Genomic DNA, 56,224 nt, shown 5'->3' on the forward strand with positions numbered 1-56,224 from the left:
AGCCGAACACCACGTACACGCTTACTGGATTCGTCGTGACAGGCGGCACGTCCGCCGCGGGATCCATCGGCGTTCGTGAGCTCGGCGCCGGTGGAGCGACCATCGGCGAGACCGGCTTCGAGGCGGTGGGCGCGTACACGCGATACTCCGTCACCTTCCACAGTGGCAATCGCACGCAGGTGCAGGCCTTCGTCGGCACGCACCTGAACGGCGACCGGTGGGTGCAGTTCGACGACCTCTCGCTCGTGAAGGCGAAGGAGCAGCTGCCGGGGCTCTCGGTCTCCGTGAACTCCGACCCCGCCGCGGGCACGGAGGTGGTGCGCGACGACGTCGTGACGTACAAGGTGACGGCGTCGACCGACAGCGCGACGGCCGAAGGCGTCGCCCTCGCCGTGGACCTCGCGGGACTCGTCGACGATGCGACGCTGGATGCCGCGTCGGTGGCGTCGTCGATCGGCACGCCGGTGCTTGACGGGTCGACGCTGCGGTGGCAAGGTGACATCCCGGCGCGCGAGACGCTCGAGCTCTCGTTCGCGGCGACCGTCCGACGAGACGCGTCGCGTACCGACTCGCAGCTCGTCGTGGTCACCACGGCGACCGGCGATCGGGCGATCCTCACCTCGTGCGACGGCTGTGCGCTGACACTCACCGCCGTCCACTACGACCCGCGCCCGCCGCGACCGGAGTTCCCCGACAAGCCCGGCAAGCCCGAGAAGCCGGGCAAGCCCGGCAAGCCCTAGCGCCGTAGGCCACGCTCGCCGTCCGATCCGTGAGGGACGGGCGGCGGGCGGCCGATGGCACCTGCGCCGGCGGTGGGTTGCCCCGGCGAGTTGGGAGGAGGCCAACGAATGCTGTTGTCGCTGACGGGCGCCAGCGGCGCCGGCAAGTCGAGCGCGCTGGACGTCTTGAAGACCGTCGACTGGCGGACTCAGGTCGATTGCGTCGAGTTCGATTGGATCGGGGTGCCGGCGGATGCCGACACCGCCTGGCGGCATGCCGCCATCGAGCACTGGGTGCAGCGCGCCGTGTCGGGGCAGCGCTCCGGCCGTCACTTCCTGCTGTGCGGGCAGGTGCCAATGGGAGAGTTGCTTGCTGCGCCTTCGGCGGATCAGCTCGACGGGATCGCCGTCTGCGTTCTCCACTGTTCGCCGGAGGTCCGTCTTGCGCGATTGAGAGCACGCGGAGAGCCGGAGCAGACGCTCATCCATCACGTCAGATTCGGCGAATGGTTTCGTGACCACACCCTGGATCCGACGCACAGCCCGGAGGTGATCCGCGCCGAGAACGCAGTGGGGATGCGATGGGAGCGGTGGGCGGACTGGCCGAAAGGCGATCCTCGGTGGGATGCCCAGATCATCGACACGGATCGCTTGAGTCCGGAGGAAGCGGCGCAGGATATCGAGACCTGGGTGCGCCGTGCACTTGCCGACGGTGCGATGCCGCGCTTCGGCTGAGATCGCGACGACGGACGTTGCGTCGCCGGGCTTCCAGGTCAGCGGCTCGCGTGCAGTCGATCGAGCAGTAGCGCGCCTGCGCGACCTCGGCACCGCTCTCCCCAGGTTCGCCGCTCCTCCTCACCGACGCCGGCCGCATGGTGGCACTATGCAAGGGATGGACACTGCCACCCGCGACGAACTGCGCGCACTCCGGGCCCGCGCGTACGGTCCCACGGCGGACATCGACCAGGACCCGGCCGCACTGCGACGACTGCACGAACTAGAGGCGCGCCAGAGGCCGGGGGCGGCATCCGATGCTGCTGCAGCGGTCCACGTGGCGACGGCTGTGCCGGCGGAGCCCGAGACGGCGGCGAGACCCGAATCGACGGCGCAGGTCGAGCCGGCGCTCCCACAGGCAACCACGCGGCAGCCGACACGACCGCCGACGCGGTATGTCGGCGAAGGTGGCGCCGAGTCGCCGGCAGACGAGCACCTCGCGGCAGAACCCGACTCGCCGACCACCAGCCCCGATCCCACGCCGCCGAAGCATCGTCTCCGCCTGCGCACACGACTGCTGTGGGCGCTGTCGGTGGTCGTCGCCGCCGCCGTCGCCGCCGTAGTCACCTATGCGGTGACGTCGATGGCTCCCGTCTCGGTCTCCAGCGGCGCGGAGCAGATCGCCACGCTCGAGCCCGATTCGCTGGTCCACGTGCCCACCGGCTGGTTCGGTGCCGGGCCGAGCTCGGCCGCCTACCAGTACTACGGTCTCACTCTCTTCGAGGCGGCCGGCGGCTTCAGCTCCGCCGGAAACGGAACCCAGTGCTTCACCATCGTCGCCACCGAACAGCTGCCTGCCGACGATGCCGACCCGAATTCCTGGTCGGTGAACGGACCGATCTACTCCGGTTGCCGTGTCGGCCCCTTCCCGGCCACCGTCCAGTTCGCGATAGACAGCAACAGCCCCGAAGAACTGCGTGCGCGCTTCCCCGACGGCAGCACGCTGCAATTCGTCCGCGACGGCGATCGCATCGGGGTGTTCCACTCGGGCGAGTAGGCCTTCTGGGCTCGGGCAGCGACCCCGGCACGGGTTCCGTGCGCGGATGCCGTGCCCCTAGGCTGTCGCGGTGACCGACGCACTGGACGAGGGGCCGTTCTACCACGGCACGAAGGCCGACCTGGAGGTCGGCGATCTGCTGACACCGGGCTTTCGGTCGAACTACCGGCCCGAAGTCGTCATGAACCACATCTACTTCACCGCGCTGCCCGATGGGGCCGGGCTAGCAGCAGAGCTGGCGGCCGGGGACGGCGAGCCGCGCGTGTACGCCGTGGAGCCCACCGGGCCGTTCGAGAACGATCCGAACGTGACCGACAAGAAGTTCCCCGGCAACCCCACGCGGTCCTACCGCAGCGGTGCACCCCTGCGCATCGTCGGCGAAGTCACGGACTGGACGCGACTGACTCCCGAGGCGCTGCAGACGTGGCGGGAGCGCCTGGCGGCGCTCCGGGCGGACGAGCGCGGCGAGATCATCAACTGATCCGAGACCGGGCCACTCAGTCCTGCGGTGCGCGCGGAGGTGTCGCGCCGATGTCGGGCACCGGCGCGGTGCCTAGGTGCACCTCCATGTCGTCGGCCGTCGGCGTCCTCGGCCGGCGTGCCGTGGGCCGGTCGAGGTAGAACATCGCCGTCGAGGCGATGTCGTCGCGGAGCGGAAGATATCGCCACCCGCTGCGCCATCCGAGCGCCTGGATGTCGACCTTCGGGATGCCGCTCGAGAAGTGGATCGGATCCGGCAGGTGCCAGCGGTACATGCCGAAGCGCTGCTGACTGACGTACAGGCCATCCGGGCGGATCACCTGCGGCATGCCGAGGTAGGGAGTCGAGAACTCCGTGTAGCCCTTGCCGGGGATGTCGAAGTTCCAGGCGCCGCCGAAGTAGTCCTCGGTGCCGGTGCCGCAGATGGTCGGGTGGTCGGTGTCGTCGTCCAGGTAGAACTTGATCTCGCCCTCCCCCCACCAGCCGTTGGAGTTGACGCCCCAGGCGATGTAGGTGCCGACGTACTGGCCCTGGCCTTCGATGCCGTCCAGGATCGTGTGGGGAACGAGCTCCTCCAGCGGATTCGACCGGCGCCACTGCGCGTGGAAGTACCCGTCGGCAGAGTAGTCGCCGCCGATCTCGTAAGTGACCTGGTAGTACACGCGGACGTCGACCACCGACGTGTTCTCGACGGTGAGCCGGGCGCCGGCGCGGAAGGGCATCGGCCAGTAGGAGTTGAAGCCGCCGTGGGGGTTCGCGGCGATCGCCTGTGAGTTCACCTGGGCGAACACACCCCAGCCGTTGCAGAAGAAGTCGCCGTAGGGGACCTCGACCGCGGGCTCCTCAGCGCCGTCCCAGTAGGCGCGCAGGAGGAGCGTGCGCCAGTTGTCGGTGTGGGTCGTGATCCAGAGGTGGGTGATCCGGCCCGGCCCGTCGATATTCGCGAGGTCGAAGGTCTCACCGGCCTTGATGTCGACGCTGGGCGAGATCTTCCATCCCGGGCCGAGGTCGCGGGCGGAGGACGCCCCCGTGCCCTCGGTCGCGCGGCCGCCCCCGCCGGCGGAGCCGTCGAAGTTCTCGGGTGAGATGGACCGCGTCTGCACCGACCGCAGCGAGGCGATCGACGAGAGGGCGGGGGAGGGGGACTGGGGTGCGTTCATCGGTCGGCACGTCCTCGTGTCGGTGCGCCGGAGTCGGCGCGATGGTGCGAGCGAATGGTAGACATTTTGGAATCGATTTCAACACTGTATGGTGGGCACACCGGCATGTCAACGCGAGTCGGTGCAGGGGAAGCGGGGTGCCGTGGCAACGATCTACGAGGTCGCCAAGCTCGCCGGCGTGTCGCCGGCGACTGTCTCCCGCGTCTTCAACGGCATGGGCGTGTCGGACGAGAAGACGCTCGCGGTGCGCGACGCGGCCCGCCAGCTGAAGTTCACTCCGAATCGCACGGCGCGCACCCTTCGCAGGCAGGCGTCCGAGGTGATCGCCCTGGTGATCCCCGATATCGAGAACCCCTACTTCACAGAGATGGCGCGGGGAGTGGAGGATGTCGCCTCCCAGGCCGGCTACTCGGTCGTGTTGTGCAACACCGACGCGCAGATCGAGAAGGAGGCCACGTACCTCCAGATCGCGATCTCGGAGCACATGGCCGGCGTGATCCTGGCGGCGGCATCCGACCATACGAACCTCGACGAGCTCCTGGCCACCGGCCGCCCTGTTGTCGCCGTCGACCGCGGCACCGGCTACGACATCGACGGCGTCGTCATGGCCAACCGCACCGCGGGTCAGGCTGCCACCGAGAATCTGGTGCAGGCCGGCTACCGGCGCATCGCATGCATCACCGGGCCGCAGCACATCGAGACCGCGTACGAGCGCGCACAGGGGTGGCGAGCAGTGCTGGCGCGTCATTTCCCGGATGCCGATCCCGATGAGCTGCTGAGGTACTCGACGTTCCGCGTCGACGGGGGACGCGAGGTCATGGAGGAGCTGCTCGCGCTTCCCGATCCGCCGGACGCGGTGGTCGCGGGCAACAATCTTCTCGGCGTCGGAGCGATCCAGGTGCTCACCGAGCACGGAATGACCCCGCCGAAGATCGGCGTCGCCGTCGTCGGCTCGCTCCCGTTCACCACCCTCACCCCGACCGCCGTCACCGTCGTGCGGCTGCCGGCGAGGCACATGGGCGTGACGGCGGCGAAGATGCTGCTCGAGCGCATCAACGGCGATGACCAGCCCGCGCGCACCGTCGTGCTGCGCAACGAGGTCCAGCCGGCTCGCGCGTCCGCGCGCGGCTGACCCGACGGCTCGGTTTCACGTCGGAGGCGATTTCCATCGGTTGATCATGAAATCGATTTCGTCTACAGTGGACGCGTTCGCCAGACCCCGAACGAGACCTGAACACACTGTCGTGATCGAGGAGGATCCGATGACCGGCCGATCCGAGACGCGTCGCCGCGCACGCGCGATTCCGCACACCGCGGAGCGCGCCGCGTTCCCGCTCGGCGGCATCGGCACGGGCAACGTGTCGGTCGGCGCCCGGGGCGAGCTTCGCGACTGGGAGCTCGAGAACCTGCCCGACAAGGGCCGCGTCAATCCATACTCGTTCTTCGCCATCCACGCCGCGCCGGAAGACGAGGAGCCGGTCACACGCGTGCTCGAAGCCGGGATGACGGGTCGCCGCGACTTCGACGCCGGCTACCCCTTCGAGCGGCAGGCCGGTCTTCCTCGCCTGCGAGCGGCGAGCATGCACGGCGAGTATCCCGTCGTCGACATCGACTTCGACGATGACGTGCTGCCGGTCGAGGTCTCGTTGCGTGCGTTCACGCCGCTCGTGCCGCTCGACCCCGACGCCTCCGGCATCCCGGCCGCCGTGCTGCGCTACCGCGTCATGAACCCGTGCGCCGGCCGGGTGCGCGTCACCGTCGTCGGCAGCATCAGCCACACCGCCGGGCGGGGCGAGGGCCCCTTCGGCATGCGCGCGCGGCAGACGGTGCAGTGGCGCGAGGAGGGCGACGTGCGTGGCCTGGACTTCGGCATCCGGCTTCCCGACGACGATCTCGGCTACGGCACCCTGAGCCTCACGACGACGGATGCTGCCACCACGGCGAAGCCGCAGTGGGTCACGGGGTTCTGGCCGGACGGACCTCGGCTGTTCTGGAACGACCTGTCTTCGGACGGGCTCCTGGATCCGGAGCCCCGCCTCACCCTCGAGGATCGGCCACGCGGCCTGTTCGCAGACTCCGCCCCGCATGACGAGTCAGACGACACGCCGCGGCGCCGCGCGGCCATGAGCGACGAGGAGCTCTTCGAGCTGCTGCCACGGCTGCGCACCGGATCCCTGGGCATCGTGCACGAGCTGGCGCCGGGTGAGACGCGCGACTTCGAGTTCGTGCTCGCCTGGAGCTTCCCCAACCGTCACCGCTCGTGGCGCGGGCACATCGTCGCTGACGGCCGCGCAGACGCGGGCGTCGTGCGCAATCGGTACGCGACGCTGTGGCCCGACGCATGGGCTGCGGCATCCCATCTGCATCGTGAGCTGCCCGCTCTCGAGGCCACCACGCTCGCGTTCGTCGAGGCCCTCTACGGCGGGAGCCTGGACCCGGTCGTCGCCGAGGCCGTGGGTGCGAACATCGCCGCGGTCCGGTCGACGACCGCCTTCGTCGTCGAGACCCCAAACCCTGATCTCGGGGAGGGGCCCGTGTTCGCCGCGTGGGAGGGGTCGTTCGATCACGGCGGCTCGTGCGAGGGCACCTGCACCCACGTCTGGTCGTACGCGCAGACGGTGGCGTGGCTCTTCCCGTCGCTCGAGCGCAGCGCCCGCCGGGTCGAGTTCCTGCTCGAGACCGACGAGGACGGCGCGCAGAAGTTCCGCAGCAATCGCGTCTTCGGAGGTCCCGCGTGGTTCATGGGTCCCGCGGTCGACGGGCAGCTCGGCACGTTCCTGCGGCTGCACCGCGAGTGGCGGTTCTCGGGCGACGACGACTTCCTCGGCGAGGTGTGGCCCGCGGCGGTGCGCACGCTCGAGCACGCCATCCAGCGGTGGGACCGCGACGGCGACGGCCTTCTCGACGGCGAGCTGCACAACACCTACGACATCGAGTTCTTCGGGCTCGAACCGCTCGCCAACGGCATGTTCGCCGCGGCGCTGCGGGCGGGCGCGCGCATGGCGGCACACCTCGGCGAGAGCGGACGGGCGGCCGACTGGCTCGACCGGGCAGACCGCGTCGCGGTGGGCATGAATGAGCGACTGTGGAACGGCGAGTACTACCGGCAGGTGATCGACGACGTGGATGCGCATCGGTACCAGTACGGCGACGGCGTGCTGTCGGACCAGCTGCTCGGCCAGTTCCACGCGTGGGTCAACGGCCTCGGCGACCTGCTGCCCCGCGACCGGCTGCGCAGCGCGCTGGGCGCGATCGTGGCGCACAACCACCGGTCCGACCTCACCGCGCACGAGAGCACGCAGCGGGTCTACGCCCTCGACAACGAGGGCGGGCTGCTGCTGGCCTCGTGGCCGCGCGGCGGCAGGCCCGCGATTCCGTTCGTCTACTCCGACGAGGTCTGGACCGGCGTCGAGCACCAGGTCGCGGCATCCCTCGTCTATGCGGGGCTGGTGGACGAGGCCCTCGAGGTCGAACGCACCCTTCGCGCCCGCTACGACGGAGAGACGCGCAGCCCCTGGAACGAGATCGAGTGCGGCAACCACTACGCGCGATCGCTCGCGTCGTGGGGGCTGCTGCTGGCCTTCAGCGGCGTGCAGTGGGATAGCCCCGCGCGCACGCTCACGTTCGACCCCGTCGGTGACGGCGCGTTCCGCGGCCTGTTCACCACCGGACACGCGTGGGGCCGTGTCGAGATCGACGCCGACGAGATCACACTGCACGTCGACGGCGGCACGCTGAACCTCGATCGTCTCGTGCTGCGCGGTCGGCCCGTCACGCCGACCGGCACCCGGCCCATCACCCTGGCGGCTGGTGAGTGCGTCACCACGCGCTCGACCGCCGCCCTCGCAGCCCCCTCACCACAGGAGACCCCATGACCGGCTACCGCCTCCCCGCCGTCCGCGAGCGCCGCACAACACCGCCGAAGACTGCCTACCTCGTCGCCTCGGGCGATCTGCGCGAGTCGGCGAACGCCGCCGGCTGGCCGACGCAGGTCGCGCTCGAAGTCGGCGTGACCGGTGTGCTCAACGAGCTCGGGTGGCGGGTCATCCGCGCGAACGACGTCGATCCCGAGACCGGGCACGGGTTCATCTCGAGCCAGCGCATGGGCCTCGAGGTGTTCCAGGGCATTCCGGCCGACGCGCCGCTCATCGTGGCGGAGGCAGTGTGGCAGTACTCGCACCACGTGCTCGCCGGCCTGCGCACGCATGAAGGGCCGATCCTCACTGTCGCGAACTTCGCCGGCGACTGGCCGGGACTGGTGGGTCTCCTGGGCCTCAACGCGGGCATGACGAAGATGGGCAAGGACTACGCGTCGATCTGGTCGGTCGACTTCACCGACGACTGGTTCAAAGCCGGCATCAAGGAGTGGACCGAGACCGGCCGCATCACCCACGATGCGTCCCACGTGCGCCCGCTTCCGGAGCTTCCCGCGACGCCAGAGGTCGAGCTCGGCCGCGCACTCGGCGACCAGCTGGTCGCCGAGAAGGCCATCATCGGCGTGTTCGACGAGGGCTGCATGGGGATGTACAACGCGATCATCGACGACGAGCTGCTGAATCGCACCGGCATCTACAAGGAGCGGCTGTCGCAGTCCGCACTGTACGCGGAGATGCTGTCCGTGACGGATGCCGAGGCCGACGCCGCGCGGGACTGGCTGACCGATCGCGGCATGACGTTCCGCTTCGGCACCGACGAGGCGACCGAGCTCACCGAGACGCAGGTGCGCTGGCAGATGAAGATGTACGTCGCGGCGCTCCGCATCGCCGACGACTTCGGACTCGACGCCGTGGGCATCCAATACCAGCAGGGGCTCAAGGATCTGGTGCCGGCATCCGATCTCGCCGAGGGCGTGCTCAACTCGACGGAGCGCCCGCCCGTGCTCTCGCGCGACGGCTCGCGAGAACTATTCGCCGGGCGCGCATTCCCGCACTTCAACGAGGCCGACGAGGGCGTGGCGGTGGACGCGCTCGTCACCGATCGCGTGTGGACGGCGATGGGACTCGTTCCCGACAACACGCTGCACGACGTGCGCTGGGGCGAGGACTTCGACGGCCGGTTCGTGTGGGTTTACGAGATCTCAGGTTCGGTGCCCGCGTCGCATCTCGGCGGCTGGGACAAGGCCGAGGGTTGGCGGCAGGGGCCGGTGTTCTTCCCGGCAGGGGGGTCGACGATCAACGGCGTCTCGAAGCCGGGCGAAGTCGTGATCTCGCGCGTCTTCATCGCCGAGGGCGTCCTGCAGGCCGACATCTTCCGCGGCACCGTCGTCGAGCTGCCGGAGGAGGAGACGCAGCGTCGGAAGGATGCGACCAACCCGGAGTGGCCCATCGCCCACGTGGTGCTGCACGACGTCACGCGCGACCAGTTCATGGCCCGCCACAAGGCCAACCACGCACAGCTCGTGTACGCGCCCGATGCCGAGACCGCCGATCGCGCGCTCGTGGCGAAGGCCGCGATGCTCGATCGCATGGGCATCAAGGTCAACCTGGTGGGTCGCGTCAGCGGGCTGTGACCCGCCGGGTGCAGGAGGGGCAGCGGATGCCGCGTGACAGCGAAGGCCGCGAGTGGACCGAGGCGACCGTCGACGGGCGCTGGCTGCGCCCGGCGCCGGCCGCTGGACCGCAGGAGCCGAGGTGGGGGCATCCCGACGGCATCCAGCTCGGACTGCATCCGCTGACAGGTCCCCGCGGTCTGCTCCGGCTGTACACGCCGTACCTCGGCCAGCCCCGCGACCGGCTGCTCAACTTCATCGCCGTCGAGCCGGTGCCCGCGGGCGGCACGGAGCGCGGCTTCTCCGAGCTGGAGCGCAGCCGCCTCGACGACGTGCCCGGACTGCGCATCTGGGCCACGGACGACCCGGACGACACCCGGCCGCAGGATCCGCGTCAGCCGTCTCGCGGACGCGTCGCGGTCGAGGACGGCGTCGAGACCCTTACCGTCGAGCTGCTCGTGGAGCCGTTCGAGAACGGCGCAGACGTTCGGGTGCAGGTGGTGTTCCGGGCGGATCGTCCGCACGAGATCTCGCTCGCCGCCTTCCGGCAGCCGGGGTCGGCCGAGCTCGAGGCCTGCATCCTCACCGCGACTATGGGGAACTGGGCGCGGCTGCGGACGCTGCGCCTGGCCACCGAGGAGGTCACCGCCCGTGAGCTGTGGCCCCGGTACACCGACGTGCACTTCGCCGAGCACGCGCGCTTCGGCGTGGATCGGCTCGCTCGGGACGGTGGCGCGGTGACGGTCTCGGCGATCCCCGACGAGCTCGAGCCCCATCTCGCCGAGCACGCTCCGGGCACGAAGGAGCACTGGTACTACGTCGGCGTGCCTGCCGTGCAGACGTGGCGAGCCGACGACCCAGGCCCGGCGCTCGTCGCGCAGGTCAACGGCCGCTACACCTACTGGATGAGTGAGGCGCTCATTCCCGGCGGCATCGCGTTCGAGAACTTCGAGATCGTGGAGCCCTTTCGCCAGGGGCGGGTGCTGACGTTCTCGGCCGAGCCTCTGGCCCAGACCCAGCCCCACGGGCAGGCCCACGGCGCGGACGCGGGCTGATCCCGCGGCGAGGTGCGGCCGCATGCCCGTCCGCCGTACGTCCCCTGTCCACCTCGGTTGAGGTGCGCTGTGTTGGGCCGCGTCGCGCCGATACGAGGCATCTCGCTCGCCTCGCGTGCCCTTCGGGCGCATGATGGGGGCATGGCGACCCTCGACGACGTACGAGTCATCGCTCTCGGGTTCCCGGGCGTGGTCGAGCGCGTCGACGGGCACCGCGGCGGGGCGTCCTGGCGCACCGCCGCCGGCGCGTTCGTCTGGCAGCGCGGGCCGAGCGGCCGCGACCTCGAGCAGCTGGCGGCGCTCGGGCGCGAGTGGCCACCGGGCGACGTCGTGGGGGTGCGGACCGACGGGCAGCAGGTGAAGCAGGCACTGCTCGAGAGCTACCCCGACGCCTTCTTCACGATCCCGCACTTCGACGGGTACCCGGCCGTCCTCGTGCGCCTCGACGGCATCGAACCGCCGCAGCTGCGTGAGGTCGTCACCGACGCCTGGCTGCTGAAGGTTCCCCAGCGCGTCGCGAACGAATGGCTCGCCCAGAATCCGCCGACGCCACCCATCGCGTGACCCGGCAGCGCGTCAGAGCGCGCCGGTGTCGTGCACGGTCTCGCCGGCGACGACGGTGCGCACGATGCGGGCTGCGAGCAGCGACTCCGGTCCCGCCGCGAACGGGTCGGCGTCGACGATCGCGAAGTCGGCGGCGAGGCCCGCTTCGAGGCGTCCGCGCGTCGCGCCGTCGCCGACGGAGGCCGCGGCATCCCGCGTGGCGTGGGTGAGCGCCTGCTCGAGGGGCAGTGCGTAGTGCGGATGCCGCGGCGCGAACGATCCGTCGAGCGCCGACTTGCGGGTGGCCGCGATGTACATGTTCGGCAGCGCATCGTGGGGCGCGGTCGGCGCGTCGGTCGAGAACGCGAGCAGCGCACCCGCCGCGACGTACTCGGGCCACGCGAAGGCCCGGTCGACCCGGTCGTCGCCCAGCATCGCGGCCCAGTTGTCGAAGATCGCGGGGTCGGCGTGCACGGGCTGCATCGACGCGGTCACGCCGAGCCGCGCCATCCGTTCGGCCGTGCCGGGCGCGGCGTACTCGAGGTGCTCGATGCGGTGCCGGCGAGCCCGGGGTCCGTTGACCTCCGCGGCATGCTCCAGCGCGTCGAGGGCGATGTCGCTGGCGAGGTCGCCGATCGCGTGCAGCGCCACCTGCAGTCCCGCGGCGTCGGCGGCGGCGACGACGGGCTTCATGTCGGCGAGCGGCCAGATGGGCTCGGCGTTCGAGCCGTTGGAATACGGATGCCGCATCGCGGCGGTGCAGGCGTCGATGACGCCGTCGACCACGAGCTTGATGCCGACCACCCGCAGCCACGGCGATCGCACCGTCGCGGCGAGCTCGGCCGCCCGGACGACCTGCGCCAGGTTCGCGGCCTCGTCGCCGGTGTTCTCGACGAACCAGTGCGCGGCGACCCGGAGCGGCAGCCGCCCGCCGCGCCGCTCGGCGGCGCGGTGGAACGCGGCGAGTCCGAGCTCGTCGAACGCCATGTCGACCGCCCCGGTCACGCCGGTCGCCGCGTAGGCGGCGAGCGTGCGCTCGACGGCGGCGTCGCGGTCGCCGTCGTCGGTCTGGTCGGCCAGGAATGCCCAGGCGTGCACCTGAGCCGCGGTCTCGTACAGCATGCCGTCGGGCTCGCCATCGGCATCCCGCCCGATGCGGCCGCCGAGGGGGTCGGGGGTGTCGCGGGTGATGCCCAGCTCGGAGAGCGCCGCCGAGTTGAGCCAGCACGAGTGGTAGTCGTTGGCGTCGAGATACACCGGCACGTCGCCGACGGCCGCGTCGATCATGGCGGCTGTCGGGACGCCGCCGGGGATCGAGTCGAACAGCCAGCCGCGTCCGAGGACGCGTGCCGCGTCGGGCCGGGCCTCGCGTGCCGCGCGCAGGCGCTCCTGGATCTCGCCGAGCGTGCGGGCATCGGTGAGCCCGACGCGGCCGAGGGCCTCGCCCATCATGACGAGGTGGGTGTGCGCATCGGTGAAGCCGGGCAGCAGCAGTCTGCCGCCGAGGTCGATGGTCGCGGCATCCGGTCCCGCCGCAGCGGTCGCGCGCGCGGCGTCGCCCGCGAAGACCACAGAATCGCCGTCGACGACGAGGGCGTCGGCCCAGGGCTGCCTGCCGGCGGTGAAGATGCGCCCTCCGGTGTAGACGGTCGCGGTCATGCGGGAGCCTCCCTGTGCCCGGAACCGCGTCGCGGTCCGCTAAACGAATACCGTTCGTTATTATGCCTCATGGAGGACGTATGCCGAGACCCAGAGTGAACCTGCTGTCGGTGGAGCTGATCGCCGACGCCGCCATCGAGCTCGCCGACTCCGGCGAGCCGTTCGGCGTGAACGCCCTCGCGCGCCGTCTGGGCGTCACGCCGTCGTCGCTCTACAACCACGTGGACGGCAAGGACGCCATCATCGAGCTCATGCGCGGCCGGCTGTCGCGGCGCTATCTGCCGACGGCCGTCACAGGGGAGTGGGATGCCGTGGTCATCGGCACCCTGCGGGCACTGCGGCGCCTCTACGCCCAGCATCCGCTCATCGTCCCTCTCATCGTCGGCAAGACCATCACCGACCCCGGTGTGATCGCCGGCTACGACCGGCTCGCGACGGCGCTCGTCGACGCGGGGGTGGTCGACGACGAGGTACTCGCGATCGTCGCCATCGTGGACGCGTACGCGATCGGGTTCGGCATGGACCTCGCCTCGCCCGACGAGATCTGGCGCCCGGACGTGCCCACTGCGACGCTCGGCCGGCTGATGGCGGGCGCGGCCGAGGGCGCCGCGCGCAGCGACGCCGCCTTCGAGATCGGCCTCGACATGCTCGTCGCCTCCCTCCGGGTGCGGATCGAAGGCCCTCAGACGCCGTGAGATCCGCTCAGGCGGCCGCCTCCACGCCGCGGTGCGTCCGGAACAGCTTCCAGTCCGCGAGCGAGAGATCGGCGTAGGCATAGGCCCATTCGAGGATGGCCTCGCCCGCGACACGGCCTCCTCCGAGATACCCCGCCACGGCAGCGGAGGCAGGCGACTGGCCGTGCGCGCGGGCCAACGTCGCCGCGCAGGCGTCGGCGTACCAGAGGAACCCCTTGTCGTCGAGCGCGTCCATGTCGAACCCGCCCTTCTTGTCGCGGAACTGGCGGACGTAGAAATCGCGCTGCGCTCCGTACGTCGTGTGGCCGACGAAACCGAGGAACGGGTCCGACACTGCCTGGAGGATGCGCTGCATCCCGACCACGCGCCCGCCCTCGCCGTACTGGTCGATGAACCGGGAGACGGCTTCCGGCTGCTCGGCCTTCCCGTGCTCGATCAGCACGCTCCTTCCCGCCTCCTTGCCCTGCAGCAGCAGGACGCCGTCGTCGCCGTCCTGCATGGCGATGACGAGGCACCGTGTGCCCACGCTGCCCACACCGACCACGCGCAGGGCGATGTCCGACAGCCGGTACTTCTGCAGCAGAGCACGGATGTCGATGTTCGCCGACTTCACGTACTGGTCGAAGACGCGCAGCGCGCGCTCCTCAGACTCGGCGTCGATGTGGGTCATCGTGGGCGGTGACTCGACGAAGACGATCCGCCCCTCGGCATCGAGCTGCGTCATCTTCTTCGCCGCACGCGCGCCGGTGCGCTTCTCGGCCTCCTTGATCGCCGAATCGATGGCGGCACGCGTCTCGTCGTCCACGGCTCGCTCGGCGGCCAGGGCGTCGAAGCGGTCGTAGTAGCGCTTGAGGGGGCTGCGCTTGGCGCCTGCGCCGATCGAGCGCGCGTAGACACGCACCGCATCGAGTGACGCCTCGCGGATCACCGAGTCGGCGCGCCCGGTCGACTGTCCCGCGATGACGATGCTGGCGACCAGTCGTTTGACGTCCCACTCCCACGGCGCCCACGCCGACTCGTCGAAGTCGTTGAGGTCGAAGACGAGCGTCCGCTGCGGAGACGCGTACAGCCCGAAGTTCGACACGTGCGCATCGCCGCATGACCCGACGCTCACGCCGCTGCTGGGCGAGCGGGCCAGGTCGGCGGCCATGAGGGCGGCGGTTCCTCGGTAGAAGGCGAAGGCGCTCGCCGCCATGCGCTCGGTGCGCAGGGGAACCAGCTCGGGGACCCGGTCGGCGTCCTGCGCGTCGAGGATGCCCATCGGATCGCGGTCGTTCGTGGGCAGCTCGGCGAGCGCCTCGCGAGGATTCTGCTGCCGCGCGGCGCGGCCCTCAGCGACGTGGTCGGCATGGGACGGCAGAGGAGCCCAGGTGCGCCCGATCGGCGACTCGGCGGTCGTTGACATGCGCCCAGTGTGGCACTGCGATGCGCCCGCTCGTAAGGGCGGTACCCTGACCGCGTGACCCGCCCCGCGCCCGCGCCGCCGCCCGCTCTCTCACCGGGCCTGCGCGTGCTCGTCGTGCTCGCGACGAGCGTGGTGGTGCTCGCGGGCGTGTACTTCGCACGAAGCCTCATCGGACCGCTCGCGCTCGCGGTCGTGCTCGTCGTCATCTGCGAGCCCGTCCGCCGGCCTCTCGAGCGGCGCGGCTGGCCGCGCTGGACCGGCACCACGGCCGTCATCCTCGTCGCCTATCTGGTGCTCGTGGTGATGGGCCTGCTGCTGTGGGTGGCCGGCGTCCAGTTCGCACGGCTGGTCGCCGACTACGTGGACCAGCTGCGCGGCAGCGTCGACGGCTTCGTGGGCTGGCTGCAGTCCGTCGGCCTCGACGGAGAGGCGACGGATGCCGCGGCATCCGTCCTCGATCCCTCGGCGATCGTCCGGCTCGTCTCCAGCGTCGGCGGCACCGTGGTCGGCGTCGCGACCGCCCTCTTCTTCGTCGTGTCGTACATCATCTTCATGGCCGCGGACGCCGCGCGGTATCGCGACGCCGAGCGCGTCTTCGGCGCCGGGCGTCGGCCCGTGCTCGCGAGGATCCGCCGCCTGAACACCGGCATCCGCCGCTATTACGTCGTGAACGCGTCGTTCGGCGCGGTCGTGGCGATCATCGACGGCCTCGCGCTCTGGGCGCTCGGCGTGCCGGCGCCCATCGTCTGGGCGGTGCTCGCCTTCGTCACCAACTTCGTGCCGAACATCGGCTTCGTGCTGGGCCTCATCCCGCCCGCCGTGCTGGGCCTGGTGGTCGGCGGATGGCCGATGCTGCTCGCGGTGATCGCGATCTACTCCGTCGTCAACGTCGTGCTGCAGGTGCTGGTGCAGCCGAAGTTCGTCAGCGACGCGGTCGATCTCAGCCTGACGCTGAGCTTCTTCTCGGTCATCTTCTGGACGTTCGTGATCGGGCCGCTCGGCGCGATCCTGTCGATCCCGCTGACGCTCTTCGTCCGGGCGCTCGTGCTCGAGGGCGATACGGGGTCGCTGTGGCTGCGGTGGCTCTCGGGCGATCGCACCGCCACGCCGGCCGCCGCGGCGCGGGATCCGCTCGCGCCTTCGTGATCCGCCGCCATCCACGCCCGCATCCCACTCCCACGGAGGCAGTCATGACTCAGACCTCGCTCGATCTGCCTTCGCCCGACGGGCAGCCGTCGGTTCCGCCGCAGACGCATCGCGGACCCCGCGTGTTCGACCGGTTCAGCGAGCGCTCGCTCGAGTCCCTCGCACTCGGTGTCGGCGCGGCCTCGTTCGTCGTCGTGGCGCTCGTGGCGATGATCGCCTTCCGCTTCCAGCCGGCGCCGATCTCGGGCCCGGGCTCGGTGGGGCAGTTCGCGGCGATCGCAGCCGGCGTCGTGGCGTTCCTCGCGGTGATCGGAGGCCGGATCCTCGCCCACCGGCAGGGCGCGCACCGGCGCCTCAACCCGCTCGACTACCTCGACGTGGCCGCGCTGGCCTTCGCCCACGCCGTGATCGCACTCCTCGGCTGGACGCTGCTGGCGGTGATCCTCGAGGACGCGTTCATCGGCGCCGAGGTGTTCCCCCTGGCAGTGCTCATCCTCGCAGGCGCCACCTCGGCGATGACGGCCTACCTCGCGTTCTACTCGGCGACGCACATGGATCTGCAGCTGCTCGCCGTCGTCCTCGCGGTGTTCCTCGTCTTCGGTGTGCTCGCCAGCATGCTCACCGCCAGCGACCCGAGCTGGTGGAAGGACAACCTCAGTGCTCTCGGCATGTCGTCCAACGTATCGGCCTTCGCCTTCAACATCACGATCATCGTCGCGGGCTTCCTCGTGACCACGCTCGCGCGGTACTCCACGCGCGGCATCCCCACCCTCAACCCCAAGGGCATCGGCCGCGTGCGCGCCACGCTCATCGTGGTCGGCGTGTTCCTCGGCATGGTCGGGATCTTCCCGGTGGACCGGTTCTTCGCGCTCCACACCAGCGTCGCGTCGGGCATGGTGGTCGCGTTCGGCGTGCTCGTCATCGCGCTGCCGCGGTGGATCCCGTCGATGCCGAAGGCTTTCGTCGCTCTCGGCTGGCTGTTCCTCGCGGTCACCCTGCTGCTCGCGATGTTCTTCTTCGTCGGCTACTACACGCTCACCGCGGTCGAGCTGGTCGCCGGCATCCTGGTCTTCACCTGGATCGTGCTGTTCATCCGCAACGCGGCCGCCCTGGCTCAGGACGCGCGCCACGAGCCGTCAGCCGGCTGAGCGGGTCCGGGACCAGGGGAGTGCCGCCTCCGGCCGCTCGCGCGCGAGGTCGGCGGGGGTGATGAGCATCTCGCGCGCCCAGGTGACGACGAGCCAGGCCGGCAGCACGATGATGCACAGCATCGGCAGCACCGTGATGTCGCCGACCATCGCGACGGCGACGAAGAGCGCCACCCACCCGTCGCGGGCGATGGCCAGCACGAGGCCGAGCACCCCGCAGGCGACCGCGAGCGACAGTGGCAAGCCAGGGAGCAGCGCGCCCCCCAGCAACCCGGCTGCGACCCCGAGGAACACCGCCGGGAAGATCCGGCCCCCGCGGAAGCCCGCTGACGCGGCGACCACGAGAGCCGCCATCTTGATGAGCAGGATCAGCGCCAGCTGACCGGGAGGATACGCGTCGGGGTCGGCGAGGAGCTCGCCGCTCTGCTCGAGACCCTTGAACAGCGTGATCGGCCCGCCGACCATGCCGAGCAGTCCCAGCACGACCCCGCCGAGGGCGATGTAGAGCAGCGGATGCCGCAGTGCGTGGAACGCGCGATGCACGAGCGGGAAGAGGTAGATGCCGACGAGCCCGAAGGCCGCAGCCGCGCAGGCGACGATCGCACCGAGGAGCAGGTCGAAGGCCTGCGGCGTCCCGTAGGCCGGGAGCGGCGCCGTCGCACCGAATCCGCCGCCGAGGAGGAACGTCGTCACCGATCCGGCACCGGCCGCGACGAGCGGGAGGAACAGCTTGTCCCAGAGCGAACCGCCCATCTTGAACTCGCCGACCATTCCGGTGAAGACGAGCGCCGCGGCGACGGGGGTGCCGAACAGCGCACCGATCGTCGCCGAGATCGCCAGAGCGCCGACGAGCTGCGGCGGCACCGCCTTGGCGATGCGAGCGACGAGCGCGATCGCGAGCGAGACATTGACCGCGATGATGGGGTTCTCGGGGCCGAGGCTCACCCCGCCGGCGAGGCTGAGGAGCACGACGACGAACAGACCGGGCAGCACCCACAGCGGCAGCGGTGCGGCCGCGAGCTCGGTCGTCGCCGAGTCGGGACCGGCGTGACCGGGAACGAGCCACACCACGAGTCCGACGGCGATGCCGGTCGCGGTGAGAACCGTGAAGATCCACCACGGCGAGTCGGACGGGATGCCGAGCGCCTTCGGCATGCTCGTCCACAGCACGTCGTCGAGCTGCCCGGCGATGAGATCGAGCACGCGGAGCGTCAGCGCCGACAGCACGCCGATGAGGATCGCGGGGATCGACAGCAGCACCAGGCGTCGGACGGTGAGCTGCGGACCAGGTGAGGTGGCCGGTGCGGGCGAGGCGGCGATGGGGCCGGGCATGGGCACACGATATCGGTCGCAGCACGGGGACGTGGGCGGCGCTCGGCGCGATCTCGCGCGGCGGCGGGCGCGCCGGGGTGCCGGCAGGAGACATCCGGTGCACAATTCGCATGTGGAGGAGACCGCCTGGCACAAGCGCACCGAGGTGCCGCTCATGATCGCCTCGTTTGCGTACCTCGTCGCGTACTCCTGGCGCGTCATCGCCGACCTGCACGGTCCGGGCCGGGTGATCGCGTCGACGGTGATCCTCGTGACCTGGGCCATGTTCATCGCGGACTACATCGTGCGCCTGTCGCTCGCCACCAACAGGAGATGGTGGTTCCGCCATCACCTGTCGGCGCTGACGTTCGCGCTGATCCCCGTCCTGCGCCTCGTCCGGCTGCTGCGCTTCATGACCCGGCTGCCCGGGATGAAGACGACCGCGGGCGGCGTGTTGCGCACGCAGATCCTCGTGTACGGCGCCGGCGCCTCCGTCATCCTGATCTACATCGCCTCGCTCGCGGTGCTCGAAGCCGAGCGTCACGCTCCCGATGCGAACATCACGACCTTCGGCATCGCGCTGTGGTGGTCGTGCGTGACCGTCACGACGACGGGCTACGGCGACTACGTGCCCATGACGGATGCCGGCCGCTGGGTCGCCGTGGGGCTCATGCTCGGAGGGGTGGCGCTGGCCGGCGTGATCACTGCGACCCTGGCCTCCTGGGTGCTCGAGCGCGCGTCGCGCGAACACGACGATCAGGAGCCCGCGACCCGTGCCCAGGTGCGGGCGCTGATGGAGAAGATCGACGCGCTGACCGCGCAGAGTGCGGGCGGCGGTGGCGCACACGGTGCGGGCGGCAGTGGCGGTGGTGCGCACGGTGGGGGCGGGAGCGGCGCGGGTGCAGGCGCCGGCAACGGTGGCGCGAACGGTGGCCACGACGAGCACGGTTCGCTCGGCGACGGTGGAGACGAACGTCCCGGTGGCTGATCGCGGAGAGCGACATGAAGAGGGCCGCGTCCGGATGGACGCGGCCCTCTTCATGAAGCAGTGCTCAGGACAGCAGCTTCGCCTTCGCTGCGGCGAACTCCTCGTCGGAGAGGATGCCCTGCGCGTGCAGCTGCGCGAGCTGCGTGATCTTCGCCATCATGTCGTCGGCGGCCGGTGCAGCCGGAGCCGCCTGCGCGTTGGCGACGGCCTGGGCGGCGGCGGCATCCATCGCGGCCTGCTGCTGCTGGGCCTCGTACGCCTGCTCCTGGGCCTGATCGTTGTACTTCGCCTGCTGGTGCCGCGCGACGCTGCCCGAGACGGCGGTGGCGGTGCCGGCGACGACGGCGGTCCGGGCGGCCATTCCGATGAGACCGGGCCGACCCATTCTTCTCAGTGGCATGTCTTCCTCCTTCAGTCGGCGTTCTCGGCGAGGAACGCGTTCACGATCGGTGCGGGGATCCCCTCGCGTGCGATGACGGCGCCGCCGGCGTCGTAGAGCGCAGACGCGAACGCCTTCGCCCACAGCAGCTCGACCACGAGGATCGCCGCGGACGAACCGGGCTCGAGGTTCTCCGCGAGGTAGAGGATGTCGTCCTGGCCCGCGAGTCCCGCCAGATCGAGCGACGGTGCACCGTCGTCGATCGTGTCGGAGAGCTCGAGGACCTCGAGCTCACCCTCCGGCGAGCGCCGCGCGAAGACGAGGTCGAGCACGTTGACCGTGCCCGAGGCGACGAGGTCGTCGATCGCCTGGAGCACTGCCGGACCGGGCCGGTCGCCCTCGAACGCGATCGCGTAGAACTCGATGGGGCCGTAATCGAAGGTCGTCATGTCTTCTCCTGTCTCGGGTGCCGGCTAGACAGCCAGCGCCTTGGCCTTGAGGTGGTCGAACTCGGCCTGGGTGATCGCACCGGAGTCGAGGAGGGTCTTCGCCTTGGCGATGTCGTCTGCGGCACTCGCCCCCGAGCCCGCGGTCTGCCGGATGTAGGCATCCTGAGCGGAGCGCAGCTCCTGCGCCTGCGCGATCGAGCGCTTCTGCATCCCGTTGCCGCGCGCGATCAGGTACACCAGCGCGGTCAGGAAGGGCACGAAGATCAGGAAGAGGATCCAGACGGCCTTGAGCCAGCCGTTCAGTTTGTCGTCGCGGAACAGGTCGCCGATGATCGAGAAGATCACCATCAGGTACGCGACGAACACGAAGATCCAGAACATCCAGGCGATGAAATCCCAGAAGCCGCCCATGGATACCAGCTTTCTCGACGGGGTCGACCCGTCGCTGTGCGGTTGTAGACACCGCGTCCCTCGCGGTGCTCTGGATCGGAGACTACCGCCAAACACGCCGGATCGGCATGACCGATTTTCGAAGCTTTCCTGACCGCTTAGCGGCATCATGTTCCCCATGACCGATGAACCTGAGGGCTCCGCCACCGACGTGGTGCCTGCGGTCGTCGCAGAGCGCCCGCGGCGCTTCGCCAGCGTCCTCGCCGCGCTCGATCACCCGCTGGGGACGGGGTTCCTCGTGACGATCGGCGTGCTCGCCGCGCTCGTGCTCGGATCGGCGATCGGCTCGATCTCGACGATCCTCGTCTACATCGTGCTGGCGATGTTCCTCGCACTCGGGCTCGACCCGATCGTGCGCATGCTCGAGCGTCACAGGGTCAAGCGCGGCGCCGGCATCGCCATCGTGTTCTGCGGATTCGCGCTCGTGGCGGTCGCGTTCTTCGTCTTCGTGCTGCCGCCCGTCATCGCCCAGATCGTGCAGCTGGTGGAGGCGATTCCCGAAGGCGTGGAGAACATCCCACAGTCGGAGTGGTTCGCGCAGCTCACCCCCGACGCTCAGGCGGCGATCATCGCGGGCATGGATCAGCTCGCCGACTGGATCTCGACGCCGTCGACCATCGCGATGCTCGGCGGGGGCGTGCTGGCGGTGGGTGTGGGCTTCGTCGCCGGGATCTCTGCGAGCTTCATCGTCATCGCCCTCACCCTCTACTTCCTCGCCTCGCTCTCGGCGGCGAAGCAGGCGCTCTACGCGCTCGCTCCGGCGCACAGCCGCGTTCGCCTGGAGGACCTCACGGAGCGCATCACCGGCTCCGTGGGCAGCGCGCTGATCGGCTCGGTGATCCTCTCGTCCCTCAACGCCGCGGCCGTCTTCATCCTGCATGTGGCGATCGGACTGCCATTTCCGGCGCTCATGGCCGTGATCGCGTTCGTGATCACGCTCATCCCGCTGTTCGGGTCGGTGATCTTCTGGATCTTCGCCTCGATCGTCGCGCTGTTCAGCAGCCCGACCCAGGCCCTCATCTTCTTCATCGCCTACCTGATCTACATCCAGCTCGAGTCTTACGTCATCAGCCCCCGCGTGATGAACAAGGCGATCGCGATCCCCGCCGCCCTGGTGCTGATCGGGGCCCTGGCCGGCGGAGCGCTGGCGGGCGTCGTCGGAGTCCTCGTCGCGCTGCCGGTGATGGCGTCGATCCTGCTGATCATCCGCGAGGTCGTCGTCCCCCGCCAGAACCTCAAGGTCTGACGCGACGAGAGACGGATGCCGCGGCCCGCGGCATCCGTGCCCCTTCGGCCTGCACGCAGCCCCCGGCGCGGCGACGGTTCTCGCCGCGGTTGGGCCGCGGTCGGCGAGGCAGGGGATTCCCAGTGAAACGCAGGACGCCGCCCTGGGTCTCGACGATGATCCCTCGTCTCGTCGCCAGGCCGATCGCGGTCTCGGCGCCAGAGCTGGGGGAGCGCGCTAGAAGGACCGCGCCTTGGACTTGGCGAACGACCTCGGGTTATGGGCCAGCGTACTCAGGTACCAGGGCTGGCGGGGGTGCACAGGTGCCAGACCGGCGTCGCGCAGCTTCAGATCGAGCGGTTCGAATCTCATGGTGTCGCTCCAGTCCCAGCGGGCGAAGCCGCCCTCGTGGCGCCGAAGACGGTCTTCCCGCTTCTTCTCGCGGATGAAGTGGGCTTTCATCGCCTGGGGGTCGCTGGCGTCGTACTTTCCGTAGCCGTCGGATTCGCCGATGATGCGCAGTCGACGCCAGTAGAAGTCGGAGCGGTCGGTCGCGCCTTCGTACGAGAATTCGCTCTGCAGCTCTGGTTCCTCGAAACCCAGCCACTCGATGACCGCCCTGCTCACAGCCTCTCCCGCCGACTCGGAGTCAGCAGTGGCACGCGCCTGCACCCAGTCGAGCTGTCGGACGCCTCGCCGGTTCGACTGCGCACGACCGCGTTCGCTGATATCGAGCGCAACGCCGTCCGCCCGGAGGATGCGGGCGGCCGCGTCCGCCACGGCGAGAGCAAAGGCGGGAGGAAGCGCACGAGCAAGATCGACCGCCGTATCGGCGACCGAGGTCGCGCCCAGACCGCCGGCGTCCGACAGTTCGCGGGCATCCGCGTAGCCATGAACGATCACGTCGCCTTCGCGCCACGAACGGCCATCAGAGCTCAGCACGTGGATGTGCGTCGGCTCGCCGAAGACAGGCAGCCCTTGCAGCACGGCTGCCGACTCGAGGCAGAACACCGGTGCCTTCCAGGTATGGGCCACGGCGAGCACGCGCACCCGATATTGCTCCCAGGGTCGCAGGCCCGCCCACACGTCCTTGCGGATGTACACACCCGGGCGGATGCGATGCAGTCGTCCGTCGCGATCCCGTCGCGCGATGTCGAACGGCAGCCCGCGGCCGAACAGGAGAGTGGTGGGAAGGTCGGCTGTCACCAGCTCAGCCTGCGGTCTTACGCGTCCCAGCCCACGGCTGATCGCGGTCGGTGGTGGACAACATGCGCCGCATCGGCGTCTCGTCGCGGCCGGGGAGGAGGCGAGCCTCTTCGAGGCAGGAAGTTTCCGCCGAGACCAGGGGCGTCGCCCCCTGTTTCGGCGGGAATCCCCTGGCTCGGCAAGGGAACCTTCACCTTCGCCCGGGTGGGTCAGTTGAGGGCGGAGGTGAGGCGCATCAGGCCGTCGAGGAACGTGGCCTTCGCGGGCTCGCGGCGCCACTCCTCCAGCGTGAGCTCGCGGCCGGCGTCGCGGTAGCCCTGCTCGACCTCGCGCATGCCGGCGACGAAGGACGCGCCGCGTACCAGGAGCGAGACCTCGCTGTTGAGGCTGAACGAGCGGATGTCCATGTTGCTCGAGCCGATCACGGCGATGTCGTCGTCGATGGAGAAGTGCTTCGAGTGCAGGATGAACGGCGCGGGGTAGAGGAAGATCCGCACACCCGCTTCGAGGAGGGCGGTGTAATACGACCTTTGTGCGTGCCACACCATGAACTGGTCGCCGATCTCGGAGACGAAAAGCTGCACCTCGATCCCCCGCTGGCACGCCGTCGTGATCGCGTAGACCATCGCCTCGTCCGGCACGAAGTACGGGCTCGTCAGGATGACCTTCTCGGTCGCGCCGTAGATCAGCGACAGGAAGAGGCGCAGGTTGTTCTCGGTGTCGTAGCCGGGGCCGCTCGGCACGACCTGGCACTGCAGCGCGTCGGGCGCGGTCGAGACCGGGAGCTCGGCCGCCGGCACCTGGGCGGTCTGCGAGAGGTCCTCGCCGGTCTCGATGAGCCAGTCCGACAGGAAGACGGTGTTGACGGATGCCACGACCGGCCCGGTCAAGCGCGTCATGAGCTCCTGCCACTTGAGGCCGCGCTTGATGTTCTTCGGCGAGTCGTATGTGCGGTCGATCAGGTTCTGCGAGCCCATGAAGCCGACGCGACCGTCGACGACGACGATCTTGCGGTGGTTGCGCAGATCGGGGCGCTGGTACTTGCCCTTGAAGGGCTCGACCGGGAGCATCCACGCCCACTTCACGCCGATGCGGTCGAGCTCCGCCAGCATCGCCTTGCAGCCAGGGACCTTCTTGGTCGCGACGTAGTCGGCCAGGAGACGCACTGTGACGCCGCGGGCGACAGCACGCTCCATGGCCCCGAAGAATCCGCGGGTGGTGTCGTCCCACCCGACGATGAAGAACTCGATGTGCACGAATTCCTTCGCCGTGTCGATCTCGGCGGTCATCGCGTCGATCGACTCCTGGTAGTGCGGCAGAAGCGTCGCTTCGTTGCCTGATGAGGCGGGAAGGGCGGTGAGCGTCTGGTTCTGCTGCACCACGCGCTGGAACCAGCGCGGCCACGAAGCATCCATCTCATCCAGCGCGCCTGCGGCCACCCGGCTGCGGATGATCTCGTCGATGCGCGCCTGTTCTGCGCGTCTCTTCTGCGGCAGCCGGTAGTTGCCGATGACGAGGTAGAGCACCACGCCGACGCCGGGCAGGACGACGATGAGCAGGATCCACGCCATGGCTGCTGTGGGCTTGCGCCCGCGCGGGATGACGATGAGCGCGGTGACGACGATCGCGGCGTGCACGAGGACGGCGAGGGTCCAGGACAGGTTGGCGAGGAAGGTGGAGTCCACGTCCGTAGTGTGGCACCCTTCCGCGGCGGGACACAGCAACCGCACACCGTGTGCCGGGGCGTCGGCCGGGGCGTCGACGTCCGACTCGCCGATCCGGAAGCCGTCCTCAGAGGTGGTCGGCCGGACGCGCTCGATAGAGTCGCCGCATGACCGATCAGCTGCCGTCGTGGCGGGACACGGCAAGCAGAGCGGCGATCCTGGACTTCGTCGCCGCCGTGACCGCCGAGGGCGGCCCCGACTTCGTCCCGCCGGACGGGCGCGTTGCGGTGTTCGACAACGACGGGACCCTCTGGACCGAGAAGCCCATGCCGACACAGCTGCACTACCTGCTCGAGCAGTGGAAGGCCGCGGCGACCGCCGATCCGACGCTCGCGGATCGTCAGCCTTACAAGGCCGCGGCTTCGGGCGATCTCGCGTGGCTGGGGCAGGCCGTCGACAAGCACTACCGCGGAGACGACTCCGACCTGGGCCCGCTGATCGCGGCGGTGGCGCAATCCAGCGCCGGAGCGAGCGTCGAGGACTACGAGGCATCCGTCGCCGCCTTCTACCGCGATGCGCGGCACCTCTCGCTCGGCCGCTCGTATGCGCACACCGTGTACCAGCCGATGGTGGAGCTGATCCGCTTCCTCGAGGCGAACGGCTTCAGCGTCTACATCGTGTCGGGCGGCGACCGGGACTTCATGCGCCCGATGACGCAGGACTACTACGGCATCCCAGCCGAGCGCGTCGTGGGCACGGGGATGGGCCTCGAGTACGACGCGGACGACAACGTCGTGCGGTACACGCCCCAGCTCGCGTTCGTCGACGACGGGCCCGAGAAGCCGGTCCGCATCTGGATGCGCGTCGGCCGCCGGCCGATCCTCGCCGCGGGCAACTCGAACGGCGACATCCCGATGCTCCGCTTCGCACAGGGCAACCCCCGCAGCCTGAGCGTGCTGATCAACCACGACGACGACACCGGCCGCGGCGATGCGCCGTACGACACGGGGGCGGAGCAGGCGCTGGCGACGGCATCCGCCCACGGGTTCACGGTCGTGAGCGTGCGCGACGATTGGGCGCAGGTCTTTCCCGCCGACATCTGACGCGACGGGTCAGGCGTCGCTCGCGCAGCGGAAGCCGATGTGCGACATGCCGGTGTCCTCGGCCTGGGGGGAGCGCGCGGCCGGCCGGAAGCGCAGGCAGTACTCGGGCGAGCACAGGTGCGAACCGCCCTTGAGCACGCGGCGCGGGATGGACGGGAAGCCCTCCTGGGCGCTCGCCGCCGCCAGCAGGTTGGCCCGCTTGCCGGCGTCCACCGGCTTGTCCGAGAGACGCAGGTGCCGCGGCGTGTAGAAGTCGGTCGTCCACTCCCAGACGTTGCCGGTCATGTCGTAGAGCCCGTAGCCGTTCGGCGGGTACGAGCCGACCGGCGCAGCATCGCCGACGCCCTGGTTGTCGTATGGAAAACGCCCGAGCCACGAGTTCGCCTGGGCCACGCCCTCCGGGTACGGCTCGTCGCCCCACGCGAAGCGCCGGCCGTCGAGCCCGCCGCGGGCGGCGTACTCGTGCTCGGCCTCGGTCGGCAGGCGCAGCCCCGCCCACTCGGCGTAGGCCGTGGCGTCTTCGAAGGCGATGTGCACCACCGGATGCCGCAGCCTGTCGTCGATGGACGATCCGGGTCCGAACGGCTGACGCCAGGAGGCGCCCGCCTCCCACCGCCACCAGTTGCGCCAGTCGCGCAGGTCGACGGGGCCGGGGGTGGGAGTGAAGACCATCGCCCCGGGCGAGAGCGAGGCGACATCGGCGCCCGGGAAGTTCGCAGGGTCGAGCTCTCGCTCGGCGACGGTGACGTAGCCGGTGTCGTCGACGAACGCGGCGTACTGGGCGTTGGTCACCGCATACCGGTCGATCCGGAAGGGAGCGACCACGCGCTCGTGCACCGGCTTCTCGTCGGGGTAGAAGTCCTCCGACCCCATCCGGAACACGCCGCCGTCGAGCTGCACCTGGTCGTGTGTCGGCGAAGTCACGGCTCCACCGTAGCCCGGTGTGGGAGGGGGGTGCCCGGATCAGGGCCGCGACCTGATCCGGATCAGAAGCTGCCGATGCCCTTGCCGATGATCGCGACGGCGATGACCAGGAGCAGCACGGCCATGATGACGGCGTTCTCCTTCGCGAGCCAGCCGCGCAGGGCGTCGAGGGGGCCGCGCAGCTTCTCGGCGGCGATGAGGTAGCCGACGACGGGGACGAGGACGGTGGATGCCGCGATCAGCGTGAAGACCGCGATCACGACCACGATCGAGCCGGCATCGAGGCCGGCTGCCCCGATCGTCACCCCGGCGCTGGCCGCGAGGAGCAGGTTCTTCGGGTTGGCGGCCGACAGCAGGAATCCGAGGCCCACGGCCTTGGGGAAGGTGATCGTGTCGATCGCCTGCATCCACTTCGGCAGAGCCGGCTCCGCGCCCGCCTGGGGCCGGCCGCGCCACTGTCGCAGCGCGAGGAGCAGGAGCAGGATGCCGAGGACGAGCTGGATGACGCCCTTGATCGGCTGTGACGTGTCCTCGTCCGCCTCGGGGAGCACCGACGACAGCAGGGTGAAGACCGTCACCGCGACGACGATGCCGACCACCCACCCGAGCAGGAATCCGGTGCCGGTCACCCGCGCTTTCGGGGACAGCAGCATCAGGATGGCCGCGATGATCGGGATCGGGCTGATCGCGACACCGAGGGCGAGCGTGAGGATGTCTCCGATGACGGCGCCCATGGGCGTGGCCTCCTGGGAGTGGAGCGATGCGGACGTGGCTACCGTACCGGCCTGCCGCGCTCAGGCGCCGTTGATGCGATCCCGCCACTCCAGCAGGGGCGTGAGTGGCGAGAGGTCGTAGTCGGGGCCGTCGATCGCCGGGATGATGAGGCGGAAGCCCAGCTCGTACAGGCGGGGCGCGGCATCCGTCTCGAGAAGCGGGCCGAAGCCGCGGATGGTGTAGCCCGTCGACAGTTCGATCTCGGCAGGATCGCGGCCTTCTCGCGCGCACCATTCGTGCAGCACCCCGATCTTGTGCGGCATGTCGTCGAGCCGCGTGAAGGTGTGCCAGATGTCGGCGTGCTGCGCGACCATCCGCAGCGTCTTGCGCTCGCCCTGGCCGCCGATGAGGATCGGGATCCGCCGGGTGGGCGCGGGGTTGAGCCGCTCCCAGCGCGAGCGGATGCGCGACAGATCGTCGGCGAGGGCGTCCAAGCGTGAGCCGACCGTGCCGAACTCGAAGCCGTACTCGTCGTAGTCGGGCTGTGCCCAGCCCGATCCGGTGCCGAAGATGAGCCGGCCGGTGCCGGTCGCGCGGGCGCTGATGTGGTCGACCGTGCGGGCCATGTCGGCCTGCAGGTCGGGGTTGCGGTACGAGCTGCAGTTGACCAGCGGGCCGAGTTCGACGCGTTCCGTCTGCTCCGCGAGCGCGGCGAGCACCGTCCACGCCTCGAAATGCTCGGCGTCCATCGGCTCGGTGAGCGGGAAGAAGTGGTCCCAGTTGAAGATCGCGTCGACGCCGAGATCCTCCGCGCGCAGCACGGCGTCGCGGTACGCGGTGTACGAGGCATGCTGCGGCGCCAGCTGCACGCCGATCCGCAGCGGGCGATGGGCAGCGGGATGCCGGGGCTCGGTCACGTCTGAGGACCCCGTCAGCTCTTCGGCTCGATGCGCAGCACCTCGGGCGACTCGCCGACCGACAGGTCGTCGACGATCCGCAGGGTGCGCGCGAGGTCGTCGACGCTGCCGATCACGGTGCCGAAGCGCTCGCGGTCCGAGCACACCGCCGTCACCGTCACGAAGTGCGTGCCCGTGTCCCACGTGTAGGTCGCGAAGGGCGGCGTGCGCGGGTCGGGCGGCAGCGACAGCTCGAGCTTCTCGCCGACCCCCAGATACGGGTTGCGGAACGACTCGGTGTCGTCGTACTCCATGGGCATCATCGCGCGGGCCGCCCGCAGGTCGTTCGTCGCCTGCTGCACCTGCGCCATCACGACGACGAGCTCGGCGTCGGCCTTCCACACCCAGACGAGCACGCGGCCGGCGGCCTTGCGCATGAGGAAGGGGGCGGCCTGACTCATCGCCCACGCCGCGACGCCGCTCCCGGGGCGGGGACCCGCGGTCGCTGAGCCCGTCGGACCGGCCATCGCCGTGCCGGCCTGTCCGAGCAGCATCCGTATCGCCGCCTTGCGGTGGCGGCGCCCGCGGAAGCCGAGCGACTCGGTCACGGGAACCCAGAGGTTGGGGTCGGCATCGGCCTGCAAACGGGGCATGCGACCAGCGTACGTGCCGGGTCCGGCGCGTTCCTGGAGAGCCCCCGGGAAGCCTCGGGTACAGTGGATCCGCGCGGCGACCAGCCCCCCGCCGCCCGCCCGCCGCACAGACAGGCCCCAACCCCGTGACCGATCCTGCGACGCCCGAAGACATCCCCGCCGCGACCCCTCGCCCCTTGAAGATCGTCATCGGCGCCGACACGTTCCTTCCCCACGTCAACGGCGCCGCGCGCTTCGCCGAGCGTCTCGCCGCCGGCCTGGTGGGCCGCGGCCACGAGGTGCATGTGATGGCCCCCAGCAAGACGCACCGGGAGCACGGCACGTTCACCGAGGTCATCGAGGGACAGCCGATGACGATGCACCGGCTGCCGTCATGGCGCTGGTACCCCCACGACTGGCTCACGTTCGTCATGCCGTTCCGCTCGAAGCACTACGCGCGCCGCGTGCTCGACGAGGTGAAGCCCGACGTGGTGCACAGCCAGTCGCACATCGTGATCGGGCGCGGCCTCACCCGCGAAGCGCGCAAGCGCGGCATCCCGGTCATCGCGACCAATCACGTCATGGCCGAGAACGTGCTCGACTTCACCGTGCTCCCCGCCTCGTGGACGCGGTACGCGGTCAAGCTCGCGTGGCAGGACGCGGAGCGCACGTTCAAGATGACGCGGGCCGTCACCACCCCCACGCGCAAGGCCGCCGAATTCCTCGAGCGCACGATCGACATCCAGGGCGTCATCCCCGTCAGCTGCGGCATCGAGGCTTCGAACTACACCGCCGACCTCTCGCCGCGCGACGCGCACCGCCTGGTGTTCGTGGGACGCCTCACCACCGAGAAGCAGATCGACGTCGTGCTGCGTGCGATCGCGCAGCTCGACCCGGCGCTCGACGTGCGGTTCGACATCGTGGGCAGCGGTGACCAGCGCCGCAACCTCGAGGCGCTCACCTCGGACCTCGGTCTCACCGACCGCGTGCACTTCCACGGACACACCACCGATGAGGAGCTGCGGTCGTTCCTGACGAACGCGAGCCTCTTCGTGATCGCCTCGATCGCCGAGCTGCAGTCGATCGCGACGATGGAGGCGATGGCGTCGGGACTGCCGATCGTCGCCGCCGACGCCGTGGCGCTCCCGCACCTCGTGCACGACGGCGAGAACGGCTACCTCTTCCGCCCCGGCGACGTCGACGATCTCGCCGCCAAGCTGACGACGGTGCTCACCCAGACGCCCGAGGAGCGCGAGCGCATGCAGCTCGCTTCGCTCGAAGGCGTCAAGGTGCACGACATGCGGCGCACGCTCGACACGTTCGAGGCGCTGTACCGCGACGAACCGCTGCCCGAGTAGCCGCCGTGCACGTCGTGATGTTCGGCGACCAGCACGTCGAGTCCCTCGGCGGGGCGCAGGTCTCGATGCGGCTGCAGCGGCGCTTCCTCGAGAAGGCGGGGCACACGGTCACGATCGTCGCGCCGGCGATGCATGGCGCGCGGGCGCGCGCCGGCGCACGGCTGCTGAGCGAGCCGGAGAGACGAAGCGCCGATCCTTCGTACCTGGATCTGCCCTCGGTCCCGATCACGCTCGACCGCGAGTACTCGATGACGTGGCCCGGACGCCGCACGGATCGATGGCTGGATGCCGCGCTCCGGCGTCGCATCCGCGAGACCGGGCGCCCTCCGGTCGACGTCGTCCATGTGCAGGCCGACTTCTGGGGCGCATTCATCGGCCATCGGTTCGCGGAGCGCCACGGGTTTCCGGTGGTGCACACCATGCACAACCGGGTAGACGTGGGCATCGAGGCGACGGCGCCCTTCCCCGGGCTGGTGCTGCGCGTGCTGAACGCCTGGCAGCGTCGGGCGCTCGGGGTCTTGAGGGAGGGCGAGCCGGTCGGACGCGACGGCTGGGCGTACCTGCGACGGTTCGCGGGCCGGTCGGACGCCGTCACTGCTCCGTCGTCGCACTTCGCCGGGCGGCTCGAGGCTCAGCGGGCGGTGCCAGGTGGCCGCCGCGCGGCGGCATCGCACCTCGGCGCGTCGCCGACCGTGCCCGCGGTCGACGTGATCTGGAACGGCATCGACGACGACGTGCTCGATGAGGTGCTCGCCGCCTCACCCGATGCGAAGGCACTGCTCGGTGACACGACACGCAGGGGCGCGACATCCGTCGCCGGCGCATCGGACGAATCTGTCCGTCTTTCCGCGCGCGCGCCGGGACCGCCGCGGTTCGTCTGGCTCGGGCGCATGAGCCCCGAGAAGCGCCTGCTCCCCTTCCTCGAGGCGCTCGCGGCGTCGGGAATCGAGGCCGGGGTCGAGATCATCGGCGGCGGTGGGCAGCTGCGTGCGGCGCGGCGCCTGGTCGAGAACCTGCGCCCCCGCGCCGATGTGGTGTTCTCGGGACGGATGCCCTACGCCCAGACGCTCCGCCGCATCGCCGCCGCCGACGCCGTCGTGCAGACCTCGATCGGCTTCGAGACCCAGGGCATGACGATCTTCGAGGCCGCCTCGCTCGGGACCCCGGCGGTGGTGAGCGACCCCGACCTCGCGGCCGAGCTCGGAACGGGCTTCTGGGCGGTCGGCGACGGCGTGACGGCGGACCCGTCGGTCGCCGCGCTGGCCGACGCGCTGCGAAAGGCGGCATCCGACATCGCCGCCGGAACGGCGCGTCAGCCCGATCCGTCGGTCCGCGAGCGGTTCCGTCAGTCGTCGCGGACCGCCGCGATGATCGAGGTCTACCAGCGCATCATCGTCTGATCTTCTGGGGAGGGCGCAGAGGGCGCCGGTCAAGGGAGGCGGGTGCGGTCGGTGGGAATCCGACGGTAGCCGTCGGTGCGAAGGGCGGCGATCGTCGAGGAGAGCGCCACCGCGGACAGTGCTGCGAGAAGAATCACCATGAACATGGCAGAAACGCTACGCTTGCGGGAGAACTGCCACGAGTGGCAGAATAGCCACGAATCGCAGGAAAACTGCCACACACGGAGGTCCGCATGCACACCGTCGCCTGCATCGTCACGGACGGCTTCGCGCCGTTCGAGTTCGGGGTCGCCTGCGAGGCCTTCGGTCTCGATCGCTCGGATGACGGCATCCCGAGCTTCGACTTCCGTGTCGTGACGCCCGATCCCGGCGTCGTGGAATCGAAGATGGGCTTCTCGATCAACGTCCACGAGGACTTGTCGTTCGCCTACGAGGCGGACCTCGTCGTCGTGTCGCCGGTGCCCCACCAGTACTGGGGCCGCATCGACGAGCGTGTGCTCGACGTGATCCGGGCGGCGGTCGCCCGCGGCGCGTGGGTGCTGAGCGTGTGCAGCGGGTCGTTCGTGGTCGCCGCAGCAGGGGTGCTCGACGGGCGCCGTGCGACCACCCACTGGATGTACGCGAAGAAGATGAAAGAGATGTACCCGTCCATCGACGTCGACCCCGACGTGCTCTACGTGCAGGACGGCCGCATCATCACGAGCGCCGGCACGGCAGCCGGCCTCGACGCGTGCCTGCACCTGCTGCGTCAGGAGCTCGGCGCCGAGCTGACGAACATCATCGCCCGCCGCATGGTCGTTCCGCCGCAGCGGGACGGCGGACAGGCGCAGTTCATCGCCAACCCCCTGCCGGCCACCACCTCCCTCTCGCTCGCACCGGTGACCGATTGGATGCTCGACAACCTGCGTCTCGAGCTCACCGTCGACCAGCTCGCCGCCAAGGCCCACATGTCGCCGCGCACGTTCGCCCGCCGGTTCAAGGCCGACCACGGCGCGACGCCGGCCGCGTGGCTCGCACGCCAGCGCATCATCCACGCGCAGCGCCTCCTCGAGAAGACGGACCTCGGGCTCGACCGCATCGCCTACGAGAGCGGCTTCGGCTCGGCCGCCGTGCTGCGGCAGAACTTCGCCCGCGTGCTCGGCACCACCCCGACCGCGTATCGCTCGCGGTTCGCGTGCAACGACGACCACACGGCCGATGCCCCGGCCTCCGTCGAAGCGGTGGCCGAGGCATCGATGCTCGAGTCCGTGGCGTGACCCGGGCGGAGCCGGCGGCTCCGCCCATTCGCGCTGCTATGCGCGGCGTGCGTCGATCTCGCGTCCGTGGACGGTGAGCGCGTAGATCACGATCACGTCGAGGGCGAGCACCGCCAGCGACAGCCATGGCTGCGCGGCGATGAGCGAGAGCTGGCCGATCGCGTTGATCGCGACGAGCACGATCGCGGTGATGCGCGCCCACTTCGCGCCGCCCAGCAGCGCGATGCCGACGAGGATCAGCAGCACGCCGGCGATGAGGTGCCACCAGCCCCAGCCCTGGATGTTCACCGAGAAGAGCCCGGCGTCACCCACGAAGTAGGCGGTGTCGGGACCGATGAGAGCCTGCAGGCCGTGGAAGGCGTCGATGGCGCCCGTGACGATCAGGACGACGGCGGCGAAGACGCCCCATCCTGCCCAGCCCGTCGGGGCGGTGGTGTTGGTGTCGGTCATGAGAGATCCCTTCGATTCGGCGAGAAACCGGCGCGGTTGAGACGAACCCGGTCCGCGCCACAGGGGTGCTGTTCAGCACTTGCGGCACACACTAGCGAACCTGGGAGAATCCTGAGTGCTTTTCTTTCCCGGCCCCCGCGTACGGCGTCATCAGAGGTCGCACGGCGTCATCGACGAGCGGCAGGGGCCGCGTCCGCGTGTCGGGCCGCGGTGAAGGATGTGGGGTGGAATCCTCCCGCCTTCGTTAGCGTGAGACCCGTGGCCTTCCATCCGCGCGCGTGGTTCTCGCGCAAGACCCTGCGCAAGGACGCCGTCGCGGGGGTCATCCTCGGGATCGAGGCGGTGCCCGACGGCCTCGCGGCCGGGCTTCTGGCCGGCGTGAATCCGTTGGCCGGGCTCTACGGCTACCTGTTCGGCATGGTGGGGGCCGCGGCCCTCACCAGCAGCGCCTTCATGGCCGTGCAGGCCACCAGTGCGATGGCGCTCGTCGTCTCCGACGCGCAGCTCGGCACGCTGCCGGACCCTGATCGGGGGCTCTTCACCCTTGCCATCCTCACCGGGATCGTCATGGTCGTCGCGGGGCTGCTGCGCGGCGGACGCCTCATCAGCTTCGTGCCGACCGCGGTCATGACCGGGTTCGTCACGGCGATCGGCGTGAACATCGTCCTCGGGCAGCTGTCGAACTTCACCGGCTATCAGGCGCAGGGACCGAACCGGCTGCTGAAGACGATCGACGTGTTCCTGCACGTCGGGCAGTGGAGCATCCCGTCGCTCGTCGTCGGTGCGATCTCGGTGCTCGTGATCGTCGTGCTCCTGCCGACCCGCGTCGGCAGCATGGGTCTGGTCATCGCAGTGGTCCTCGGCTCGGTGGTGGCCGTGGTGCTGAACACGTGGGTGACCAGCACGGTGGTGCTGCTGCGCGACATCGTCGAGGTCCCGCGCGGACTCCCGGCTCCGGTGCTGCCGAGTATCGCCGACGCCCCTGCGCTGCTGATCCCGGCGCTGTCGCTGGCCTTCATCGGCCTCGTCCAGGGCGCCGCCGTGTCCGCCGGCATCCCGACCGCCGACGGAAAGCGCGCCGACGCCAACCGCGACTTCCTCGGACAGGGACTCGGCAACGTCGTGTCGGGCCTCTTCCAGGGGATGCCGGTCGGCGGGTCGATGTCGGGATCGTCGTTGATCGTCCAGGCCGGTGCGAAGACCCGTCTGTCGCTGTTCATCGCGGGTGCCGTCATGGCCGTCCTGGTCTTCGTCGCCGCGGATCTGGTGTCGTTCGTCGCGATGCCGGCGCTGGCCGGCCTGCTGATGGTGGTGGGATGGCGCGCGGTCAAACCGAGTCGCATCTACTCGGTGGTGAAGTCGGGCGCGCTGCCGACGGCGATCATGGGCGTCACCTTCGGGCTGACCCTGATCATCCCGCTCCAGTTCGCGGTGCTGGTCGGGGTGGGCCTCGGCGTCATCCTGTACGTCGCGGAGCAGTCCAACAGCGTGCGCGTGCGCGCCGTGCATCTCGCCGGCGACGGGCGCATGCGCGAGAGCGATCCGCCGGCGGTCGTCCCGCCGGGCGAGGTGCTGGTGCTCCAGCCCTACGGGAGCCTCTTCTTCGCGAGCGCGCCGGTCTTCGAGCGCCAGCTGCCCGATGTCAGCCGCGAGTCGAGCGGCGCGGTGGTGATCGTGCGGCTGCGCGGCACCGACGAGATCGGCCTGTCGCACGTCGAGGTGCTGCGCCGCTTCGCCCACGAGCTCCGCGACGCCGACTCGACGCTCAAGGTCGTCGCCAGCGAGGAACGGGTCATCGCGCATCTCGCGGCCGGCGGGCTCACCGCCGACATCGGGGAGGACAACGTGTATCGCGGCTCCGAGTGGGTCGGCGAGGGCCTGCGCCGCGCCTATGCCGATGCGCTGACCGAGATCGGAGCGTGAGGCGACGTTGATCCGCACGCCCGAACGCTGGTAAACTTGAGCCAACGCGACTCAACTTTCGCGATCACAGATTTCAGGAGACAGATGAACGCCACACAACAGCCCGGGCAGGAGGACGCGCAGAGCGCCCTGGAGCAGTTCGGGATCAACCTCACCGACCGTGCCCGCCAGGGCAAGCTCGACCCCGTCATCGGGCGCGACAGCGAGATCCGCCGCGTCAGCCAGGTGCTGACCCGGCGCACCAAGAACAACCCCGTGCTCATCGGCGAGCCCGGCGTCGGCAAGACCGCCGTGGTCGAGGGCCTCGCCCAGCGGATCGTCGCGGGCGATGTCGCCGAGTCGCTCAAGAACAAGGAGCTCGTCACGCTCGACATCTCCGCGCTCGTCGCGGGTGCGATGTACCGCGGCCAGTTCGAGGAGCGCCTGAAGAGTGTGCTCAAGGAGATCACCGAGTCCGACGGCCGCATCATCACGTTCATCGACGAGCTGCACGTCCTCATGGGCGCCGGCGGCGGCGAGGGGTCGGTGGCGGCATCCAACATGCTGAAGCCGATGCTCGCGCGCGGCGAACTCCGCCTCATCGGCGCGACCACGCTCAACGAGTACCGCGAGTTCATCGAGAAGGATGCCGCGCTCGAGCGCCGCTTCCAGCAGGTGTACGTCGGCGAGCCCTCGGTCGAAGACACCGTCGCGATCCTGCGCGGGCTCAAGGAGCGGTACGAGGCCCACCACAAGGTCGCCATCGCGGATGCCGCGCTCGTCGCCGCGGCATCCCTCAGCCATCGCTACATCCCGTCGCGGCAGCTGCCCGACAAGGCCATCGACCTCATCGACGAGGCCGCGTCGCGGCTGCGCATGGAGATCGATTCGGCGCCGCTCGAGATCGACGAGCTGCGCCGCCACGTCGACCGCCTGAAGCTCGAGGAGCTCGCGCTCAAGAAGGAGAAGGACGACGCCTCGAAGGAGCGCCTGGCGGCGCTGCGAGAGACCCTCGGTCAGGAGCAGCAGCGCCTCGGCGAGCTGCAGGATCGCTGGGACCGCGAGCGTGCTTCCCTCAACCGGGTGGGCGACCTCAAGACCAAGCTCGACGCCGCTCGGATGGAGGCCGAGCGGGCGCAGCGTGAGGGCAACCTCGAGAAGGCGTCGCGCCTGCTCTACGCCGAGATCCCCGCGCTCGAGCGTCAACTCGTCGAGGCCGAGCGCGAGGAACCCGCCGGCGACCGGATGGTCAACGACCAGGTCACCGAGGAGGACATCGCCGCGGTCATCGCTGCGTGGACCGGCATCCCGGTGGGCCGTCTGCTGCAGGGCGAGACCGAGAAGCTGCTGCACCTCGAGTCCGAGCTCGGCAAGCGTCTCATCGGGCAGAAGGAGGCCGTGAAGGCTGTCTCGGACGCGGTGCGCCGCTCGCGTGCAGGCATCAGCGACCCCGGCCGCCCGACCGGCTCGTTCCTGTTCCTCGGCCCCACCGGCGTCGGCAAGACCGAGCTGGCCAAGGCCCTCGCCGAGTTCCTGTTCGACGACGAGCACGCCATGGTGCGCATCGACATGTCGGAGTACGGCGAGAAGCACACCGTCTCGCGCCTCGTCGGCGCCCCTCCCGGGTACATCGGCTACGAGCAGGGCGGTCAGCTCACCGAGGCCGTGCGGCGGCGCCCGTACTCGGTCGTGCTGCTCGACGAGGTCGAGAAGGCGCACCCCGAGGTGTTCGACGTGCTGCTGCAGGTCATGGACGACGGGCGCCTGACCGACGGACAGGGGCGCACGGTCGACTTCACGAACGTGATCCTCGTGCTCACGTCCAACCTGGGATCGCCGATCCTCATCGATCCGACGCTGTCGGCCGAGCAGAAGCGCGACACGGTCATGGCGATCGTGCGGCAAGCCTTCAAGCCCGAGTTCCTCAACCGGCTCGACGACATCGTCATGTTCTCGGCGCTCAGCGAGGACGACCTCGCGCAGATCGTCGAGCTCGCGGTGTTCGCGCTGCAGCGGCGCCTCAAGGACCGCCGCCTGTCGCTCGCCGTGACGCCCGACGCCCGGGCCTGGCTGGCCGAGCGCGGCTACGACCCGGTGTTCGGTGCGCGGCCGCTGCGCCGGCTCATCCAGTCCGAGATCCAGGACCGCCTCGCGATGGCGCTGCTGTCGGGTGGAGTGCGCGACGGCGACGTCGTGCGGGTGGATGTCGCGGCGGACGGCTCGTCGCTGGTGCTCACCAGCGACGGCCCGGCCGTGGCCGAGCCGACCGCGGACGATGAGGACGTGATCGAGGCCGAGCTGCTCGACGACTGAGCTCGGCGACCGCGACCGTGCGCGAATGACAGATGCCTCGCCCCGCCGCGGCGGGACGAGGCATCCGTCCTGGTCGCTCCGTTGTTCAGTCGTTCACGAGCACCGAGTCGGCGACGGGGCGACGCACTCGCGGGGCGGTCTCGCGAGCCTGCAGTTCGGCGGATGCGGTGCGGATATCGCCGAGCGTGCCGACCGCCATCACCGTGATGGTCGTGAAATCGTCGCTCAGGCCGAAGGCAGCGGCGATGGCATCGCGGTCGAAGCCGCCCATCTGGTGTGTCGAGAGGCCGTCCGCATGCGCCTGCACGGTGAAGTGGGCGGCCACCTGCCCGGTGTCGTACTGCGCCCACGTCATCGGCTCGCCGTCGCGCGTCGTCTCGGCGACGAACACCACGAGCGCGGAGGCGTCGCCCGCCCACGCGCTGTTGAACCCGGCCAGCGCCGACACGACCTGCGAGTGCGATGCCGAGCCGCGGCGTGCCACGATCACGCGCCAGGCCTGCGTGTTGGCGGCGGTCGGCGCCCATCGCGCAGCCTCCAGCGCGCTCGCCAGGGCCCTCTCGTCGATGACGGCTTCCGGGTCGAAGATGCGGGTGCTCCAGCGCTCCGCCAGGATGTCGATGATCGGGGCGTCGGTCTCGGCGGTGCGGTCGGTGAGAGTGGGCATGGCGTCTCCTTGCATGCGGAATGATCTGCGGGACGCCGTCGGCCCGAGTGCATGCAACGACATACATTCGCGGCCCATTCCCGCCGTCGATGCGGCACCGGCCGACCGGCACCGTGAGAGCATCGAGCGTGCGCACCGTCCGTGCCCTGTGGGGCTCCTCCCATCCCGGGCCGACGCTCGTCGTGACGGCGCTCGCGCTCGCGCTCGGGATCGCAACAGGGCTCGACCTCTGGCGCATCGCCCTGCTGACCGTCTCGGTGTTCGCCGGCCAGCTGTCGGTGGGCATCTCGAACGACGCGTTCGACGCGGCCCGCGACCGTGAGGTCGGGCGCACCGACAAGCCCCTTGCCCGCGGGGACGCCGGCATCGGTGTCGCGTGGGCGGCAGCACTCGGCCTGCTCGTCCTGGCGCTGGCGCTCTCGTTGCCGCTCGGCTGGCGCATGCTCGCCGCCCACGCCCTCGCACTGGGCTCCGCGTGGTCGTACAACGCCGGCCTGAAGTCGACGCCCTGGTCGATCGTCCCCTTCCTGGTGAGCTTCGGGATCTTCCCGTCGCTCGCGACCCTCGCGGCTCCCGACGCCGCGTTCGCGGCCGGCTGGGCGTGGATCGCCGGCGCGGCGCTCGGCGCCGCCGTGCACCTCACCAATGTGCTGCCCGACCTGGACGACGACGCGCGCACCGGCGTGCGCGGCCTTCCGCACCGGCTCGGTCCGCGCGCGGCGGCGGTCACTGCCGCGCTCGCGGTGGTCGGCGGTGCGATCGCCGTGCTGCTCGGGGCGGCGGGCGGCGATCTCGGCGCGGTCTCGGCCGTGTCGTGGGTCTTCTTCGCGGCGGTCGTGGTCGTCGCGGCGATCACGGCGTGGCGGGCGATCACGAGACCGCCGAGCCGCGCGCTGTTCCGGCTGGTGATGCTCGCGGCGCTGCTGCTGGCCACCCAGCTGGTCGCCTCGGGCAGCGCCCTCGCCGGCTGACCAAGGCTCCCTGCAGGCGTTCCGGGGCGCGACCGGTCCGTTGGGGGCGCGTCCGGTGCGCCCCGGACGCACGGCATGCGCCCCGAACCCGAGAAGACCGGGAAGGGGCGAGTGCTCCGCGTGACGGCCGGACGCCGCTCAGGCGTCGGCGTCGAAGCCCATCGCGTACGCCCGCGCGAACAGGCGACCCGAGGGGCCCGCGAGCATCGCGCGCACGGCCGTGCGGCGCAGCAGATCGATGTGCGGCAGCGGCCGGCCGAGCGCCGTGTTCACCGTCGCCATCGCGGCCGCCGCGCGTGCCGACCGCAGCCGGCGGTCCTCCCAGTGGCGAAGCCCGGCGTCGGGCGGGTCGCCGGTGCGCATCCACGACGCGAGGAGCGGGGCCAGGGTCACGGCGTCGAGCAGACCGAGGTTCATACCCTGACCGCCGATCGGGCTGACCTCGTGCGCCGCGTCGCCGATCGCGAACACCCGCCCGTTGCGCAGCCGCGGCGCGACGACCCGGCGGACGCCGAACGACGTCGCCGCCTCCACGGCGCTCGCCGCCGCCTGCTCGCCCCGGCGGGTGAGCGCGTCGCGCAGCCTCACCGCCCGAGCTTCCGGCTCGTCATCGCCGCCGGGGGCGTCCCAGGCCACGAACCGGCGCATACCGCCCGGCAGCGGGAAGGACTCGAGCACCCCGTCGGGGTCGAGGTGCACCAGCGCGACGTCGTCGTCGGATCGGCCGGCGGTGGCGGCATCCGTCATCAGATAGCGGTCGCGGTACTCGCGTACACCCACGCGTCCGGGCCGGTAGACGAGGTCCCGCCCGCCCGCACCGCCCGCGACCACCACGATGCGGCTCTCGAACTCGATGATGCGGCCGAGGTGCGTCGCTCGCACCACGACGCCCTGCGCACGCGGGATCACCGCGATGACACGGGCTCCCCGCAGCGGCTCGGGGGCACCGGCGCCGAGCACCGCTTCGGTGGTCGACTGCGGGAGCGTCGCCACGAACGGGAACCGCGCGGCGAGCGCGTCGAAGCGCACGGTGCCGAGTACGCGTCCACGGCTGCGCGCCTCGCCCCGCCGCACGCGCGCGGCGTCGGCGAGCAGCCGTTCGGTGAGTCCCGACGGCTCGAGGGCGGCGAGGACGGGGGAGTGGATGCCGATGGCCCGGGTGCCGTCGCCGACCGCGGGCCGGCGCTCGAGCACGCGCACGTCGACGTCGCGCCGTGCGAGCTCGGTCGCCAGCAGCGTGCCGACGGGGCCGGCCCCCACGATCGTGACGTCAGCCACGACCGCGACCCGTCGCGAGCACGCGGAACGGCGCCGGAGTCTGCACGTCCCACGTGCCGGGCATCGCCTCGTCGAGCACGGCGGCCAGCTCGGCCGGCGTGTAGCTGCGCCGGATGGAGCGCAGCCCGTCGGTCCGCAGGAACGTGCCGGGGGCGAACGGCGTGATGCCGATCGCGTACAGGGCGTAGGCGAGCCGCGAGCGTGCGATGTCGCTGTGCAGGACCAGCCCGTGCGACAGCGTCAGCGACTCGGAGACGAAGCTCGGCAGGTCGGAGCCGAGATGGTGCAGCACGTGATTCGACAGCACCGCGTCGTAGGTGACGCCCTCCGCGACGAGCGTCGCGGCGTCCGTGCACCGGAACGTCACGCCGTCCTCGCGACCGCGCTCGAGCGCCACTTCGTACGAGCGGGGGTCGGGGTCGATGCCGGTCCACTCGACCTGGATGCCGTCCCGCCGCGCGGCCGCGGCGAGCCGCAGCACGAGGTCGCCTCCGCCGCAGCCCATGTCCAGCACGCGAGCGGAGCGACGCAGCGTCGACAGGTGCGGAGCGAGTCTGCGCCGGTACACAGCGCCCCACCCTGAGACGAGGCGGTTGATCGTGCCGAACCGCCGCAGCGTGGCGCGCAGACGATCGGGGTCGCACGCCGGGTCGTCCATGAGCTCGGCCAGGCGCTCGTCGCGGACGGCGAGGGTCATGACGGCCCGTCCCCGCTCACGTCGGCCGCGTGCTCGCCGACAGTGATGGCGGCCATCGCCGGCCTCACGCCGACGCCGCCAGGGCGAGGGCGATCTGGTCGTCCGCCGGTTCGGCTACCCGCCGCCTCGTCATGAGGGCCGATTCGACGGTGAGCCCCGGCCCGAAGGCCAGCCCGGCGACGCGGGCGCCGTCGCCCACGGCGTCGTCGCGCAGGAGCGCCGCGAGGATGAAGAGGATCGTCGCACTCGACATGTTGCCGAAGTCGCGCAGCACACCCCGGGAGGCGGCCAGCGCGTCGGGGCCGAGCCCGAGCCCGGTCTCGACGCGGTCGAGCACGCTGCGTCCGCCGGGGTGCACCGCCCACACGGCCGGCTCGCCGTCGTCGCCCAGGAACCGCGCCACCGCGCCCTGGATCTCGCGGCCGATGATGCGCGGCACCTCGGCCGACAGCACCATCTCGAAGCCGTTGTCGCCGATCGTCCACACCATGTCGGTCTCGCCCTCGTCGGTGAGCGCGCTGCCGAAGCGTTCGAGGTCGAGCCCGCCGGCGCGGCCGACGGCCGGGTTCGCCGTCACGATCGCCGCGGCGGCGCCGTCCGCGAAGACGGATGCCGCGACGATCTGCTGCGGGTCGGCCGAGGCCCGCACGTGCAGCGAGCAGAGCTCGGTGCAGACCACCAGCACCACGGCGTCCGCCCGGGTCCCCGCGAGGGCCGTTGCGACGCGCAGCGCCGGGAGGGCGGCCGCGCACCCGATGAACCCGAGGTGGCAGCGCTCGACGGTGGGACTCAGACCGAGGTCGCGGACGAGACGATAGTCAGGTCCGGGCGCGAACAGGCCGGTGCACGACACGGTGACGACGTGCGTGACGGCCGACGGCTCGATGCACCCGTCGCGCAGGGCCTCGCGGGCGGCCTCGGCTGACAGGGCGGGAGCGGTGGCGATGTAGAGGTCGTTGCGTGTGGCGGTCGTGGGGGAGAGGAGCCGCCCCTCCGCGTCGACGAAGGCGGGAACCCCCGCCGCGCGGGGACCGGGCGGGCTCGCCAGGTCGGTCAGGACGGTGTGACGCTGTTCGATGGCCGAGGCGTCGAACACCGCCTGGATGCGCCGCCGGGTGAGGCGATCGACGCCGTCCTGCGCCGCGAACAGCGCACGGACATCGTCCTGCCGGATCCGGGTGGCAGGGACCGCCGTGCCGATCGAGACGATGCGCGCCGTCATGGAGCAACCTAAGCACGGCCGGGCACCCCTCAGCACCGTCTTGCCGGAATCCGGACCGTGAGGTACCGGCCGCGCGTGCCGGCAGTGCGTCAGTGCGACGTCACGCGAGGAGCGCGGAGGCTCCCCCACGCCTCCCCGCGGCGCGAACCGACACGCGGAGCATCCGGTGCGGAGGCCTCGGCCCGACCCTGCACGGCGGGCCGAGGCATCCGACGATCTTCCCCGCTCATCGCCCCGGCTCGGTGCCGCGGCCGACCTCGGCATCGGCCGCGGCCGGCCCGCCGGTTCCGTGCTCCTCGTGAGCGGCGGGCAGCTCGCGCATGCCCCAGAACGGGCCGATGACGACGAAGAGGCCGGCCAGCAGCTCGCCGCTCGCGGCGATCCACAGCGTGGGCACGGTGCCGATCCAGGTACCGAGCGCGCCGGCCAGGAGGGCGCCGATGGGCATGACGCCCCACACGACGAACCGGATCGAGGCGTTCATGCGGCCGAGGAGCCGCGGCGGGGTGATTCGCTGGCGGAAGGTGACCTGCGTGATGTTGTACAGCAGGATCGTGAAGCTCATCACGAAGAACTGCACGACCAGCAGGGGGAAGGCCAGCGCCGGCACGAGCGAGATCGCGGGCAGGAAGAACGGGGAGATGGAGAACGCGATCGCGCTGATCGGGATCGCCCGCGCCTCGCCGAGCCGCTTCACGATGCGCGGCGTCGCGATAGCCCCGAGCAGGCCTCCGACCGCCGACAGCGAGAACACGATGCCGAGCATCTGCGGTGTGAGGCCGAGCTCGCGCAGCGCGAAGATCGGCAGCAGGGTGGTGGACATCGTGCCGAAGAAGTTCGCGACGCCGGTCGTGCCGACGATGCGGCGCAGCAGCGGATTGCCGAACACCCACCGCAGGCCTTCGGCGATCTCGTGCACGAGCGGCTTGTGGTCGTCGGGGGAGCGCAGCCGCTCGTGGTCGCGCGTGAACAGCAGCGCGACGAACGAGGCGAGGTAGGTGCCGACGGTGATGAAGATCGCCAGCGGGGCGGCGAGCACGCCGACCAGCCATCCGCCGAACGCAGGGCCGGCGAGCCCGGCCAGCTGCTCGGTCGACTGCAGCTTGCCGTTCGCCTCGGCGATCTGATTGGTTCGCACGAGCGACGGGATGATGCTCTGGTTCGACACGTCGAAGAACACCGTCGCGACGCCCATGATCAGGGCGACGACGATCATGTGCCAGATCTCGAGCGCCCCCGACAGCGCGAGCACGGGCAGCGTGCCGAGGGCGACGGCCCTCACCCCGTCGGCGACGATCATCACGTGGCGCTTGCGCATGCGGTCGATCCAGGCGCCGGCGGGCAGTCCCACCACGAGGAAGGCGGCGACCTGCGCCGCGTTGAGCACGCCGACCTCCCACTCGGTCGCGTCGAGCATCAGCACTGCCAGCACCGGGATCGCCAGCTCGGTGATCTGCGCACCGAACTGGCTGAGCGCCTGGCCGCTCCACAGCGTCAGGAAGTTGCGGTCGCGCCACAGCGAGCCCTTGCCGGCCGTGGGGGTCGGCGCGGCGGCGGCTGCGTCTGCGGTTGCGGCATCCTGATCCGCTTCCACCGCCTCATCGGCACCCGCTCGCGAGGTGAGGGTCGACGCCTCGGCCCGCGCCTCGGCGAGCGTGTCGGCGGCGAGCTCTTCGGGGGCGGCGGCGAGCTCTTCGGGGGCGGCGTCGACCCCGCGGAGCTCATCTGATTGGGACATGTCAATCAGTGTGCGCCACTGATTGAGATCTGTCAATCAGTCTTGTACGCTGACCACGTGGCCGACGGGGAAGACCGGATCGAACTGCGTCGGGGTGATCCCGAGGCGGAGGCGCGGATGCGCGCCCTGAGTTCGCCGCTCCGCCTGCGCGTGCTGCGGCTGTGCGCGTTCGAGTCGCGCACGAACAAGGAGCTCGCCGAGCTGCTCGGCATGAACCCCGGCACGATGCTGCACCATGTGCGCACGCTCGTGCAGACCGGCTACCTCGCCGCCGAGCCCGAGCGCTCCGGCGCGCAGGGAGCGCGCGAGGTCCCGTACCGGGCGACCGGACTGTCGTGGCGGACGTCGATGCCCGGCGGCTCGCCCGTGCTCATCGAGACGTTCCTGCAGCAGATCCAGGGTGTCGCTCCCGACGACCTCGACACCACCTGGCTCGGCCTCAAGCTCACCCCCGAGCACCGCACCGAATTCCAGCACCGCCTCTACGAGCTCGTCAACGAGTTCAAGGAGCGCGGCCCCGACCCCGACGGCGACACGTACTCGTTCTTCAGCACCCTGCACCCCGACGAGAACCCGCCGGCCGCACGCTGACCCGCCGCGCACCGACCGCCGCCGCGACGAGCGGTCCCGGCATCCGTCCGGGTGACGTGCTTCAGGGGTACGACGCACACGTGTCGCGTGCATGTGAGGCAGGCCGACAACTTCGCGGCGGCGGAAGAGCGCGGGATCTTCTCCGGATGACGACTGCCGCGAGACCACGGAATCGCCATAGCGTGAGGGGATGACCACCTCGACGGCTGACCTGTACGACGAACGCGGCGATGAGCTGGACTCGCTCTCGCTGCAGCTGCACGACTTCGGCGGGCGCGTCGCGTTCGAGGGTCCGGTCCGAACGGTGCGGTGCCACCGCGACAACGCGCTCGTGAAGGACCTGCTCGCGACCCCAGGCGACGGCGCAGTGCTCGTGGTCGACGGCGGAGGGTCGCTGGAGTCGGCGCTCGTCGGCGACCTCATCGCGGCGTCCGCGGTCTCGAACGGCTGGGCCGGGCTCATCGTCTTCGGCGCGATCCGCGACCGCGTCGCCATCGGCGAGCTGCCGATCGGCGTCAAGGCGCTGGGCTCGAACCCCCGCAAGAGCGTGAAGGCGGGGCTCGGCGAAGTCGACGTTCCGGTGACGATCGCCGGCGTCGCCTTCGTTCCCGGCAGGCACGTGTGGGCCGATGCCGACGGGATCCTCGTCGAACGCTGACCGCGGCGCTGGTCGCGAGCCGCTGGGGCGTCGGGTCTCGCTCCGCCCGCCGGGGCGTCGCTCAGGGCAGCTTCTGCCAGTGCTCGGGCCCGAGCGAGCCAGCGGCGTACTCGTCGAGCGGCACCTCGCCCGCCCGCCAGGCCGCGAGCACCGGGTCGACGATGCGCCACGACTGCTCTGCCGCGTCTCCGCGCACGGCGAGCGTCGCGTCGGCGTCGAGGATGCCCGACAGCACCTCGCCGTACGCCTTGAGCGCTCCGGCGCCGAGGTCGGCCTCCAGGATCGCGCGTTCGAGCTCGAGTGGGTCGTCGCCCCCGTTGACGTTGAGCTCGAGGTCCATGCGGTCGGGCCCGAGCGAGAAGCGGAGCACCGAGCCGGGCGCGGCGCCCGTGAGTCCGTCCGGAACGTGGTTGACGGGCCGGAAGGTCACGACCACCTCGCCGTCCTTGCCCGCGAGCGCCTTTCCCGAGCGCAGGGTGAAGGGCACACCCTGCCACCGCTCGTTGCGCACCTCACAGGTGAGCTCTGCGAGGGTCTCGGTCTCGCGTGAGGGGTCGACATCCGGCTCGTCCACATACGACGGCAGCCGGCGGTCGCCCACGGCGCCCGCGGTGTAGCGCGCACGCCGCGACGCGATCGACGGATCGTCCTGCCACACGTGCGTCGCGCGCAGCACCGCGGCGGTGGCATCGCGGAAGTCCCGCTCGCGGAGCGTGGCGGGAGGTTCCATCGCCAGCACCGCCATCACCTGCAGCAGATGGCTCTGGATCATGTCGACGAGAGCGCCGGCCCTGTCGTAGTACCCGGCGCGGCCCTCGAGTCCCAGCGTCTCGTCGTAGCGGACGACGACCGACTCGATGTGCTGAGACGACCACACCGGAGCGAACACGCGGTTGGCGAACCTGACACCGAGCATGTTCAGGGTCGTCGACCGGCCGAGGAAGTGGTCGATGCGGAAGATCTGCTCCTCGGGCACCAGACCGGTCACCGTCACATTGAGGCGGTGCGCCGAGGCCTCGTCGACGCCGAAGGGCTTCTCGAGCGCGAGCACCGTGCCGTCGGGGATCGCCACTGCGGCGAGGGCCTCGCAGGCCGCCGCCGCCACGGCGGGCGGCACTGCGAAGTACAGCGCGAGGCGGTCACCGGGATCGGCGACCACCCGCTCGAGATCGTGCGGGTCGGTGATGTCGGCGCGCAGGTAGGTCGTCTCGGCCACGGCCCGGAACGCCTCTGCGAAGCCGCCCGCCGCGAACGACTCCTTCACGGTGTCGCGCCAGCGTGCGTCGTCCCAGTCGTCCATCCCGGCGCCGCGCAGCCGCACACGGCGCTGCGGCTCCATCGTGAGCAGCTGCCCCAGGGCGGGCAGCAGCAGCCGCGAGGTCAGGTCGCCGGAGGCGCCGAGGATGACAAGCGTGGTCTCGTTGGCCATGAGGTCAACCTATTCACGCGGCACGGCCTCCGGGAGGGGCTTGTGCGATCTCGTCCGCGACGCCCGCCCGCGGACCCCTCGACAGGCCGGGCCGGCAAGAGGATCGTGGACGTGGGGACACACACTGGGAGGCTGTCATGTTCACAACCGATCGTCCGTTCTCGAGCTTCGCCGTACCCGACGTCGGCGAGGCCGTGGCGTTCTACCGCGACACCCTGGGGCTCGATGTGACCGTTTACGACGAGATGGGCGGTGGGTTCACCATCGCGCTCCCGGGCGGCGGCCACGTCTTCGTCTATCCGAAGGAGGATCACGAGCCGGCCGTGTTCACGATCCTGAACTTCAGCGTGGACGATGTCGACGCCGCCGTCGACGACCTCAACGCCCGGGGGGTGACCACGAAGATCTACAGCGACCCCGACTACGGCACGGACGAGAAGGGGATCTCGCGCGGCTTCGAGGGCGGGCCCGACATCGCGTGGTTCCGCGACCCTGCGGGCAACGTGATCGCGGTCGGCGAGATGGCACCGCAGATGATGGGCGGCTGACGGCGCCGGACCGACGGATGCCCCGAGCCCGCCGCAGGGCCGGGTCGGGGCATCCGCGTGCCTGCTTTCGCGCCCGCTCAGCGGGCGAGGGCCTCCGAGAGCTTCACCCGGCCGCCCATGCGCAGCAGCGAGTTCTCATAGATGCGCGCGGCGATGAGGATCGCGGCGATGCACGTCGCGATGAGGATCGCGATCGACACGAGCGGCTCCCACCACTGGGCGTCGCCGAGGAAGATCCGCATCGGCATGCCCACCGGGGCCGAGAACGGCACGTACGACATGACTGCGAGCACCACCGGGTTGTCGTTGAAGAAGATCACCAGGAAGTACGGCGCCATGATCAGCATCGTCAGAGGCCCGGTCGTCGAGCCGATGTCCTCCTGCCGCGACACCATCGAGGCTGCGGCGGCGAACAACGACGCGAGCAGGATGAAGCCGAACAGGAAGAAGATCGCGAACCAGGCGATCGGCGCACCGAGACCCTGCAGCAGCTCCGTCTGGTCGGTGACGGTGAGGCCGATCACGGCGATCGCGGCGAGGATGAGGATCTGTCCCATGGCGAGGACCGTGTTGCCGATCACCTTGCCCGCCAGCAGCGAGCGCACCGGGATGGCCGAGATCAGCAGCTCCACCACTCGCGTCTGCTTCTCCTCGACGACGCTCTGCGCGATCGTGCTGCCGAACAGCGACGCGGCGAGCAGGAAGACGATGCCGAAGCCGACGGCGGCGATGTAGCCGAGCGCGGCGTTGCCCCCGTCGGGGTTCAGCAGCTCGACCGGCGGCAGCTGCGCGAGCTGCAGCAGCAGCTGCGTCGGCGGCGAAGAGTCCGCGACGACCGCGAAGCCGAGCGGCGACGACGTGTCGGCCACCACGGCCGCATCGACCGTGCCGTCCTCGACGAGCGCCTCGGCGGCCGACCTGTCGCCGACCTCGGTGACGTCGAGGCCTTCCGCGTTCGCGACGTACTGCCGGGCGTCCGCGGTGACCGCGACAGGCGTGCCGGTCGCGTTCGCCGCCTGCAGGCCGCCCCAGATCACGAGCGCCAGGGCGCCGACGAAGAGGATCGCGGTCGAGATGACGAACGCCTTGCTGCGCAGCTTCGAGCCGATCTCGCGCTCGGCGACGAGCCAGATGGCCTGGCCGCCGCCGAGGCCGGCAGGGGCGCGGCGGGTGTCGGTGGTGCTCACTGGATGACCTCCCGGAAGATCTGGGCGAGGGACGGATGCTGCGGCGCGAAGCTCGCGACATCGCCTTGTGCGAGGGCCCGGCGCAGCACGCGCTGCGCGGTCTCGTCGCTGTCCGCGTCGAACACGGCGTAGCCGCCGTCGAAGTCGAGGACGTCGACTCCGGGCTCGGTCCGGAGCCACCCGGCGTCGCCGGCCGACACGAGCTCGAAGCGGCGCGTCGAGTGCTGGGCGCGCAGCGCGTCGCGGCCGCCGGCCGCGCGGATCGTGCCACCCGCGATGATGACGAGGTCGTCGCAGAGGCGCTCGACGACGTCGAGCTGGTGCGACGAGAACAGCACGGCGGCGCCGGCTGCGGCACGCTCCTGCAGCACGCCCGCCACGACGTCGACCGCGAGCGGGTCGAGGCCCGAGAACGGCTCGTCGAGGATGAGCACCTGCGGGTCGTGCACGAGCGCCGCGGCGATCTGCGCACGCTGCTGGTTGCCGAGTGAGAGGGTCTCGACGTTGTCGTTCAGGCGCTCGCCGAGTCCGAGCTGCTCCAGCAGCGCGCGGGCGCGCGCCTCGGCATCCGTCTTCGGGAACCCGTGCAGGCGCGCGAGGTACACGATGTGCTCCAGCACCTTCATCTTCGGGTACAGGCCGCGCTCCTCGGGCATGTACCCGAATCGGCGGCGGTCCGCCGCCGTCACCTCGGCGCCGTCGAGTGTCACGGTGCCGGCGTCGCCGGTGAGCACCCCCAGCACGATCCGCATGGTCGTGGTCTTGCCCGCGCCGTTGCCGCCGACGAAGCCCGTGAGCCGGCCCGGCCGCACGTCGAACGACACGTCGTCGAGCACGCGGCGCCCCCCGTAGCTCTTGCCGATACCGCGAAGCTGCAGCATCCTGTCTCCTCTCGCACCCCGTGACCGATCCGTCACAGGTGTCGGGCCCGCACCCCGGTGGTCGAGCCCTGCGACACCGACGCTACGCACCGCCGTCGTCGGCGTCCTCCCCCGGGAGGGGGATCATCGCCGTCCGCTCCGCGGGGGAGACCCACGCTCGCCGTTGTTGCATGCGTGGGAATAGAAGCACACGTTCATGTGCTTGCATGGAACTGGAACGTCCACGGTGGCCCCCCCACCGGGGACGCCTCTGTCTTTCAAGGAGAACAACAATGTCCGAGCGGACCATCGGCTACATCGTCGGCAGCATCTCGTCGACCTCCATCAACCGCCGCCTCGCGAAGGCTCTCGAGCGTCTCGCCCCCGAGGGCACGACCCTCGTCGAGATCCCGATCAAGGACCTCCCGTTCTACTCGCCCGACTTCGACGCGGACTATCCGCAGGTCGCGCGCGACTTCAAGCAGGCCATCGAAGACGTCGACGGCGTCATCATCATCACCCCCGAGTACAGCCGCTCCATCCCCGGCGTGCTGAAGAACGCCCTCGACTGGGCGGCCCGTCCGTGGGGTAAGGGCTCGTTCAACGGCAAGCCGACCGCTGTCATCGGCACCTCCGGCGGCGGCATCGCCACCGCGGCCGCGCAGCAGCACCTCAAGGCCATCCTCAGCCACTTCAACGCGCCGACGCTCGGCCAGCCCGAGGGCTACGTGCAGACCACGCCCGGCCTGTTCACCGAGACCGGCGAGGTCACCAACGACCAGACCGCCGAGTTCCTCGTCGGCTACCTCGAGGCGTTCGGCGCTCTCGTGGACCGCTACGCCGCCGTTCCCGTCGCGGCCTGATTCCCCTCCGGTCGGCCTCCGCGCCGGCATCGTTCCAGCAGCACGGATGCCCCGACCCGCGCCCCTCACGGCGTGGGCCCGGGGCATCCGTGGCTTCCGCCCGCCGCCGAGCGCCACAGCCAGGCGCGGTGCGGACGGTTCTTGCGGAGTTCGTGCGCGCCGATCCCGTCAGACGAGGCCGTGCCGGTGGGCGTAGACGACGGCGGCGACGCGGTCGCGGGCGCCGAGCTTCTGCAGCACGTTCGACACGTGCGTCTTGACCGTGGCCTCACCGATGTAGAGCCGCTGCGCGATCTCGGCGTTGCTCATCGCCTGCGCGACGAGGTGCAGCACCTCGCCCTCGCGCTCGGTGAGCTCGACGGTCGGCACGCCGCCGCCGCGCGAGAGTACAACGGGTGGACCAGGCGTAGGGGCGTTCCCTGCCTCTCGTCCACCCGCGGTTCTCTCGCGGTCGGGGGGAGCCGCGGCGAAGCGGGCGATGACGCGGCGGGTCACCTCGGGGGCGAGCAGCGCGTCGCCGGCGGCGGCCACGCGCACCGCGGCGATGAGTTCCTCGGGTCCGGCGTTCTTCAGCAGGAACCCGCTGGCGCCGGCCGCGAGCGCGTCGAACAGATAGTCGTCGCGGTCGAACGTGGTCACGACCACGACGGCCGCCTCGACGGACGGGTCGCGCGCGATCCGGCGGGTGGCCTCCACGCCGTCCATGTCGGGCATCTGGACGTCCATGCAGATCACGTCGGGGCGGAGAGCGGATGCTGCGGCGACCGCCTCCACGCCGGTCGATGCCTCGCCGACGACGGAGATGTCGCCTGCCGACTCGAGGATCATGCGGAAGCCCGCCCGCATCACGGCGTGGTCGTCGACCAGCAGCACGCGGATCGCCGCCGTCACGCGCCCACCCCCGCCGAGGCGCGCGCCGACGCCGGTGCGGCCAACGGCACGCGCAGCCGCACGAGGAATCCGCCGCGGCCGCGCGGGCCGGTCTCGAGCACCCCGCCCGAGGCCGCGGCACGCTCCCGCATCCCCACGAGGCCCAGCCCGGGCCGCATCGGCGCCGCGACGGCGCGCCCGGAGTTGACGACCTCGAGCTCGACGGCGTCGCCGCCGTAGCGCAGGCGGACGTCCGCCGCGGCATCCGGCCCGCCGTGGCGGCGTGCGTTGGTGAGTGCCTCCTGCGCGACGCGGTACATGTTCACCTGCACGAGGTCGGGCAGGTCGACACGGTCGCCGACGACCGTCAGCGTCGTGGGCAGGCCGTTGTCGTTGGCGTGCGCGACCAGGTCGGCGAGCGCCGACAGGTGCACGGTCGAGCCGCCCTCGGCGTCGCCGGCGGAAGTGCGCAGGGTCTCGAGCAGCTGGCGCAGGTCGGCGATCGCCGAGCGGGCGGAGTCCTCGATCCCCAGCAGTGACGTGCGCGCGGCATCCGGGTCCCGATCCAGCACCGCGCGGGCGGCGCCGGCCTGCACGCCCATCGCCGAGACGTGGTGCGCGACGACGTCGTGCAGCTCGCGGGCGATCCGGACGCGGTCGAGGGCGACGGCCTGCGCGGCGGTCACCTCGCGCTCGCGCTCGAGCTCCCGGGTGCGCTGCTCGAGGGCGGCGCGCGACATCGCGGCGGCGTACGCCCGGTCGCCCATGTAGTACGCCCCGCCGAAGAACCCCGCGTTGACGAGCAGCTGCAGCAGCAGCATCGCCGCGAACGGCGAGAACACGCCGGCCTGGGAGAGCGCGTCGTCGGACGGATCGATCGCCGACTGGAACATGGTCACGATCAGCCACACGAACATCGCGACGATGACGCCGACGCGCACCCACATGGCCCGGCGACGGTCGTCGACCCAGGCGCCGACGGTGTACATCGCGATGAACATCGCGATGTTCGAGACGTAGAGGTCGGGGATGCGCAGCGTGACCCCGACGAAGAACACCACCGCGATGGCGACGACGACGATCTCGGGAAAGCGCCGCCGCACCGCGAGCGGGGCGGTGAGCCCGAGGCTGTACAGCAGCGCCCACTGCATCCCCTCGGCGGCGTCGGCACCGTACACGCCGGCCACCGACCCGAGCGCAGTGCTCAGGACGGCCGAGACGAACAGGCCGGCTGCCAGCCAGACGTCGTTGCGCAGCTCGGCAGGCGTCGGCCGCGGGCGCCGGACCGGGTGCGCGGCGGTGTGGTCGGACATCCCTCCACGGTAGGGCGGACTCCCCGTCGCGGCATCCCCCGAGAGGCGGAGTCGGGACCCTGCGAGACGAAGCGCGCGGCGGACCTACTTGCTATTGACAAGTTTGCTTGTTTTTTGCAACCATCGGATGTCGGCAGTCCTACCGACACGAGAATCCAAGGAGCAAGGCAATGACGCACATCTTCGTCAACATCCCGACGAACGACCTGGAGCGCTCGAAGGCGTACTACACCGCCCTGGGCTGCGAGCTGAACCCGCTCTTCACCGACGACAACGCCGCGTGCGTCGTGTGGAGTGACGACATCTTCTTCATGGTGCTCACCAAGGAGTACTTCTCGACGTTCACCGACAAGGAGTTCGCCGACCCGCGCACGCACGCCCAGGTGCTGCTGTCGATCAGCCGCGACTCCCGCGAAGACGTCGACAGGATCGTCGAGGCGGGCGTCGCACACGGCGGGACCGCGCCGGGCGAACCCCAGGACTACGGCTTCATGTACGGCCGCGACCTCATCGATCCCGACGGCAACGGCATCCAGTTCATGTACATGGATCCCGAGGCCGCCGCCAAGGGACCCGACGCCTACATGGCGGAGCAGGCGCAGGCGTAAGTGGCCTCCCGCAGCTACGGGCAGTACTGCGGGGTCACCACGGCCGTCGAGCTGATCGGGGAGCGGTGGGCGCTGCTCATCGTCCGTGATCTGCTCGTCGGCCCTCGGCGCTACACCGACCTCAAGCAGGGGCTGCCCAAGATCCCCACCAACATCCTCTCCACGCGGCTCAAGGAGCTGCAGGAGGGCGGCGTGGTGCGCCGGGTGCCCCTCCTGCACTGCGGCCTGGTGTACGAGCTGACCCCGTACGGTCGCGAGCTCGAGCCGATCGTGCTCGCGATGGGCCGCTGGGGATTCCAGCAGATGGGGGATCCATCGCCCGACGACATCGTGACCGCGGACTCGCTCACGATGGCGCTGCGCACCGCATTCCGATCGGATGCCGCTGCCGCGCTGCCTCCAGCTGACTACGAGGTGCACGTGGCCGACGTCGTCCTGCGCGTGCACGTCGACCCGTCGGGGCTCAAGATCGCGCAGCTGCAGCCCGCCGGCCGGCCGGTGGACCCGCGACTCGGCACGCAGGCGTCGGTCGCGGACGACCCGGGCATCGTCTTCGCGGCGGGGCCCGGCATCCGTCGCCTCATCTCGGGCGAGCTGACCCCGGCGGCCGCCATCGACGAGGAGGTGCTGGCCGTGGTCAGCGGCGATGCGACGCTGCTGGAGCGGTTCGCGCAGACGTTCTCGATCCCGGTGGCTCCGGCGGTGCAGGACCGGGAGGACCAGCGGGTCCCGGTCGCGTAGCGCGAAGCTCGCACGAGACCGGATGCGGAGGGGCCGGCGGGTCCTCCCGCTCGCCGTCAGCGGGCTGTCGCGTCGATGGTGACGTGTGCGACGCGGCCCTCGCGCCCGGTCGCGGGATCGACGTAGCGGATCCCGATCGCGTGCGCACCGGGCGCCATGTCATAGACCACGCGCAGGAGCGGCGGGCCGGTGAGCACGTGGAGATTGCCCGTCCAGGCGCCGTCGACCGAGACGGCGACGGTCCTGCCCTGCTCGCCGCTCAGCTGCAGGTACAGGTCGTCGGCGAGACCGTCGCGGTCGGCGTCCTCGAGGCGCGCGTCCAGCGAGCCGTCCGCGGCGGTCACCGTGGGTGCCGGGAGGAGGAACGGGCCCACGGGGGCGCTCGGCTCCGAGGGCCGCATCGCCGTCACCGTCTGCACGGCCCGCACCGTCATGCCGGTGTGCAGCAGGTCGCCGGGGATGGTGGCCGAGAAGCGCCCGTCGGCGCCCGCCGTCACGGTCACGAGTTCGCTGCCGGACTCGTCGACCAGCGCGACGCTCGCTCCGGGCGTTCCGGCGCCCGTGATCGGCGCCGGGATCGCCGCCGAGAGGTTGCGCGGGGTATCCAGCGCCGGGCTCGCCGTCTGTACCGGCGGGCTCGGGGTCGTCGGGGTCGGTGCAGGTGTGGTCGGGGTGGTCGGCTCCGGGGCCGGCGTCGTCGGACCGGGTGGCGGCGCGGGGGTCGGCACCGGTTCGGGCTGCGCCCGGGGAGCCGGCACGGGCGGGGGGAGCGGCCCAGGTGGCGGCGCCATTTCCCCCCCGGGCGCCGGCACTGCTTCATCGGGCTCGATAGCCGGCTCTTCGACAGGCGGCGCCACGCCGGCCGCGGCATCCGTCCCGGCCGGCGCGTTCGCCGCGACCGGAGCCCGGCTCGCCGGCGGGTCCCATGGGGCCACCGCGAACACGATCGCTCCCACGGCGACCGCGGCCACGGTGACGACCCCCGCCGCGATCGCCAGGGCAGGGAGGGCGGTGGTGGGGGGGGGCCCCCCCCCCCGCCCCCCCCCCCCCCCCCCCCCCCCCCCCCCCCCCCCCCCCCCCCCCCGCCCCCGCCCCCCCCCCCCCCCCCCGCCCCCCCCCCCCCCCCCCCGGGCGGGGGGGGGGGGGGGGCGGGCGCTCCCCGCGCCGGCACCTCCGCCCGAGGCGCCCCCCGCGCCCATCTCCCCAGAGCCGGACGCCCCGCCACCCCCGGTGGGCGTTCCGGCGACCACCGCTGCCACGGCCGGTGTGGCATCGGCGGTGTAGGCGAGGGCCCCAGCCCCGCCGAGTACAAGGGGCAGCAGCACCATGCGGAGCTTCTGCGAGACATGCTCGAGGTCGGCCGCGACGATGCGGCAGGCCTGGCAGGTGCGCAGGTGCGCGTCGAGGCGTCGCCGGTCACCGCGGGCGACCGCCTTGCGCTCGCCGGCCACGAGAAGCTCGCACACCCAGCGGCACTCCGGCGGACGCGCGGGGTCGCTGACGTGGGCCTGCAGCCAGGCCTGCTTGAAGCCCTCGCGGGCACGGTATGCGAGCGCCGACACCGCGTTGGCGCTCATGCCGAGCAGCGGTGCCACCTCGCGGGGCTTCATGCCCTCGACCTCGATGTACCAGAGCAGCGTCCGCCAGCGGGCCGGCAACTCGCGGAACGCCTGCGCGAGCACGGAGCGGTCGGCGACGAGTTCGGCGAACTCGGCGGCGGAGTCCGCGGCCCGCTCGTCCAGGTCGTCGAGCGGAACCTCGCTGGCGCGCCGACCCCAGGAGGCGGCGGTGTTGCGGATGGTGGCGAAGAGGTACGGACGGAAGCCGTCCTGCGGGCCGCCGCCCTTGCGGATCGCGGAGAGGATCGACGCGAACGCCTCCGAAACCAGGTCGTCGGGATCGACGTGCGGGCTCACGGCTCGCGCCGCACTGCGTGCGCTCGCGACGTGCCGCTCCCAGAGCACCGCGTACGCGGCCTCGTCGCCCCCGCGCGCGAAGACGACGAGGTCCTCGTCGGCCCGCTCGCTCAGCGGACCGTCGACGACGGCGCGGTGGGGGCTGGTCACGATCTCTCCTCGCCGGGTGGGCGCTTCA

The 56,224-nt window shown here is 70.8% G+C and carries 52 protein-coding genes and 1 pseudogene (2 of these 53 running past the window's edge); 27 read left to right on the forward strand and 26 right to left on the reverse strand.

Features of this window, described 5'->3' with window-relative positions; translation table 11 throughout:
- The 4 genes from Q9R08_RS04215 to arr form a co-directional block, all read left to right on the forward strand.
- On the forward strand, positions 1–740 hold the end of the coding sequence (locus Q9R08_RS04215) for a DUF4185 domain-containing protein (protein WP_308866579.1). 1,306 nt of this gene lie to the left of the window's left edge; 740 of the gene's 2,046 nt are visible here — the last part of the coding sequence; the start codon falls outside the window, past its left edge; its stop codon occupies positions 738–740.
- Positions 741–848: 108 nt separating this feature from the next.
- Positions 849–1,454, forward strand: coding sequence for a hypothetical protein (locus tag Q9R08_RS04220; RefSeq protein WP_308866580.1), 606 nt, complete (start codon positions 849–851; stop codon positions 1,452–1,454).
- Positions 1,455–1,611: 157 nt separating this feature from the next.
- The gene (locus Q9R08_RS04225) at positions 1,612–2,490 is read left to right on the forward strand and encodes a hypothetical protein (protein WP_308866581.1); all 879 of its coding nucleotides are present in this window, start codon (positions 1,612–1,614) and stop codon (positions 2,488–2,490) included.
- Positions 2,491–2,560: 70 nt separating this feature from the next.
- Positions 2,561–2,971 (forward strand): NAD(+)--rifampin ADP-ribosyltransferase, encoded by a 411-nt coding sequence (gene arr, locus Q9R08_RS04230; protein ID WP_308866582.1) that lies wholly within the window; start codon positions 2,561–2,563, stop codon positions 2,969–2,971.
- Positions 2,972–2,987: 16 nt separating this feature from the next.
- Here the strand turns inward: arr and Q9R08_RS04235 are convergent, their stop codons facing one another.
- Positions 2,988–4,130 carry a glycoside hydrolase family 172 protein gene (locus Q9R08_RS04235; protein WP_308866583.1) on the reverse strand — a complete coding sequence of 381 codons (1,143 nt, stop codon included), beginning with the start codon at positions 4,128–4,130 and terminating at the stop codon, positions 2,988–2,990.
- Positions 4,131–4,272: 142 nt separating this feature from the next.
- On the opposite strand from Q9R08_RS04235, the gene Q9R08_RS04240 reads away from it, so the two are divergent.
- From Q9R08_RS04240 to Q9R08_RS04260, 5 genes are all read left to right on the forward strand, one after another.
- Entirely contained in the window at positions 4,273–5,262 is a 990-nt protein-coding gene (locus tag Q9R08_RS04240) for a LacI family DNA-binding transcriptional regulator (protein ID WP_308866584.1), read from the forward strand.
- Positions 5,263–5,392: 130 nt separating this feature from the next.
- Positions 5,393–8,005 (forward strand): GH116 family glycosyl-hydrolase, encoded by a 2,613-nt coding sequence (locus tag Q9R08_RS04245; protein ID WP_308866585.1) that lies wholly within the window; start codon positions 5,393–5,395, stop codon positions 8,003–8,005.
- On the forward strand, positions 8,002–9,639 hold the full coding sequence (locus tag Q9R08_RS04250; protein WP_308866586.1) for a fucose isomerase: 1,638 nt from the start codon (positions 8,002–8,004) through the stop codon (positions 9,637–9,639). Before Q9R08_RS04245 ends, Q9R08_RS04250 begins: the two co-directional genes overlap by 4 nt.
- Positions 9,640–9,665: 26 nt before the next feature.
- Positions 9,666–10,673 (forward strand): hypothetical protein, encoded by a 1,008-nt coding sequence (locus tag Q9R08_RS04255; protein ID WP_308866587.1) that lies wholly within the window; start codon positions 9,666–9,668, stop codon positions 10,671–10,673.
- 141 nt (positions 10,674–10,814) lie between these two features.
- Positions 10,815–11,237, forward strand: coding sequence for an MmcQ/YjbR family DNA-binding protein (locus Q9R08_RS04260; protein ID WP_308866588.1), 423 nt, complete (start codon positions 10,815–10,817; stop codon positions 11,235–11,237).
- A 12-nt stretch (positions 11,238–11,249) separates the two neighbouring features.
- Here the strand turns inward: Q9R08_RS04260 and Q9R08_RS04265 are convergent, their stop codons facing one another.
- Positions 11,250–12,875, reverse strand: a complete 1,626-nt coding sequence (locus tag Q9R08_RS04265) for an amidohydrolase (protein WP_308866589.1) — start codon at positions 12,873–12,875, stop codon at positions 11,250–11,252.
- 80 nt (positions 12,876–12,955) lie between these two features.
- On the opposite strand from Q9R08_RS04265, the gene Q9R08_RS04270 reads away from it, so the two are divergent.
- Positions 12,956–13,570 (forward strand): TetR/AcrR family transcriptional regulator, encoded by a 615-nt coding sequence (locus tag Q9R08_RS04270; RefSeq protein ID WP_308866590.1) that lies wholly within the window; start codon positions 12,956–12,958, stop codon positions 13,568–13,570.
- A gap of 7 nt (positions 13,571–13,577) precedes the next feature.
- Here the strand turns inward: Q9R08_RS04270 and Q9R08_RS04275 are convergent, their stop codons facing one another.
- Positions 13,578–14,975: a DUF2252 domain-containing protein gene (locus tag Q9R08_RS04275; protein WP_308866591.1), complete on the reverse strand. Its 1,398-nt coding sequence runs from the start codon at positions 14,973–14,975 to the stop codon at positions 13,578–13,580.
- Positions 14,976–15,029: 54 nt separating this feature from the next.
- Here Q9R08_RS04275 and Q9R08_RS04280 point away from each other — a divergent pair, with 54 nt between their 5' ends.
- Both Q9R08_RS04280 and Q9R08_RS04285 read left to right on the forward strand, forming a co-directional pair.
- Positions 15,030–16,121 carry an AI-2E family transporter gene (locus tag Q9R08_RS04280; protein ID WP_308866592.1) on the forward strand — a complete coding sequence of 364 codons (1,092 nt, stop codon included), beginning with the start codon at positions 15,030–15,032 and terminating at the stop codon, positions 16,119–16,121.
- Positions 16,122–16,165: 44 nt separating this feature from the next.
- Positions 16,166–17,269, forward strand: a complete 1,104-nt coding sequence (locus tag Q9R08_RS04285; RefSeq protein WP_308866593.1) for a DUF998 domain-containing protein — start codon at positions 16,166–16,168, stop codon at positions 17,267–17,269.
- Here Q9R08_RS04285 and Q9R08_RS04290 read toward each other — a convergent pair.
- Positions 17,258–18,601 (reverse strand): ion channel protein, encoded by a 1,344-nt coding sequence (locus Q9R08_RS04290; RefSeq protein ID WP_308866595.1) that lies wholly within the window; start codon positions 18,599–18,601, stop codon positions 17,258–17,260. The two genes, Q9R08_RS04285 and Q9R08_RS04290, sit on opposite strands and share 12 nt — an antisense overlap.
- Before the next feature lie 97 nt (positions 18,602–18,698).
- Between Q9R08_RS04290 and Q9R08_RS04295 the strand changes: the two genes are divergently transcribed.
- Entirely contained in the window at positions 18,699–19,568 is an 870-nt protein-coding gene (locus Q9R08_RS04295) for a potassium channel family protein (RefSeq protein ID WP_308866597.1), read from the forward strand.
- A 64-nt stretch (positions 19,569–19,632) separates the two neighbouring features.
- Here the strand turns inward: Q9R08_RS04295 and Q9R08_RS04300 are convergent, their stop codons facing one another.
- The 3 genes from Q9R08_RS04300 to Q9R08_RS04310 are packed head-to-tail and all read right to left on the reverse strand — an operon-like array spanning position 19,633 to position 20,807.
- Positions 19,633–19,953, reverse strand: coding sequence for an SHOCT domain-containing protein (locus Q9R08_RS04300; RefSeq protein ID WP_308866661.1), 321 nt, complete (start codon positions 19,951–19,953; stop codon positions 19,633–19,635).
- Between the two features lie 26 nt (positions 19,954–19,979).
- On the reverse strand, positions 19,980–20,396 hold the full coding sequence (locus Q9R08_RS04305) for a DUF6325 family protein (protein ID WP_308866598.1): 417 nt from the start codon (positions 20,394–20,396) through the stop codon (positions 19,980–19,982).
- Positions 20,397–20,420: 24 nt separating this feature from the next.
- A complete protein-coding gene (locus Q9R08_RS04310) occupies positions 20,421–20,807 on the reverse strand; it encodes an SHOCT domain-containing protein (RefSeq protein ID WP_308866599.1) in 387 nt (128 codons plus the stop codon).
- A gap of 157 nt (positions 20,808–20,964) precedes the next feature.
- On the opposite strand from Q9R08_RS04310, the gene Q9R08_RS04315 reads away from it, so the two are divergent.
- Positions 20,965–22,092: an AI-2E family transporter gene (locus Q9R08_RS04315; protein ID WP_308866600.1), complete on the forward strand. Its 1,128-nt coding sequence runs from the start codon at positions 20,965–20,967 to the stop codon at positions 22,090–22,092.
- A 216-nt stretch (positions 22,093–22,308) separates the two neighbouring features.
- Here Q9R08_RS04315 and Q9R08_RS04320 read toward each other — a convergent pair whose 3' ends face one another.
- Positions 22,309–23,277, reverse strand: a complete 969-nt coding sequence (locus tag Q9R08_RS04320; protein WP_308866601.1) for a hypothetical protein — start codon at positions 23,275–23,277, stop codon at positions 22,309–22,311.
- Positions 23,278–23,486: 209 nt separating this feature from the next.
- Complete coding sequence (gene cls, locus Q9R08_RS04325; RefSeq protein WP_308866602.1) at positions 23,487–24,962, reverse strand: cardiolipin synthase; 1,476 nt, start codon at positions 24,960–24,962, stop codon at positions 23,487–23,489.
- Positions 24,963–25,108: 146 nt separating this feature from the next.
- On the opposite strand from cls, the gene Q9R08_RS04330 reads away from it, so the two are divergent.
- Positions 25,109–26,044: an HAD family hydrolase gene (locus Q9R08_RS04330; RefSeq protein ID WP_308866603.1), complete on the forward strand. Its 936-nt coding sequence runs from the start codon at positions 25,109–25,111 to the stop codon at positions 26,042–26,044.
- A 9-nt stretch (positions 26,045–26,053) separates the two neighbouring features.
- On the opposite strand, the gene Q9R08_RS04335 is transcribed toward Q9R08_RS04330, so the two are convergent.
- From Q9R08_RS04335 to Q9R08_RS04350, 4 genes are all read right to left on the reverse strand, one after another.
- Positions 26,054–26,968, reverse strand: coding sequence for a formylglycine-generating enzyme family protein (locus Q9R08_RS04335; RefSeq protein WP_308866604.1), 915 nt, complete (start codon positions 26,966–26,968; stop codon positions 26,054–26,056).
- A gap of 62 nt (positions 26,969–27,030) precedes the next feature.
- Positions 27,031–27,702: a GAP family protein gene (locus tag Q9R08_RS04340; protein ID WP_308866605.1), complete on the reverse strand. Its 672-nt coding sequence runs from the start codon at positions 27,700–27,702 to the stop codon at positions 27,031–27,033.
- 60 nt (positions 27,703–27,762) lie between these two features.
- Positions 27,763–28,599 carry an LLM class F420-dependent oxidoreductase gene (locus tag Q9R08_RS04345; RefSeq protein WP_308866606.1) on the reverse strand — a complete coding sequence of 279 codons (837 nt, stop codon included), beginning with the start codon at positions 28,597–28,599 and terminating at the stop codon, positions 27,763–27,765.
- Positions 28,600–28,613: 14 nt separating this feature from the next.
- Entirely contained in the window at positions 28,614–29,231 is a 618-nt protein-coding gene (locus Q9R08_RS04350; protein ID WP_308866607.1) for a hypothetical protein, read from the reverse strand.
- Between the two features lie 125 nt (positions 29,232–29,356).
- On the opposite strand from Q9R08_RS04350, the gene Q9R08_RS04355 reads away from it, so the two are divergent.
- The 3 genes from Q9R08_RS04355 to Q9R08_RS04365 all read left to right on the forward strand — a co-directional run bounded on the left by Q9R08_RS04355 (position 29,357) and on the right by Q9R08_RS04365 (position 33,224).
- Positions 29,357–30,568: a glycosyltransferase gene (locus tag Q9R08_RS04355; RefSeq protein ID WP_308866608.1), complete on the forward strand. Its 1,212-nt coding sequence runs from the start codon at positions 29,357–29,359 to the stop codon at positions 30,566–30,568.
- Between the two features lie 5 nt (positions 30,569–30,573).
- The gene (locus Q9R08_RS04360) at positions 30,574–31,968 is read left to right on the forward strand and encodes a glycosyltransferase (RefSeq protein WP_308866609.1); all 1,395 of its coding nucleotides are present in this window, start codon (positions 30,574–30,576) and stop codon (positions 31,966–31,968) included.
- Positions 31,969–32,201: 233 nt separating this feature from the next.
- Positions 32,202–33,224, forward strand: coding sequence for a GlxA family transcriptional regulator (locus Q9R08_RS04365; RefSeq protein WP_308866610.1), 1,023 nt, complete (start codon positions 32,202–32,204; stop codon positions 33,222–33,224).
- Between the two features lie 36 nt (positions 33,225–33,260).
- Here Q9R08_RS04365 and Q9R08_RS04370 read toward each other — a convergent pair whose 3' ends face one another.
- On the reverse strand, positions 33,261–33,674 hold the full coding sequence (locus tag Q9R08_RS04370) for a DUF7144 family membrane protein (RefSeq protein WP_308866611.1): 414 nt from the start codon (positions 33,672–33,674) through the stop codon (positions 33,261–33,263).
- A 258-nt stretch (positions 33,675–33,932) separates the two neighbouring features.
- On the opposite strand from Q9R08_RS04370, the gene Q9R08_RS04375 reads away from it, so the two are divergent.
- Together Q9R08_RS04375 and Q9R08_RS04380 are read left to right on the forward strand one after the other, a co-directional pair.
- On the forward strand, positions 33,933–35,597 hold the full coding sequence (locus Q9R08_RS04375; protein WP_308866612.1) for a SulP family inorganic anion transporter: 1,665 nt from the start codon (positions 33,933–33,935) through the stop codon (positions 35,595–35,597).
- Between the two features lie 84 nt (positions 35,598–35,681).
- Complete coding sequence (locus tag Q9R08_RS04380) at positions 35,682–37,889, forward strand: ATP-dependent Clp protease ATP-binding subunit (protein ID WP_308866613.1); 2,208 nt, start codon at positions 35,682–35,684, stop codon at positions 37,887–37,889.
- Between the two features lie 85 nt (positions 37,890–37,974).
- Here the strand turns inward: Q9R08_RS04380 and Q9R08_RS04385 are convergent, their stop codons facing one another.
- The gene (locus Q9R08_RS04385) at positions 37,975–38,556 is read right to left on the reverse strand and encodes a nitroreductase family protein (RefSeq protein WP_308866614.1); all 582 of its coding nucleotides are present in this window, start codon (positions 38,554–38,556) and stop codon (positions 37,975–37,977) included.
- Positions 38,557–38,684: 128 nt separating this feature from the next.
- Between Q9R08_RS04385 and Q9R08_RS04390 the strand changes: the two genes are divergently transcribed.
- Positions 38,685–39,527 (forward strand): UbiA family prenyltransferase, encoded by an 843-nt coding sequence (locus Q9R08_RS04390; RefSeq protein ID WP_308866615.1) that lies wholly within the window; start codon positions 38,685–38,687, stop codon positions 39,525–39,527.
- A gap of 138 nt (positions 39,528–39,665) precedes the next feature.
- Here the strand turns inward: Q9R08_RS04390 and Q9R08_RS04395 are convergent, their stop codons facing one another.
- From Q9R08_RS04395 to Q9R08_RS04410, 4 genes are all read right to left on the reverse strand, one after another.
- On the reverse strand, positions 39,666–40,805 hold the full coding sequence (locus tag Q9R08_RS04395; RefSeq protein ID WP_308866616.1) for an FAD-dependent oxidoreductase: 1,140 nt from the start codon (positions 40,803–40,805) through the stop codon (positions 39,666–39,668).
- Positions 40,798–41,502: a methyltransferase domain-containing protein gene (locus tag Q9R08_RS04400; RefSeq protein WP_308866618.1), complete on the reverse strand. Its 705-nt coding sequence runs from the start codon at positions 41,500–41,502 to the stop codon at positions 40,798–40,800. Before Q9R08_RS04400 ends, Q9R08_RS04395 begins: the two co-directional genes overlap by 8 nt.
- Before the next feature lie 64 nt (positions 41,503–41,566).
- Entirely contained in the window at positions 41,567–42,724 is a 1,158-nt protein-coding gene (locus Q9R08_RS04405; protein ID WP_308866619.1) for a type III polyketide synthase, read from the reverse strand.
- 226 nt (positions 42,725–42,950) lie between these two features.
- A complete protein-coding gene (locus Q9R08_RS04410) occupies positions 42,951–44,462 on the reverse strand; it encodes an MFS transporter (protein ID WP_308866620.1) in 1,512 nt (503 codons plus the stop codon).
- Between the two features lie 57 nt (positions 44,463–44,519).
- On the opposite strand from Q9R08_RS04410, the gene Q9R08_RS04415 reads away from it, so the two are divergent.
- Both Q9R08_RS04415 and rraA read left to right on the forward strand, forming a co-directional pair.
- Positions 44,520–45,053, forward strand: coding sequence for an ArsR/SmtB family transcription factor (locus Q9R08_RS04415; protein ID WP_308866621.1), 534 nt, complete (start codon positions 44,520–44,522; stop codon positions 45,051–45,053).
- A 190-nt stretch (positions 45,054–45,243) separates the two neighbouring features.
- On the forward strand, positions 45,244–45,711 hold the full coding sequence (gene rraA, locus Q9R08_RS04420) for a ribonuclease E activity regulator RraA (protein WP_308866623.1): 468 nt from the start codon (positions 45,244–45,246) through the stop codon (positions 45,709–45,711).
- Positions 45,712–45,772: 61 nt separating this feature from the next.
- On the opposite strand, the gene Q9R08_RS04425 is transcribed toward rraA, so the two are convergent.
- A complete protein-coding gene (locus Q9R08_RS04425; protein ID WP_308866624.1) occupies positions 45,773–47,140 on the reverse strand; it encodes a glucose-6-phosphate dehydrogenase in 1,368 nt (455 codons plus the stop codon).
- A 137-nt stretch (positions 47,141–47,277) separates the two neighbouring features.
- Here Q9R08_RS04425 and Q9R08_RS04430 point away from each other — a divergent pair, with 137 nt between their 5' ends.
- Entirely contained in the window at positions 47,278–47,688 is a 411-nt protein-coding gene (locus tag Q9R08_RS04430; RefSeq protein ID WP_308866625.1) for a VOC family protein, read from the forward strand.
- A gap of 77 nt (positions 47,689–47,765) precedes the next feature.
- Here the strand turns inward: Q9R08_RS04430 and Q9R08_RS04435 are convergent, their stop codons facing one another.
- Positions 47,766–48,875 (reverse strand): ABC transporter permease, encoded by a 1,110-nt coding sequence (locus Q9R08_RS04435; protein WP_308866626.1) that lies wholly within the window; start codon positions 48,873–48,875, stop codon positions 47,766–47,768.
- Positions 48,872–49,756, reverse strand: a complete 885-nt coding sequence (locus Q9R08_RS04440) for an ABC transporter ATP-binding protein (protein WP_308866627.1) — start codon at positions 49,754–49,756, stop codon at positions 48,872–48,874. The genes Q9R08_RS04435 and Q9R08_RS04440 overlap by 4 nt, the downstream gene beginning before the upstream one ends.
- A gap of 272 nt (positions 49,757–50,028) precedes the next feature.
- On the opposite strand from Q9R08_RS04440, the gene Q9R08_RS04445 reads away from it, so the two are divergent.
- Positions 50,029–50,598 (forward strand): NADPH-dependent FMN reductase, encoded by a 570-nt coding sequence (locus Q9R08_RS04445; RefSeq protein ID WP_308866628.1) that lies wholly within the window; start codon positions 50,029–50,031, stop codon positions 50,596–50,598.
- A gap of 168 nt (positions 50,599–50,766) precedes the next feature.
- On the opposite strand, the gene Q9R08_RS04450 is transcribed toward Q9R08_RS04445, so the two are convergent.
- Both Q9R08_RS04450 and Q9R08_RS04455 read right to left on the reverse strand, forming a co-directional pair.
- On the reverse strand, positions 50,767–51,444 hold the full coding sequence (locus tag Q9R08_RS04450; RefSeq protein WP_418001314.1) for a response regulator: 678 nt from the start codon (positions 51,442–51,444) through the stop codon (positions 50,767–50,769).
- A 41-nt stretch (positions 51,445–51,485) separates the two neighbouring features.
- Positions 51,486–52,781, reverse strand: coding sequence for a sensor histidine kinase (locus tag Q9R08_RS04455; protein ID WP_308866630.1), 1,296 nt, complete (start codon positions 52,779–52,781; stop codon positions 51,486–51,488).
- 170 nt (positions 52,782–52,951) lie between these two features.
- Here Q9R08_RS04455 and Q9R08_RS04460 point away from each other — a divergent pair, with 170 nt between their 5' ends.
- Together Q9R08_RS04460 and Q9R08_RS04465 are read left to right on the forward strand one after the other, a co-directional pair.
- Positions 52,952–53,389, forward strand: a complete 438-nt coding sequence (locus tag Q9R08_RS04460) for a VOC family protein (RefSeq protein WP_308866631.1) — start codon at positions 52,952–52,954, stop codon at positions 53,387–53,389.
- Positions 53,390–54,130, forward strand: coding sequence for a winged helix-turn-helix transcriptional regulator (locus Q9R08_RS04465; protein WP_308866632.1), 741 nt, complete (start codon positions 53,390–53,392; stop codon positions 54,128–54,130). It begins immediately after the preceding gene.
- Positions 54,131–54,186: 56 nt separating this feature from the next.
- Here the strand turns inward: Q9R08_RS04465 and Q9R08_RS04470 are convergent, their stop codons facing one another.
- Entirely contained in the window at positions 54,187–54,858 is a 672-nt protein-coding gene (locus tag Q9R08_RS04470; RefSeq protein WP_308866633.1) for an Ig-like domain-containing protein, read from the reverse strand.
- A gap of 852 nt (positions 54,859–55,710) precedes the next feature.
- Positions 55,711–56,224: pseudogene (locus tag Q9R08_RS20840) on the reverse strand (RNA polymerase sigma factor) (its annotated part continues 80 nt past the right edge of the window); the annotation flags it as partial.

The sequence above is a fragment of the Microbacterium psychrotolerans genome, assembly GCF_031085295.1.
GTDB lineage: Bacteria > Actinomycetota > Actinomycetes > Actinomycetales > Microbacteriaceae > Microbacterium > Microbacterium psychrotolerans.

Excerpts from the sequence above, each read along its gene's own strand:
- Q9R08_RS04220 (WP_308866580.1), top strand. The coding sequence starts at position 849 with ATGCTGTTGTCGCTGACGGGCGCCAGCGGCGCCGGCAAGTCGAGCGCG.
- Q9R08_RS04225 (WP_308866581.1), top strand. The coding sequence starts at position 1,612 with ATGGACACTGCCACCCGCGACGAACTGCGCGCACTCCGGGCCCGCGCG.
- Q9R08_RS04235 (WP_308866583.1), bottom strand. The coding sequence starts at position 4,130 with ATGAACGCACCCCAGTCCCCCTCCCCCGCCCTCTCGTCGATCGCCTCG.
- Q9R08_RS04245 (WP_308866585.1), top strand. The coding sequence starts at position 5,393 with ATGACCGGCCGATCCGAGACGCGTCGCCGCGCACGCGCGATTCCGCAC.
- Q9R08_RS04250 (WP_308866586.1), top strand. The coding sequence starts at position 8,002 with ATGACCGGCTACCGCCTCCCCGCCGTCCGCGAGCGCCGCACAACACCG.
- Q9R08_RS04255 (WP_308866587.1), top strand. The coding sequence starts at position 9,666 with ATGCCGCGTGACAGCGAAGGCCGCGAGTGGACCGAGGCGACCGTCGAC.
- Q9R08_RS04260 (WP_308866588.1), top strand. The coding sequence starts at position 10,815 with ATGGCGACCCTCGACGACGTACGAGTCATCGCTCTCGGGTTCCCGGGC.
- Q9R08_RS04265 (WP_308866589.1), bottom strand. The coding sequence starts at position 12,875 with ATGACCGCGACCGTCTACACCGGAGGGCGCATCTTCACCGCCGGCAGG.
- Q9R08_RS04270 (WP_308866590.1), top strand. The coding sequence starts at position 12,956 with ATGCCGAGACCCAGAGTGAACCTGCTGTCGGTGGAGCTGATCGCCGAC.
- Q9R08_RS04275 (WP_308866591.1), bottom strand. The coding sequence starts at position 14,975 with ATGTCAACGACCGCCGAGTCGCCGATCGGGCGCACCTGGGCTCCTCTG.
- Q9R08_RS04285 (WP_308866593.1), top strand. The coding sequence starts at position 16,166 with ATGACTCAGACCTCGCTCGATCTGCCTTCGCCCGACGGGCAGCCGTCG.
- Q9R08_RS04290 (WP_308866595.1), bottom strand. The coding sequence starts at position 18,601 with ATGCCCGGCCCCATCGCCGCCTCGCCCGCACCGGCCACCTCACCTGGT.
- Q9R08_RS04300 (WP_308866661.1), bottom strand. The coding sequence starts at position 19,953 with ATGGGTCGGCCCGGTCTCATCGGAATGGCCGCCCGGACCGCCGTCGTC.
- Q9R08_RS04305 (WP_308866598.1), bottom strand. The coding sequence starts at position 20,396 with ATGACGACCTTCGATTACGGCCCCATCGAGTTCTACGCGATCGCGTTC.
- Q9R08_RS04310 (WP_308866599.1), bottom strand. The coding sequence starts at position 20,807 with ATGGGCGGCTTCTGGGATTTCATCGCCTGGATGTTCTGGATCTTCGTG.
- Q9R08_RS04315 (WP_308866600.1), top strand. The coding sequence starts at position 20,965 with ATGACCGATGAACCTGAGGGCTCCGCCACCGACGTGGTGCCTGCGGTC.
- Q9R08_RS04330 (WP_308866603.1), top strand. The coding sequence starts at position 25,109 with ATGACCGATCAGCTGCCGTCGTGGCGGGACACGGCAAGCAGAGCGGCG.
- Q9R08_RS04340 (WP_308866605.1), bottom strand. The coding sequence starts at position 27,702 with ATGGGCGCCGTCATCGGAGACATCCTCACGCTCGCCCTCGGTGTCGCG.
- Q9R08_RS04350 (WP_308866607.1), bottom strand. The coding sequence starts at position 29,231 with ATGCCCCGTTTGCAGGCCGATGCCGACCCCAACCTCTGGGTTCCCGTG.
- Q9R08_RS04365 (WP_308866610.1), top strand. The coding sequence starts at position 32,202 with ATGCACACCGTCGCCTGCATCGTCACGGACGGCTTCGCGCCGTTCGAG.
- Q9R08_RS04370 (WP_308866611.1), bottom strand. The coding sequence starts at position 33,674 with ATGACCGACACCAACACCACCGCCCCGACGGGCTGGGCAGGATGGGGC.
- Q9R08_RS04380 (WP_308866613.1), top strand. The coding sequence starts at position 35,682 with ATGAACGCCACACAACAGCCCGGGCAGGAGGACGCGCAGAGCGCCCTG.
- Q9R08_RS04385 (WP_308866614.1), bottom strand. The coding sequence starts at position 38,556 with ATGCCCACTCTCACCGACCGCACCGCCGAGACCGACGCCCCGATCATC.
- Q9R08_RS04400 (WP_308866618.1), bottom strand. The coding sequence starts at position 41,502 with ATGACCCTCGCCGTCCGCGACGAGCGCCTGGCCGAGCTCATGGACGAC.
- Q9R08_RS04405 (WP_308866619.1), bottom strand. The coding sequence starts at position 42,724 with ATGACGGCGCGCATCGTCTCGATCGGCACGGCGGTCCCTGCCACCCGG.
- Q9R08_RS04410 (WP_308866620.1), bottom strand. The coding sequence starts at position 44,462 with ATGTCCCAATCAGATGAGCTCCGCGGGGTCGACGCCGCCCCCGAAGAG.
- rraA (WP_308866623.1), top strand. The coding sequence starts at position 45,244 with ATGACCACCTCGACGGCTGACCTGTACGACGAACGCGGCGATGAGCTG.
- Q9R08_RS04425 (WP_308866624.1), bottom strand. The coding sequence starts at position 47,140 with ATGGCCAACGAGACCACGCTTGTCATCCTCGGCGCCTCCGGCGACCTG.
- Q9R08_RS04430 (WP_308866625.1), top strand. The coding sequence starts at position 47,278 with ATGTTCACAACCGATCGTCCGTTCTCGAGCTTCGCCGTACCCGACGTC.
- Q9R08_RS04440 (WP_308866627.1), bottom strand. The coding sequence starts at position 49,756 with ATGCTGCAGCTTCGCGGTATCGGCAAGAGCTACGGGGGGCGCCGCGTG.
- Q9R08_RS04445 (WP_308866628.1), top strand. The coding sequence starts at position 50,029 with ATGTCCGAGCGGACCATCGGCTACATCGTCGGCAGCATCTCGTCGACC.
- Q9R08_RS04450 (WP_418001314.1), bottom strand. The coding sequence starts at position 51,444 with ATGCGGGCGGGCTTCCGCATGATCCTCGAGTCGGCAGGCGACATCTCC.
- Q9R08_RS04455 (WP_308866630.1), bottom strand. The coding sequence starts at position 52,781 with ATGTCCGACCACACCGCCGCGCACCCGGTCCGGCGCCCGCGGCCGACG.
- Q9R08_RS04460 (WP_308866631.1), top strand. The coding sequence starts at position 52,952 with ATGACGCACATCTTCGTCAACATCCCGACGAACGACCTGGAGCGCTCG.